Consider the following 57,483-nt stretch of genomic DNA (forward strand, 5'->3'; position numbering starts at 1 on the left):
TGAAATACAAAACGCCCGATGCGGTGCATCGAGCGTTTTAACCTGAAATAACTGTCAACCTATTTCAGGACTTGACACGTCGGTAATTGCCGAAAGCGCTCTGGCTTACTGGTTCGGCAGGAACACCCACATCTTGCCGCTCTGACGCATACGTCCGGCCAGATCACCCGCATCGTCGCCCAATCCCCAGAAAAAGTCCGCGCGAACGCCGCCCTTGATCGCACTGCCTGTGTCCTGCGCGAACATCAAGCGGTTGATCGGCGAATTGGCCTGCGGCCCGAACGGCGGACGCGTCGTCGACAGGAACACGGGGCTGCCCAGCGGGATCGACGCCGGATCGACGGCAATCGAGCGCTCTGCCGTCAACGGCACGCCCAGTGCCCCGATCGGGCCTTCAATGCCGCCCACGCCATGGTTTGGCATCTCGCGGAAGAAAACGAAGCGCGGATTCACATCAAGCAGAGCATCCACGCGCGACGGGTTCGCGCGCGCCCAGGCACGAATGCCCTGCATCGTCGCCTGCGCCGCCGTGATCTCGCCGCGATCGATCAGCCAGCGGCCAATCGACTTGTACGGCTGATCGTTGTTGCCGCCGTAGCCCACGCGCATGATCGAACCGTCGTCGAGCACGACCTGACCGGAGCCCTGAACTTGCAGGAAGAACGCCTCGATAGGGTCGTCGACATACACCAGCTCGTAGCCTCGCAACATGCCGCTGCGCATCAGTTCGGCACGGGCGGGAAGCGATCCGGCCTTGCGTCCGGCGGGCCATTTGTATAGCGGCGTCTGGTAGACCCCGCTTCGCACGCGCGAGCCGTGGAGCAGCGGTTCGTAGTAACCGGTGATCAGGCCCGTCTGCGTCCCATCGGAGTTCGCGATGCGAAACGGCGTAAAGTACTGCTCGAAGAACTGACGGACGGAGGCCGCGTCGAGATCGTCAAGCTGCTCGGAGGCCCGGCAAGCCGGTTGCCACTTCGCCTGACGGCCCAGTTTCACGCAGGTTTGCGCCAGCGCGAGACGCGCGCCGATCAGGGAATCGTCCTGCCAGCCGTCGACGTCGGCCCATGTCACGGCCTGCATGCGTCCTGCACCGGCCGGAGGCGTCGCCACATTCGAAGGCGGAACGCCTGGACGCGACGGGGTCGACGGGGGCACACTCGAACAACCATAGAGCAATGCGGCAAACGCGGCGAGCGCCAGGCCCCGGCCGGCGCGCCACCGCCCGAACACATTCAGGAAGAGCGTCATGAGTAATCTGTTCGATGAATATCCGGCCTTGCTGGTGTTGCCGGAGGTGTTGCTGGCGATCGTGATCGTCGCCGCTATCGTGATCCTGCGACGCAAGCCATCGCCCGGACGCAGGGTTCGCCAGATGCGTGCCACCCGGCCGATGCCGAGCGATACGGTGGACGGGGTGGATCCCGTGAACCCACGCGACGCGTCCGGCGATCCTCTCAAGAAGGAAGACTGGTCCGACGACCGTCGCTGACGCGCCAGTCTGTCGAACCGCGCAAACAGTGCACGCATGCCCGGCTCAGTGGAGCGTGCGCGGCATGGTCAGCGCGAATTCCGCGATGGGCGCTTCGAAGCGCGTGCCGTCCTCCGCCACACAGAAGTACTCGCCGCGCATGGTGCCCACCGGCGTGGCGACCATCGCCCAGCTCGTGTATTCGAACTGTTCGCCCGGCTGGAGGAACGGCTGATGTCCGACCACGCCCAGTCCGTTTACTTCCTGCACCTTGTTGTCACCGTCGGTAATCACCCAGTGACGCGAAATCAGCTGTGCCGGCACCTCGCCGCTGTTGCGGATGGTGATCGTGTAGGCGAAGGCAAACTGCCTCCGATCCGGTTCCGATTGTTCCGGGAGGTACTGCGGACGCACGGTGACGGTAAATTCGTACTGGCTCATCGGGTGTTCCTGTAGCGCATGCGTGCTCTCTGATGTTGTTCTGGTCTGACTCTTATGGGACGGCGGCGGGTTCCAGCAGCGTGACAGGTGAAAAACACAAATGCTGTCCCGTTTTGCAAGGCATTCTGCGGCAAGTCGTCGCGGGTCGCAACCAGCAAACGCCCGCCGAATGTCACCCAAACACTCGCCCAACACCCCCGAGACGCTCCGGCGTCGAACTTAGCACCGAATCTTTCGTTGTATCCCACGGAAAGGCTTTCCGGCCGGGGTCTCCGGCACGCAACGGGCAAGCGTCATGTGAAAGCTTTAAAATAGCGCTTTTACGCCTTCCCCCTTGCCCTGCCATGACGCAATTCTGTATCGCCCCCAGCATCCTGTCCGCCGACTTTGCCCGGCTGGGCGAAGAAGTCCGTAACGTCGTGGCGGCGGGCGCCGACTGGATTCACTTCGACGTAATGGACAACCATTACGTTCCCAACCTGACGATCGGCCCGATGGTCTGCGAAGCCATTCGCCCGCACGTGGATGTGCCGATCGACGTGCACCTGATGGTGCGCCCGGTCGACCGTATCGTGCCCGACTTCGCCAAGGCCGGCGCCAATCTGATCACTTTCCACCCGGAAGCCTCGGAACACGTGGACCGCACGCTGAGCCTGATTCGCGACAATGGCTGCAAGGCCGGTCTCGTCTTCAACCCGGGCACCCCGCTGCATTACCTCGATCACGTGATGGATCGCCTGGACATGGTGCTCATCATGTCGGTCAACCCCGGTTTCGGCGGTCAGTCGTTCATTCCGGAAGCACTCAATAAGCTGCGCGCGGTACGTGCCCGGATCGACGCGTACACCGCCGAGACCGGCCGTGAGATCCGTCTCGAGATCGACGGCGGCGTGAAGGTCGACAACATCGCCGAAATCGCGGCGGCAGGCGCGGACACATTCGTCGCAGGTTCGGCCATCTTCGGCAAACCCGACTACAAGGCGGTAATCGATCAGATGCGCACCCAACTCGCGAGCGTCGCATGATCCAGAATCCGCATCTTCAGCTGGACGGCATCCGCGCCGTGCTGATCGACCTCGACGGCACGCTCGTCGACACCGCAGGCGACTTCGGTGTCGCATTGAACGCCATGCTCGCCGACCTCGGCGCCGAACCGGTGCCGGTCGAGCGTCTGATGACGTTCGTAGGCAAGGGCACGGCCAACCTCGTGCGCAAGACGCTTGCCGAACGTTTCCCCGAGTCGGACATCGACGGGCTGTTCGACCGTGCGCAAGACAAGTACGAAGCCGTCTACACGTCGATCAACGGCGAGAACACGGTGCTCTATCCGGAGGTGCGCGAAGGGCTCGCCGCGTTGCGCGAAGCCGGTCTGCCGGTGGCCTGCATCACGAACAAGCAGCATCGCTTCGCGGTCGACCTGCTCGCACACTATGGCCTGAGCGATCAGTTCGACCTCGTGTACGGTGGCGACTCGTGGCCCAAGCGCAAGCCGGACCCGATGCCGCTCGTCAAAGCGTGTGAAGTGTTCGGTGTGACGCCCGCACAAACGGTGCTCGTCGGCGACTCGGGCAACGACGCGCAGGCCGCCCGCGCCGCAGGCTGCCGCTCACTTACGGTGCCGTATGGCTACAACCATGGCGAATCTATACAAACGATCGACACGGATGGTATAGTCGCCTCAATTCTGGGCGCTGCCCGGGCGATTCTGCCCAAAGCGACGTCCGCACTGGCGAACTGAATTCGTCATCTTCCACACTGCATTCAAGCAATGTTCCTGAACAAGAAACGGAGTCTTAGCGTGATCGACCGGGGGGCCTGGCCCTGGCGACGCTGGTCCTGCTGAACCCTTCCCAAAGGGGTGGCCGGGACCGCCGAAGCTCGTCTTCGGCAACCCGTTTCTTGCATCGTTGTTGTTCCCAAGAAGTCATCAATCGGCGCGCCGTCCCGTACGGCGTGCGGATTCGTCGAGACGCATCGTTTCTTCGGCTTTCGTCGAACCCTCGCGGTCGCATCCCCGATGCGCACGGGTTCGCTGCGAACCGGTGCGCCGCGACGTGGGTCAGCACATCCCACCCCGACACGACTCAGGTATTCTCAACGCCAATCCACGCCGATTCTGCGGGACCGCCCGCCGGCAAACTTGCAGGCAGAGTGCAACATGACCGAACTCGAATTCAAATCGCTGGCCAATCAGGGCTTCAACCGCATTCCGCTGATCGCAGAAGCCTTTGCCGATCTCGACACCCCGCTATCGCTTTATCTCAAGCTCGCGTTGGGGGACCGTCGCGGTGCGAACACCTTCCTGCTGGAGTCCGTCGTCGGGGGCGAGCGCTTCGGCCGTTACTCCTTCATCGGCCTGTCCGCCCATACGCTGTTGCGCAGCTTCGGCCCGAAGACCGAAGTCGTGCGCGACGGCGCCGTCGTCGAGACGCATGAGGGCGACCCGCTCGAATTCATCACCCAGTTTCAGGCGCGCTTCAAAGTGGCGCTGCGCCCGGGCATGCCGCGTTTCTGCGGTGGCCTTGCCGGCTACTTCGGCTACGACGCCGTGCGCTACATCGAGAAGAAGCTCGCGCACACCGCGCCGCACGACGACCTGAATCTGCCGGACATCCAGTTGCTGCTCACCGAAGAACTCGCTGTGATCGACAACCTGACCGGCAAGCTGTACCTCATCATCTACGCCGACCCCACACAGCCAGAAGCCTATTCGAAGGCGCGTCTGCGCCTGCGCGAGCTGCGCGCGCGCCTGAAAGCGCCGGTCGACGCCCCCGTCACGTCCGGCAGCGTGCGCACCGAGACCTTCCGCGAATTCGCCAAGCCTGACTATCTGGCCGCCGTCGCCAAGGCGAAGGAAGCCATTGCCGCCGGTGAACTGATGCAGGTGCAGGTCGGCCAGCGCCTCATCAAGCCGTACCGCGACGCCCCGCTCTCGCTTTATCGTGCGCTGCGCTCGCTCAACCCGTCGCCGTACATGTACTTCTACAACTTCGGTGACTTCCAGGTCGTGGGCGCATCGCCGGAGATTCTGGTGCGTCAGGAACGTCGTCAGATGCCGGACGGCGAACACGAGATCGTGACGATCCGTCCGCTCGCAGGCACGCGTCCGCGCGGTTCAACGCCCGAGCGCGACGCCGAACTGGCGAAGGAATTGCTTGGCGATCCGAAGGAAATCGCCGAACACGTGATGCTGATCGATCTGGCTCGCAACGACGTGGGCCGCATCGCGCAAACCGGCACCGTCGAAGTCACCGACAAGATGGTAATCGAGAAGTACTCGCACGTGCAGCACATCGTGAGTTCTGTGGAAGGCCGCCTGCAACCGGGCCTGTCGAACATCGACGTATTGCGCGCCACCTTCCCGGCTGGCACGCTCACCGGCGCACCGAAAGTGCGTGCGATGGAGCTGATCGACGAACTCGAACCGGTCAAGCGCGGCCTCTACGGCGGCGCGGTGGGCTATCTGTCGTTCGGCGGTGAAATGGACGTCGCCATCGCCATTCGCACCGGTGTGGTGAAGGACGGCAATCTGTACGTGCAGGCCGCCGCTGGCATCGTGGCCGACTCGGTGCCCGAGTCGGAATGGCAAGAGACGGAGAACAAGGCGCGCGCCGTGCTGCGCGCGGCCGAACAGGTGCAGGACGGACTCGACGCAGAGTACTGATCCCTGCACCCTCACACCGCTGCACCAATGTGAAGCGCATTGCCGTTTAAAACGCAACACGCTTCCCTACATTGCATATCGGTGACGCTTCACCCGGAAAGGCCTCGAATCGACGCTCTAGTCGATTCGAGGCCTTTCTTGATTTAGCACAACCGTTCGCTTTTTTCGACCGCTTTGGTATACGCCGATTGACGTCACCCACGATATAGTTAGGTGTCCGTCGGGAGGTCGAAGCTTCTATGGCGAAACCATGCAATCCACGTATGCGTTCTGGCATCGCGAATACCCCAGCGATGTCCCCAACGTCCGTCAGATCCGATCGGCCCAATAGCCGCATTGGGCACAGGCCCCTCATATCGATCACCGCCGCGCTTGCCGCTGCCGTGCTCAGCGGCTGTATCTCGATGGCGCCCACTTACGAGCGCCCCGCCGCCCCTGTCTCCAATGTGTGGACGCCGGACGCTAGCGCCTCACCCGCCACGGCTACGGCACAACCTGCGTCCGCGCTCGACTGGCGTGAGTACTTCGCCGATCCGCAGTTGCGCAGCCTCATCGACACCGCCCTCGCGAACAATCGCGATTTGCGCGTCGCGTTGGCGCGTGTGGAGCAGGCGCGCGCGGTGTACGGCATTCAACGCGCCGATCTATTTCCTTCTGCTGGCATCGGCGCGAGCGGCACACGGCAACGTCTGCCCGGTGACCTGAGTCTCACCGGCAATCCCTACATCAGCAGCCAGTATCAGGTCGGTCTCGGCCTGTCGACATGGGAGCTGGACTTCTGGGGTCGCATCCGCAATCTGAAAGACGCCGCACTCGACGACTTTCTCGCATCCGACGCCTCGCGCCGCGCGCTGGAACTCAGCCTGATCTCGCAAGTTGCGCAGACGTGGCTGAGTCTGCGCGAATTCGACGAACGCATCGCGCTCGCCCAGCAAACGGTCGACAGCCGCGCCGAGTCGCTGCGCATCTTCACGCGACGCGAGCAAGTCGGTTCGACGTCGAAGCTCGATCTCACTGAAGTCACCACGCTCTGGCAACAGGCACGGGCGCTCGTCACGCAACTCGAACAGCAACGCGCAGCGCAAGCGCACGCGTTGCAAGTGCTTGTCGGCGTGCCCATCGATACCTCACCGCAGGCGCTTGATCGCACAGTCGACGATGCCCGCCTGATGCGCGATCTCGACCCCGGCTTGCCGTCGTCGTTGCTGGAGGATCGTCCGGACATCATCGCGGCCGAGTATCAACTGCGCGCAGCGCACGCCAACATTGGCGCAGCTCGCGCGGCATTCTTCCCGCAGATCACGCTGACGGGCTCCGTCGGCACGGCAAGCAGCGCGCTCGACGGTCTGTTCAAAGCGGGCAGCGCGGCGTGGACCTTCACACCCAGCATCAACATTCCGATTTTCCAGGGCGGACGTCTCGTCAACAATCTCGATCTGGCCGAAGCGCGCCGCGTGGAGTCGGTGGCGAATTACGAGAAGACCATTCAGGGCGCATTTCGCGACGTCGCCGATGCGCTGAGTGCACGCCGCTGGCTCGCCGAGCAGGTGACGATCCTGCAAGCGACGCAGGACGCGCAGGCGGAACGCGCACGTCTCGCCAAGCTGCGTTACGACCACGGGGCCGCCGCGTTCCTCGAAGTGCTCGACGCTCAACGCGACCTCCTCGCCATCGAACAAACCACGGTGCAGACGCGACGCGCGCTGCTTTCCGCACGCGTATCGCTCTACACGGCGCTCGGCGGCGGCAGCCGACTCATGCCCGCGGCCGACACCCCCTCGGGACTGTTCGGACAAACGCCCCGCGTCATCGAGCCATCGCCGGGCACGGCGAACACCGCGCCGACCGTCCAATAAATTAAAGAGGTCATAGAAGATGACACTTCTTAATACGAAAAATCTGGCCAAAAAACTCGTTCCGGCCCTGATCGTGCTCGTCGCGATCGGGCTGGGATGGTACGGATGGAAGACCTACAGCCACACCGGCCCGGGCGATGGTTTCGCCAGCGGCAACGGACGCATCGAAGCCACTGAAGTCGATATCGCGACGAAGATGGCCGGGCGCGTCGAAGCCATTTACGTGCGCGAAGGCGACTTCGTGAAGGCGGGGCAAGTCCTCGCCAAGATGCAGATCGACACGCTCAACGCTCAGCGCGACGAAGCCCGCGCACAGTATCAACAGGCCGTGACCAACGTCGCCGCGATTCAGGCGCAAGCCGCCGCACGCCTGTCGGACAAGGCGACTGCCGAAGCCAACGTGGCTGCACGCGAGGCCGAACTCGACGCCGCACAACGCCGCCTCTCGCGCTCGGAAACGCTGTCGAAGGAAGGGGCATCGTCGGTGCAGGAGCTCGACGACGACCGCGCACGTGTACGCAGCACCCGCGCCGCCGTCACCGCAGCCAAGGCGCAGGTCGCCGCCGCGCAATCGGCCGTGGAAGCGGCTAACGCGCAAGTCACCGGGTCGAAATCGACGGTCGAAGCCGCGCAGGCCACCATCAGCAGGATCGAAGCCGACATCACCGACAGCGAACTCAAGGCACCGCGCGACGGACGCGTGCAGTATCGCGTCGCGCAGCCGGGGGAAGTGCTCGCGGCGGGCGGTAAGGTCCTCAACCTCGTCGACCTGTCGGATGTGTACATGACGTTCTTCCTGCCCGAAGCCGTCGCGGGACGCCTCGCGATGGGCGCCGAAGCCCGCATCGTGCTCGACGCCGCGCCGCAGTTCGTCATTCCCGCCAGCATCTCGTTCGTCTCCAGCACGGCGCAGTTCACGCCGAAGACTGTCGAGACCGAGAGCGAGCGCCAGAAGCTGATGTTCCGCGTGCGCGCGCAGATCGCGCCCGAACTGCTGCAACAACATCTGAAGCTCGTGAAGACCGGTCTGCCCGGCGTGGCATGGGTGAAGACCGACAGCAAGGCAGAGTGGCCAGCCCAGTTGCAGACCAAGCTGCCGCAGTGAGCCGCGCATCATGACGGACTCATCCTCACCTGAGAACGGCAAACACACGCCCGGGCGCGGCGCACCGCCGGTCGTCCATGTCGTTGACGTTACGCTGAAGTACGGCCGCAAAACGGTCGCGCTCGATAGCGTCTCCATCGACATCCCGGCGAACTGCATGGTCGGGCTGATCGGGCCGGACGGCGTCGGCAAATCGACGCTGCTCTCGCTCATCGCAGGCGCACGCGCCGTGCAGACGGGCACCGTCGAAGCGCTCGGCGGCGACATGGCAAGCAAAGCGCATCGTGACCTCGTGTGCCCCCGCATTGCCTACATGCCGCAGGGGCTAGGCAAGAATCTGTATCCGACGCTCTCCGTCGAGGAGAACCTGCAATTCTTCGCGCGCCTGTTCGGTCACGACGCCGCAGAACGACGCCGCCGCATCGACGACCTCACGCGAAGCACCGGTCTGCATCCGTTCCTGGATCGTCCGGCGGGCAAGCTCTCCGGCGGCATGAAGCAGAAGCTCGGTCTGTGCTGCGCACTGATCCACGACCCCGATCTTCTGATTCTCGACGAGCCGACCACCGGCGTGGACCCGCTCGCACGCGCGCAGTTCTGGGATCTGATTGCGCGCATCCGACGCGAACGTCCGGCGATGAGTGTGATCGTCGCAACCGCCTACATGGACGAAGCGCAGCGTTTCGACTGGCTCGTCGCCATGGACGCGGGCAATGTCCTCGCGACCGGCACACCGACTGAGCTGCTCGCCCGCACGCAGCGCGAAAACCTCGAAGCCGCCTTCATCGACCTGCTGCCGGAAGAAAAGAAACGCGGCTACGAGCCGGTCGTGATCCCGCCGTTGCATATCGACGAACACACCGAAATCGCCATCGAGGCCAAAGGGCTGACGATGCGCTTCGGCGATTTCGTCGCCGTCGATCATGTGGACTTCCGGATTCGTCGCGGGGAGATCTTCGGATTCCTCGGCTCGAATGGCTGCGGCAAGTCGACCACGATGAAGATGCTCACGGGCCTGCTGCAAGCGAGCGAAGGACAGGCGTGGCTGTTCGGTCATGAAGTCGACCCGAGGGACATCGACACACGCCGGCGCGTGGGCTACATGTCGCAGGCGTTCTCGCTCTACACCGAACTGACGGTGCATCAGAACCTCGTACTGCATGCGCGACTTTTCCACGTACCCGAGGCGGAAGTTGACGCACGTGTCGAAGAGATGGTGCAGCGCTTCGGACTGGCCGACGTGCTCGACGCGCTGCCCGACAGCATTCCGCTCGGCATGCGTCAGCGTCTGTCGCTGGCCGTGGCGATGGTGCACAAGCCCGAACTGCTGATCCTCGACGAGCCGACGTCTGGCGTCGATCCGATTGCGCGCGACAACTTCTGGCGTCTGCTCGTGGCGTTGTCCCGGCGTGACCGCGTGACGATCTTCATCTCCACGCACTTCATGAACGAGGCCGACCGCTGCGACCGCATCTCGCTGATGCATGCGGGCAAGGTGCTCGTCTCCGATCCGCCCGCGAAGATCACGAAGGACAAGGGCGCGGACACGCTCGAACAGGCGTTCATCGAATATCTGGTGGAGGCCGGTGGCGGCACCCCGGAAGCTCCTGCGACGCCGACGACGGAAGTGGCCGACACCGATGCGACACCCCCACACGCGAAGCTCAAGGGTTTCTCACTCGGCCGGATGATCAGCTACCTCTGGCGCGAGACGCTGGAGCTGCAGCGCGACCCGGTGCGCGCCACGCTTGCGCTGGTCGGCTCGCTCGTGCTCATGCTGGTGATGGGGTACGGCATCAGCATGGACGTCGAGGATCTGCGCTACGCGGTGCTCGACCGCGACCAGACCACGATGAGTCAGAACTACGCGCTCAACATCGCGGGGTCGCGGTACTTCATCGAACAGCCCCCCATCACCGATTACGACGACATGGACCGCCGCCTGCGCGACGGCGAACTCGCGCTGGCCATCGAGATTCCGCCGGGTTTCGCGCGCGACGTGTCGCGCGGCAAAGCCGTGCAGATCGGCGCCTGGATCGATGGCGCGATGCCGATGCGTGCCGAAACCGTGCAGGGCTACGTGCAGGGCATGCATCAGAACTGGCTGGCCGATCAGTCCTTGCGACGGCTCGGCGTCAAACCGACGGCGTCGCTCGACATCGAGACGCGCTTTCGCTACAACCCTGACGTCAAGAGCCTTCCTGCGATGGTCCCGGCCGTGATTCCGCTGCTGTTGCTCATGCTGCCCGCGATGCTCACGGCGCTCTCCGTCGTGCGCGAGAAGGAACTCGGCTCGATCCTGAATCTGTACGTGACGCCTGTCACGCGCACGGAATTCCTCATCGGCAAGCAGATTCCGTATGTGGCGCTCGCCATGCTGAACTTCCTGCTCATGGCGCTCATCGCCGTGACGCTCTTCGGCGTGCCCATCAAAGGCAGCTTCCTGACGCTGATTACGGCGGTCTTCATTTTCAACGTGGTGGCCACGGGTATCGGCCTGCTTGCGTCCACCTTTACCCGCAGTCAGATCGCGGCCCTGTTCTTCACGATGATCGGCACGATGATTCCGGCGATTCAGTTCTCCGGCATGCTCACGCCGGTGCCGTCGATGGAAGGCTCGGGCCGGTTCATCGGCGAAATCTATCCGGCGACTTACATGCTGATCATCAGTCGCGGCGTCTTCAACAAGGCGCTCGGCTTCGGCGATCTCGGTAACGCCTTCTGGCCGATGCTCATTGCCGTGCCCGTGATTCTGGGCGCGACGGTCCTGCTGCTCAAGAAACAGGACAAGTGATGGCCAGCCCGAACGCACCGCAAGCCTCTCCCTCCACCGCGCATGACACCAGCGCCACGCCGCCGCGTCGCAAGCATCCGTGGTTGCGGCACGTCGCGAACATCTACCGGCTCGGCGTAAAGGAGCTATGGAGTCTCGTGCGTGACCCGATGATGCTGGTGCTCATCATCTACACGTTCACGGCGTCGGTCTATTCGTCGGCCACGGCGCAACCCGAGACGTTGCACATGGCGCCCATCGCCATCGTGGACGAAGACGCCTCCCCGCTCTCGCAGCGCATCGTCTCGGCGTTCTACCCTCCGCAGTTCACCACGCCGCAGATGATTACGGCAGACGCCGTCGACCGGGGCATGGACGAAGGCGCGTACACGTTTGCGCTGAACATCCCGCCGAACTTCCAGCGCGACGTGCTGGCGGGACGCGCGGCCGAAGTACAGCTCAACGTCGACGCCACGCGCATGAGTCAGGCGTTCTCGGGTAGCGGCTACGTACAGCAGATCGTGTCGGCGGAAGTGCGCGAATTCCTTCAGCGATACCGATCTACGCCGGAGTTGCCCGTCGACCTGGCGTTGCGCGTGCGCTTCAATCCGACGCTGGAGCGGGCGTGGTTCGGCGCACTGATGCAAATCATCAACAACATCACGATGCTGTCGATCATTCTGACGGGCGCGGCACTGATCCGGGAGCGCGAGCACGGCACCATCGAACATTTGCTCGTCATGCCGGTGACACCGACCGAGATCATGCTGGCGAAAGTGTGGTCGATGGGACTCGTCGTGCTGATGGCGGCGGCCATGTCGCTATGGCTGATCGTGAGTGGCGCGCTGCACGTGCCGATCGGCGGGTCGGTGGCGTTGTTCCTGCTCGGGGCGACACTGCACCTGTTCGCCACTACGTCGATGGGCATCTTTCTCGCGACGCTTGCGCGCTCGATGCCCCAGTTCGGCATGTTGCTGATTCTGGTGCTGCTGCCGCTGCAAATGCTCTCGGGCGGGAACACACCGCGCGAAAGCATGCCGAAGCTGGTGCAGGACGTGATGCTCGCCGCGCCCACGACGCACTTCGTCGAACTGGGTCAGGCCATTCTGTTCCGTGGCGCCGGGATCGGCGTCGTGTGGGTGCAGTTCGCAGCGCTTGCGGTCATCGGCGCGGTGTTCTTCGCCTTCTCGCTGCGGCGTTTTCGTCGCACGCTCAGTTCGATGGCATAACGAGGGCCCGACGCCGGTCTCCCCCTCTGGTCAGCCATGCGCTGGTCAGTCTCCGACGCGGCGTTCGGCCCCCTGTCATGCCGGATTTGTGAGGTCATTGCCATGCCCGCCAAGTCGTCTGCAGCACTGGAACGCCGTTCGTCTCAGTCCCCCCGAAGTGCTCGTGCCACATCGTCCGCCGCCACCGGCGACGCGCCGTGGCTGGCGGCCAATCCGTGGCTCGCCAATTTGCCGTGGATGTCGGCCGCCGCCGAGTATGCCGTCGACGCGTGGCAGCGCAGCGTGTTGTTTGCCGACGTCATGCGTCAGCGCGGCAATCAGTATCAGGAACATCTGGCCGAATCGGCCCCCAACGTGCTCGACTTCGACGCCGAGGTGATTCTCGACGCTCACGAGCTGCCGCGTCCCTGCAACTATTGCCTGATGCGCATCGTGCCGCCGAAGGACACGCCCACACTGCCCAACGCGCGTCCGTTCGTCGTGGTCGATCCGCGTGCGGGGCACGGCCCCGGCATCGGCGGCTTCAAGCCGGACAGCGAGATCGGTGCGGCGTTGCGCGCGGGCCATCCGTGCTATTTCGTCGGCTTCCTGCCCGACCCCGTCCCCGGACAAACGGTCGAGGACGTGATGCGCGCCGAAGCGGCGTTTCTCGAGAAAGTCATTTCGATGCATCCGGAAAGCGCGGGCAAGCCCGCAGTCATCGGCAACTGTCAGGCCGGATGGCAGATCCTGATGACCGCCGCGATGCGACCCGAGCTGTTCGGCCCGATCATCGTGGCGGGCGCGCCGGTGTCCTATTGGGCGGGCTGGCGCGGACGCAATCCGATGCGCTACTCCGGTGGTCTGCTCGGCGGCAGCTGGCTGACGGCGCTCACGAGCGATCTCGGCGACGGCCGGTTCGACGGCGCGTGGCTGGTGCAGAACTTCGAGAGTCTCGATCCGGCGAATACGCTCTGGCGCAAGAAGTATCACCTGTATGCGAACGTCGATACGGAGGCACAGCGCTATCTCGGCTTCGAGAAGTATTGGGGCGGGCACGTGTTCCTGAACGCGCAGGAGATGCAATACATCGTCGACAACCTGTTCGTGGGCAACCGGCTCACGAGCGCGGAGCTGATCACGAGCGACGGCATCCGGCTCGATCTGCGCAACATCCGTTCGCCCATCGTGGTGTTCTGTTCGTACGGCGATAACATCACGCCGCCACCGCAAGCACTCGGCTTCGTGACTGACATGTATCGCGACGACGCGGAAGTGCTCAGTCATGATCAGACCATCGTCTACGCGACGCATGACAGCATTGGCCATCTCGGCATCTTCGTGTCGGGCAGCACCGGGCGTAAGGAGCACCGCAAGTTCGTCAACAACATCGATCTGATCGACGTGTTGCCCGCGGGCATCTATCAGGCGCAGATCGCCGACAAGACGGACGACACGCTGCACGGCGAACTGGCCGAAGGCGATTACGTGATGTCGATTCAGCGCCGCAGTGTGGAGGACGTGCGCGCCATCGTGCAACCGGATCCGCAAAGCGACCGGCGTTTCGCGGCGGTGGCGCATCTGTCCGACATTCACCTGGGGTTGTATCGCAGTCTCGTGCAGCCGTGGGTGCGCGCGATGGTGACGCCGACATCGGCGTACTGGATGCGGTTACTGCATCCCCTGCGTGTGAGCTACGAGCTGTGGTCGGATCGCAATCCGTTTGCGGCACCGTTCGCCGAGAAAGCTGAACGCGTGCGGGAGACGCGTCATGCCGTGTCTTCCGACAATCCGTTCCTCGCTTTGGAGACGGCCGTGTCGACGGCGATCGAGGAGTCGCTGAACTTCTACCGCGACATGCGCGACGACGGTTACGAAAAGGCGTTCGAGACGATCTACGGTCAGCCGTGGGTGCAGGCGCTCGCCGGTTTGCGTGGCAGCGATGACACGCCGGTACGGGTGCATCCGGGCACATCGCCCGAGCATGTGGCGTTCGTGAAGGAAGCGCTGGAACTGCGCCGTCACGAGGTGCGTCAGGGCGGTGTGCTGGAAGCGGGCATTCGGGCGTTGCTCTGGGTGCACCGTTTGCACGGCGAAGCGGACGAGCGGCAGTTCAATCTCGCACGTTCGTTGCCACGCGGCAATGCCGAGATTTCGATTGAGCGCTTCCGCGAGATCATTCGACGTCAGGCAGGTTTGCTGCGCATGGCGCCGAATGCCGCGATGGAGGCCATTCCGGGCATGTTGGCGCATGCGTCGCCAACATCGATTCGACTGGTGGCGAAGGCCGTGAAGGAGCTGAGTTTCGCGGTGCCGCTGGAAGATGGCGAACAAAACGATCTGGAACGCGTGCTCGCCGTCTTCGAACGGGCCGCACAAAAGCGCGAGGCCGAGGGGGAAGGGGCAGGCAGGTCCAGCGTAGCGGCCAAGCCTCGCGCCACCGCAAGTCGCAAGGCGACCTCGCCAGCCACCACACCCCGCAAGCGGACGACTGCCGCAAAGAAGGCCACCACGAAGACCGCCACAACGGCAGTCGCCAAAACTACGCGGGTGTCGCGAGCGAAGAAGACGGTCTAGCCGTCGACATGGCGGCGACGCGCGACGCATCGCCGCCATGAACACCGTCGCCCGCGGGCACGAACAGCCGCGCCACCAATCCCCCACCCTCGCGGGGCGCGAACTCAAGCGTTGCGTCGAAACGCCGCGCAATCGCCTGCACGATGGAGATGCCCAACCCGGCACCCTCACCCCGCTGCCGCCCCTGATCTCCCCGCCAGAATCGCTGGCCCAGTTGCGCCGTATGCGCAGCAGCAAGGCCGGGGCCTCGATCGCTGACTTCAATGCAGTATCCTCGGTTCGGCTCGTTCGCCATCACCGACAACGTGATCTCGCTGCCTTCCGGGGAGTACTGCATCGCATTGTCCAGCAAGTTTCTTAGCGCCGTCGCCAGCATCGAACGCGGCAACACCGATCCTGTGTCTGTCGCTGAAATGCTAATCAGGATCCTGCCACTTCGACGACGGACCGGAGCCCCTTTCCCCTGCTCGGACATAAACCCAACTCGCATTGAAAAGGGGCCCCGATCCGTCTCTCCCATTTCAGTCAAGACCTCCTCGATGACCTCCGTCACCGACTCGCAAATGTCGTGTTCGTATATCGGCGCTTCCGTCCTCGCCAACGTCATCAACTGATCCAACGTATGGCCCAGTCGCTTCACACCATCGCTCGCCTGCAGCAACGCCTGCTTCGATGCACTCCCCTGCGTCAACGCCGCCACCTGCAAATGCGTGTCGATAGCCGTCAACGGCGTACGCAACTCGTGCGCCGCGCCATCCGTGAACGCCCTCTGACCCGCCAACGTCTGCGCCAACCTGTCCAGCCATCCATTCAACGCGGTCACCACCGGTTTCAATTCCCTCGGTGCTTTGCCAATATCCACCGGCGTGGTGTCGTCGGTGCGCTTCCCACGCAACGTTGCGTGTAACGTCTCCAGTGGCATCAGCCCCCTTCCGATACCGATCCACAACGCCATCAGACCGCCAATGACCGCGATCAGAAACGGAATGCCCGCTGCACGCAACATGCCATTCGTCAACACGGCCCGTCGCTTGACGAGATCCGCCGTCATCACCTGATATCCGCCCGCGTCCTGCAAAACGTAGATGCGCCAGTTGCGACCGTCGATCTCCTTTGTGCTGAAGCCCGTCGGCAACGTCATCGCCGACGTCTTGGGACTGCCGTCGGTCTGCGCCAGCACCGCCCCCTGCAACGAACGGATTTCGCAGGCGATCCCGTCATTACCGCCCGCACGAATGACCTCGCCCCAATCTCTCGGCTCGGGATGCGGCGAAAATGCCGCGCGCGCCATCAGACCCGCCACCATATTGGCCGACATCGCCAGACGCTCGTCGAGTGCTTCGTCAAGACTCGCGCGTACACCGCGCATCATCCATCCCGCCGCCGCCGTCCACAAAACGATCAGCGCCACGCCAGCGATCAGCACCGCCCTAAGTCGAAGGCTCATGACAAGGTCCATCCCAACCGATATCCCAGGCCGCGCGCAGTCTGGATGACGTCGCAACCCAACTTGCGACGCACGTTATGTATGTGAACGTTCAGCACATTGCTGTTGACGCGCTCCGTCATACCGTAAAGCCGCACGTGCAGCATCTCGGGCGACAACCAGCGCCCCCGGCTGCTCGCGAGGTATGCGAGCAAATCCACCTCGCGACGCGACAGTTCGACCGGCGTGCCGTCGAGCCAGGCCAGCCCACTCGCGGGATCGAGCCGCAAAGGACCGGCCTCGATGATCTGGGCGGCGCGTCCATGCGTGCGTCGCACCAGCGCATGCAAACGCGCCGCCAGTTCGCGCAGGTCGAAGGGTTTGCTCATATAGTCGTCGGCCCCGGCGTTCAACCCCGAGATCCGGTGCTCGACGCCGTCGCGCGCGGTGAGAATCAACACGGGAACGTCCGGCTCGACGGTGCGAACGCTGGCAATCAGGTTCAGACCGTCGCCATCGGGCAGCCCGAGATCGAGCACCAGCGCGTCGAAGCTGTTCTCGGCATGCGCCGCCATGGCCGCCTCGCCGCACGCGGTCGCCTCGACGTGTATTCCCAAAGTCGAAAGCCCCGCAACGATGCCGCTCGTAATCAGCGGATCGTCCTCTACCAGCAGTACTCGCATTGACTCACGCCTCTCCTAAGCGTCTCCGACGCCGCTTTTGCGCCTCGTGACATGTTACGTATATCGCGCATTGCGTTGATGCAAGGTCGATGGTGAGGTGAAGTGTTAACTCTCAGTTAATCGTCCTCCGCCACGCTCTGTCTTGCTTCGACCGCCCCGAGGAGGACCGATTGCTTCGTCGAATACTTTCCATCTTTGTGATTTTGCTCAGCGCGCATAGTGCGCTTGGCGTCACCCTCGTAACGTCCGCCGCTGCCGCGCTGCCCTGGCAGTCCGGCAATCAGGTGCTGGACGTCTCGCAAGTGCTGCGTCTCGATGCGCCTCGCCGTGAAGACGGTGGCATTGTCATTGCCAGCACGATTGCTAAGGATCACTACGTTTATCGTCATTCGATTCGCGTAGAAGATGCCGACGGCAAGCCCATCCACTTCACGCTGCCCGATGGCACCCGACACTTCGATGAGTTCTTCGGGAACACCGAGATCTTCTATGACGACGATTTGCATCTGAAGTTGCCTGAATTGGCGAGAGCGGATTTCATTACGCTTTACTGGCAAGGCTGCGCTCAGGCAGGGATTTGTTATCCTCCGCAGAAGGTTCGAATTGCGCTGAACGGTGATTTTTCTCCGCGCGAGGACAAGAGTGTGTCGTCGGCACTGACCGCCCTTTTTGCTCCGACCGCGAACTCGGCGTCTGCGAGTCTGGACGAGGCGTCGAACGCCCCAGCTTCGACCGAGACGACAAGCAACGCCGAGCTGCTCGCTGCGGATCAGGCCGCTGCCGCCCAACTCGCAGCGCTCGACCCCATCGCGGCGAAATTGCTGTTCTTCGGCTTCGGTCTTCTGCTGGCGTTCACGCCGTGCGTGCTGCCGATGGTCCCCATCGTCTCGACGATGATCGTCGGCAATCGGCCGTCGCCGTTGCGCGCTTTGGCGCTGTCTTCGGCTTATGTCGTGGCGATGGCGTTGACCTATGCCAGCGTGGGCGTCGCCGCCGCTCTTGCCGGCGCCAACCTTCAGGCGATGCTGCAATCCCCGTGGCTCCTGAGTGCATTCGCGGCGCTCTTTCTGGCACTGGCCGCGTCGTTGTTCGGACTGTTCGAACTGCACCTTCCCGCGTTCATCATGAATCGTCTGGACGCGGCCGGACGCAACCGCACGAGCGGTGGTCTCGCAAGCGCGGCCGCGCTCGGCTTCCTCTCGGCCCTGCTCGTCGGCCCCTGCATGACGGCCCCGCTGGCAGGGGCGCTGCTCTATATCAGCCAGACGGGCAATGCGTGGATGGGCGGTGGTGCGCTATTCGCGATGGGCATAGGCATGGGCATGCCGTTGTTGGCGATTTCGCTGTTCGGTGCGCGAATCCTGCCCCGCCCGGGACCGTGGATGGTGCGTGTGCGTATCGCCTTCGGCTATGTGATGGCGGGAATGGCCATCGAGATGTTGAGCCGCTTCCTGCCCGGACACGTCACCCTCGCACTGTGGGGCGCGCTCGGCATCGGTCTCGCCATCGGCATCGCGGGCTGGGCGTGGGCGGTTCGCGGTAATCGGACTTGCTGGACGCTGGTATTCACCTCGACGTTCGCCGCGCTCTGGTCGGTACTGCTGCTGGTCGGCGCGGCCTCGGGCGGCGAGTCGTTGTTGCGCCCGCTGGCACGCCCGGATGGCGTCGCAATCGCCGGAGGCGATAGTGCAGGCCAACGCGCGGGCAAATCGGTGGATTACGTCAGCGTCAAATCCGAACAGGACGTGGACGCGCGTATCGCGCAAGCCACCGCCAAAGGGCAATGGACGCTCATCGATTTTTACGCCGACTGGTGCGTGAGTTGCCACGTCATTGAGCGCAACGTCTTCGGTGATCCGGCCGTGGCCGCGCGTCTGGCGCGCATGCAGGTGCTGCGTCCCGACGTCACGAAGAATGACGACATCGATCGGGCGCTCATGAAGCGCTGGGGCGTGATGGGACCGCCGACGCTCATCCTCGTCGATACGACGGGTAAGGAGGTGCGCACGCATCGTATGGTCGGCGAGATGACGGCACAGGCGTTCCTGCAACGCCTCGACGCGGCGCAAGCCACGGAGGCGTCATGATCGGACTCGGCCCGTTCTCCGCGAAGACGGCATCTCTCGCAGCGGCGGCCGTCCTCGCATGGCTCGTCGCACGCTACCTGCTGCGAACGTCAGATGCAGCATCGCGGCGCGGCGGCGCCGGTGTGCTGCTCGACGCCCTTTTCGTCGGCCTGTTCATCGCTCGCGCGGTGTACGTCGTCCGCTGGTGGCCCGAATACGCCGCCCGACCGTGGTCGTTCGTTGCGATTGGCGATGGCGGTTTCAATGTCTGGGCAGGGGCGCTCGCCGCCGTGGCATGGGGATTCTGGCGCACGCGCCGGGATCGAGCGCAGCGTCGGCCGATGTTCGCGGGTATGGCAGCCGGTCTCGCGATCTGGGGCGTGATGCTCGCCGGTCTAGGTGCCGCGCTGCGCGACGCGCCACCACTGCCATCGCTCACGCTCACCACCGTCGATGGACGTTCCGTCGCGCTGGAAAACCATCGCGGCCAGCCCATCGTGATGAACCTATGGGCCAGTTGGTGCCCACCGTGCCGACGCGAAATGCCGGTGCTGGCGCAAGCGCAGAATGACTATCCGGACGTGCGATTTCTGATGATCAATCAAGGCGAGGCCGCGCAGACGGTGGCTGAGTTCGTGCAATCGCAGGAACTGGCGTTCGACCATCTGCTGCTCGACCCCGAATCACAGGCCATGCGTGCGGTAGAGACCCGCGCATTACCGACCACGTTGTACTTCGATACGAATGGCCGTCTCGTCGATGCCCATCTGGGCGAACTGACGGCCGCGCGCTTGCGCGACACGTTGCATCGCCGCCTTCACCAATCCCCGGCGTCCCGTACGCTCAAGGAGTAATCCATGCCGGTTCGAAAGACGCTCGTTCTCGCCATCAACTCACTCTCGCTGCTCTGCCTGTCGACTGCCGGAGGCGCCGCAAATGCAACGCCCGCATCCTCTTCATCCTCTTCATCCTCTTCATCCGCTTCGCCGCCCCCCGTCACTACGTCCGGTGCCGCCAAGCCGGTCATCGTGCACGCTCTGGAGCGCGAGGGCGTGACGTCTCTGCAACCGTTCGACACCGGGATCAAGGACCTCCAGGGTTTCGCCGGACTGGCCGGTCAGCAGCCGATGGCGGTCTACCTGCTTGCGGACGGCACAGGCATCGTCGGCACCCGCATCGACGCAGATGGCAAACCGCTCGATATCGAGCGTGTCACGAAGCTCATCGAAAGGCCGCTCGGTGACACGATCTGGTCGAAGCTCGCCGCCGCCCATTGGGTGCAGGACGGCAAGAAAGACGCGCCGCGCATCGTCTACACCTTCAGCGATCCGAATTGCCCCTACTGCAATCGCTTCTGGGAGACGGCACGGCCGTGGGTCGACTCAGGCAAGGTGCAACTGCGTCACGTGCTCGTCGGCGTCATCAAGCCCGACAGCGTGACCAAAGCCGCCGCGATCTTGAGCGCACCCGATCCATCTACGGCGCTGCTTCAAAACGAACGTAAGTTTGCGCAAGGCGGCATTAAGCCTGCTAGAAACGTCACCGAGACCGTTGCGAAGAAGCTTCAAAGCAACCAGATGCTGATGGCCGAACTCGGTTTTCGTGGCACACCGGGTATCGTCTATCGCAACGATACGGGCATCGTGGAGCGGGCGAACGGTATGCCCCCGTCAAATTCGCTCACGACCATCCTTGGCGAAAAATGAGCCGCGACGCCCGCCTGTGTCGGCAGGACCGCCAGCCATCGTCGCAGAATCGTCGATAGCAGGCGGGCATCAATCGCACATTCTTGCGGGAATCGGCCATAAGACGCCTGAATTTCGTCGAATGGCCGCTTTTTGCGACACCCGCTCACGGTGCGCCGGAGTTGCTGCTACAATCTGCATCACCATGAAGTCGCATCAGTCTTCCTCCCTCCTCTGGTCGCCCCTGACCGCCGCCCTGCGCTGGTGGCGGTAACCCGCCACGTCTATCTCATCCCCATAGCGCCCTCCCCCGCGGATCGCGAAGTCAATGTGGGGGCACGCTCAGGGGACACTCGCAAATTCCATGCGTTCGACAATCCTTTGTCACCAGACGAACAGGGACCATCATGCTGCTGATGATCGACAACTACGACTCGTTTACCTACAACATCGTCCAGTACTTCGGTGAACTGGGCGAGGACGTCCGAGTCTTCCGCAACGACGAAATCACGCTCGACACCATTGCCGAGCTTGCCCCCGACCGCATTTGCCTCTCGCCCGGCCCGAGCTGCCCGGCCAACGCAGGCATCACGCTCGACGTACTCAAGCGCTTCGCCGGTGAAATCCCGATCCTCGGCGTCTGCCTCGGCCATCAGGCCATTGGCGAAGCGTTCGGCGGCAAGGTCATTCGCGCGCAACAGATCATGCACGGCAAAGTGAGCGAGATCGAAACCACGCAACAGGGCGTGTTCGCGAATCTGCCCAAGCGCTTTACCGTCACCCGCTACCACTCGCTCGCCATCGAGCGCGCCTCGTTGCCGGAATGCCTCGAGATCACCGCATGGACGGACGACGGCGAGATCATGGGCGTGCGCCACAAGACGCTCGACGTCGAAGGCGTGCAATTCCACCCCGAATCGATTCTGTCGGAGCATGGCCACGCCGTGCTGCGCAACTTTGTGCAAGCTGCGCCGCGTGCGGCCATTGCCGCCTGAGACATCCCAAGGGCGCGTCTGAATCAGCGAACGCGCGCTATGCACCCGACAAGCACCGACAGAGGAGAGGACAACAAATGATTACCCCGCAAGAAGCGCTTCAGCGCACGATCGAACACCGCGAAATCTTCCACGACGAGATGCTGCATCTGATGCGTCTCATCATGAAGGGCGAGATCTCGCCGGTCATGTCGGCCGCGATCATCACCGGTCTGCGCGTGAAGAAGGAAACCATCGGCGAGATCGCCGCCGCCGCGCAAGTCATGCGCGAGTTCGCCAATCACGTGGACGCCCCTGCCGACGAACATTTCGTCGACATCGTGGGCACCGGTGGCGATGTGTCGCATACGTTCAACATCTCGACGGCCTCGATGTTCGTGGCCGCCGGCGCAGGCGCGAAGGTCGCCAAGCACGGCAACCGTGGCGTGAGTTCGAAGTCGGGCAGTGCCGACGTGCTCGAAGCACTCGGTGTGAACATCATGCTCTCGCCCGAGCAAGTGGCCGAGTGTCTGCGCGAAGTCGGTATCGGCTTCATGTTCGCCCCGAACCATCATCCCGCGATGAAGAACGTGGCCGCCATCCGCAAGGAAATGGGCGTGCGCACGATCTTCAACATTCTCGGCCCGCTCACGAATCCGGCCGGGGCACCGAATCAACTGATGGGCGTGTTCCACCCGGATCTGGTCGGCATTCAGGTGCGCGTGATGGAGCGTCTGGGCGCGGAGCACGTGCTCGTCGTCTACGGCAAGGACGGCATGGACGAAGTCTCGCTCGGCGCCGCCACGCTAGTCGGCGAGTTGAAGGACGGCAAGGTCACCGAGTATGAAATTCACCCGGAAGACTTCGGTTTGCAGATGGTGAGCAATCGCAGCCTGAAGGTCGGCAGCGCCGAGGAATCGAAGACGATGCTGATCGACGCGCTGGGCAACACAGAAGGCACCGCCCGCGAGATCGTGACGCTCAACGCCGGGACCGCACTTTATGCGGCCAACCGCGCACCGACGATTGCCGACGGCATCAGGATGGCGCGCGAGTCCATCGCCAGCGGCGCGGCTCGCGAAAAGCTCCACGAATTCGTCACGTACACGCAACGCTTCAAGGCGTAACCTTCAGCAGACCCAGAGTTATCTACCGATATGTCTACCGTTCTCGACAAAATCCTGGCCGTGAAGGCCGAAGAAGTCGCTGCTGCAAAGCGCGTGCGTGACCTCGCGAGCCTGCGCCGCGACGCGGAAGCGACCGTTGGCGACAGCGCGCTGCGCACCCGCGACTTCGTAGGCGCACTACGCACGAAGATCGACGCAGGCCTGTCCGGTGTCATTGCCGAAATCAAGAAGGCCAGTCCATCGAAGGGCGTGATTCGCGAGAACTTCGTGCCGCCGCAGATCGCTGAGTCGTATCAGCAAGGCGGCGCGGCGTGCCTGTCTGTACTCACCGACGTGCAGTTCTTCCAGGGCGCGCCCGAGTATCTCAAGGCAGCGCGCGCCGCGTGCGATCTGCCGGTCCTGCGCAAGGACTTCATGATCGACGCGTATCAGGTGTACGAAGCCCGCGACATGGGTGCCGATTGCATTCTGCTGATCGCGGCTGCGCTGGAACTCTCGCAGATGCGCGATCTCGAAGCACAGGCGCACGAGCTGGGCATGGCCGTGCTCGTCGAAGTGCACAACGGTCAGGAGCTGGACGCCGGGCTGGAACTGCGTACCCCGCTGATGGGCATCAACAACCGCAACCTGCACAACTTCGAAGTCACGCTCGACACGACGCTCGGCCTGCTGAAACATATCCCGCAGGATCGTCTGGTCGTGACGGAGTCGGGTATCCTTTCGCGTGACGACGTAACGCGCATGCGCGCGGCCAACGTCAATGCCTTTCTCGTCGGCGAAGCCTTCATGCGCGCGCCCGAGCCAGGCGACGCACTCGCTACCCTGTTCGACATGCCCCGCTGACACCCATGGCCATCGAACGCGAACTCAAACTGGCCCTCCCGGGCGACCTCCCCGCGGCGCGCGCCGACGCGCTGATTGCCCATCTCGACCGTTTGCCCGGCACTGATGCGCGCGGCGAACGTCATCTCGTCAATCGTTACTTCGATACGCCGGATCTCGCACTCGCAAGCGCCAAGGCTGCGCTACGACTGCGCTATGTCGCCCGCGACGGTCATGCCGGACAGTGGCTGCAAACGCTCAAGTCGGTAGGCGAAGCGCACGACGGACTGCATGTGCGTCACGAGTGGGAACAAGCCGTGCACGGTGAGGCGCTTGAACTCTCACCGCTCATCGCCGCCTGCGATGTGCCAGCAACGGCCGCGCTGTTGCGGGACGAAGGCGCGAAGGTCGTAGCGCAGTTCGAGACGAACTTCGTGCGACGCCTGTGGCGCTACGTCGCGGGTGACGGCACAGCCGTGGAAATCGCGTTCGATCGTGGCGAAGTCGCCGTGCAGGCCGACGGCCAACGTCACACGGAACCGCTCATTGAAGTGGAACTGGAATTGCTGGATGCGCCGGACGACGACCGCGACGGTCAGGGCGAACGCATTCTCCAGGCGCTCGCGCAGGACCTGCGCGCGGTCTTGCCGGAACTGCACAGCGACAACGTCAGCAAAGCGCAGCGCGGCTATCGTCTGCGTCAAAAGGTGCTGGGCGGTTGAACGTGCTTCGACCTCGCCCTTCGACGAAACCGGTTAATTCAGCAGACTCAGCACACATCACGCATGACATCACGCTCACGAACCGCAACCGCCCAGAACGCTGACGAGGCGCGACAAGGCTCTCTCTTCGGCGAGACGAACGGAACCAACGAAACGAGTGACACCCGGAGCGACGATCCCGTTACCGTGGCCGGTCCGTTGAAGGGCCGCGTCGAGGATCAGTTCGCCGAGCTGCCCGACGCGTGGAAAGCGCTGGTCGCACCGTTCGTGCAGAGCGACGCTTACGCCCCGCTGTGCCAATACGTCGACGCCGAAGTCGCGACGGGCAAGACCGTCTATCCGGCGGACATTTTCCATGCGCTGCACATGACGTCGCCGAAGGACGTAAAAGTCGTCATCCTCGGACAGGACCCGTATCACGGCGACGACAATGGCATTGCACAGGCGCACGGCATGGCGTTTTCGGTGCAGCGCGGCGTGCGCGTGCCGCCATCGTTGCGCAACATCTACAAAGAGATCGAACGGGATCTGGGCATTGCGCCGCCGTCGCATGGCAACCTCGACGCGTGGGCGAAACAGGGCGTGCTGCTGCTCAACACGACGCTCACAGTCGAAGCCGCCAATGCCGCTAGCCATGCGAAGCCGTTCAAAAAAGGGGGATGGCAAGCCTGCACGGACACCTTGCTCTGCGGCCTCGCCGAACAGCAAGGCCCGCTGGTGTTCCTGCTGTGGGGCAGTCACGCGCAGGCGAAAGCCCCCCTGCTCGGCGGTCACGGCCATCTGCTGCTCGAAGCGCCGCACCCCTCCCCACTATCGGCCCATCGCGGTTTCCTCGGCTGCGGCCACTTCAGCGCCGCCAACGCCTTCCTCCAAAAACACGGCAAGACACCCATCGACTGGCGGGTGTCGGCGTAGTTCGTCATGCGTCGAAATGTCAGTCGAAACGATCATTCCTGCGGATTTTCTGAAAAATGATCGTTATGACTGACAAAAAACCGCAGTAAATCGAAGTTTCGACGGTTTCACCCATCGAAATATACGATTCAATATGCACTTCTGAGCATTTACATACAAAAGTGAAGTCATTACACTCCATTTCCGTAATGAGAATCCCTATCAATCTCATTAACAAAAACTACTAAACCGTGCGTTACCTGGCCTGCGAAGTGTCCGAAGGTGGCGCCGCAGCTGGAACACACGTATGTCTACCGCCTTTCAGACGCGCGAGCGTCTGCTCGCCGTCGCCTGCGCCCTGGTCGTCGCTGGCAGCTTCGCCACCCAATCCGCCCACGCTCAAACGCCCGCCAACGCCGCCGATGCCGCGCCGCAAGCCGCTGGCTCGACCAACGCCCCGGCCGTCGCGCTGCCCACGACGCAGGTCAACGACAGCGCCGTGCCGTCGGCCATGCAGACGAAGACGCTGCCGTCGTACAAGTTCGTCGCCCCGCTGCGCGATACGCCGCGCTCGATCACTGTCATTCCCGAAGAACTGATCAAGCAGACGAACGCCACGACCTTCGCCGACGCGCTCAAGACCGTGCCCGGCATCACGTTCCTCGGTGGCGACGCTGCGGCGAACCCGTCCGCCGACCGTCCGGTCATTCGCGGCTTCGAATCGCGTAACTCGATCTTCGTGGACGGCATGCGCGACTCCGGTGTGCAGAATCGCGAAACGTTCGACATCGAGAACATCAGCGTCATCAAGGGCCCGGACTCGGTCTATGCCGGACGTGGCGCCGTGGGCGGCAGCATCGACATCACCACGAAGACGCCGCGACTGGAAGATTTCACCAACGCAAGCTTCGGTCTCGGGACCAACAGCTACAAGCGTCTGACGTTAGACGTGAACCGCCAGGTGAACGATCAAACCGCTGTGCGCCTGAACATGATGGGTCACGATGCCGATCAGGCCGGTCGCAACAACGTCTACAGCAAGCGCTGGGGTATCGCACCGTCGGTGGCGTTCGGCTTGAACAGCCCGACGACCGTCACGATCAGCTACTACCACCTGAATTCGTACGACATGCCGGACTTCAGCGCACCGTTCCGCTCAGCGGGCGGCACACCTGACGGCGGCTTCCAGCGCAACCAGTTTTATGGCCTGAACAATCGCGATTACCGTCGTGGCCAGACGGACACCGGCGAAATCAAGGTCGAACACCGCATCAACGACACGTGGAAAATCAAGAACACCACGATGGTCGGCCGTTCGACGCTCGATTACGTCGCCACGAACCCGCAATTCCAGTCGGCCACGTCGAACATCATCTCGCTGCAAGCCAAGAGCGGTAAGTACGCCACCAACAGCATCGCCAACCAGACGGAACTGACCGGCAAGGCCACGCTGTTCGGCTTCGAGCACACGCTCACGACAGGTCTGGAATTCAGCAACGAGCAAAGCCGCTACGAGGGCTATCTCGTCGCAGACAGCGCCGGCAACAACATCCGCTCGGGCGGTCCGTGCTCGATCGCGTACAACTGCACGACCATCGGCAACTGGAACCTGGACAATCCGTGGACCGGCAGCCTCACGCTCAACGGCGACAAGGCCTTCCCGGGTGCGGCCACCAACACGCGCACGAACACCGCTTCGGCTTATCTGTTCGACAGCGTGAAGCTCTCCGACCGCTGGCTGCTCAACGCCGGTGCGCGCTTCGACCGCTTCGACGTGAGCGCCGTACAAGCGGGTGCACCTGACCTGAACAACACCTCGAACCTGTTCAGCTTCCAGCTGGGTGTGGTCTACAAGTTGCTGCCGTCGTTGAGCCTGTATGCGTCGTATGGCACGTCGGCCAACCCGCCGGGCGCGAACAGCGGTCTGGGCGGCGGTACCGATCAGATCACCGCGACCAACAACAACCTCTCGCCCGAGCGCAGCCGCAACATCGAAGTCGGTGCGAAGTGGGACGTGATCGACCAGCGCCTGTCGCTGACCGCAGCCCTGTTCCAGACGGACAAGACGAACGCTCGCGTCTCCGACGGGCTTGGCGGCACGATCAACGCCGGTAGCCAGCGCGTGCGCGGTGCAGAACTCGGCTGGGCAGGTAATCTGACGAACCACTGGCGCGTGTTCGGCGGCTACTCGTACCTGAACGCGATCACGACCGACGCCGGTCCGGCCGCTGCGCCGGGCTCGAACGGTCTGCCGATGGTGATGGTGCCCAAGCACAACCTGACGCTGTGGACCGACTACGAAGTGATGCCGAAGCTCACACTGGGCGCGGGCATGACGCTCTCGAGCCTGACCTACGCATCGGTGTCGTCGACCGTTCGCAAGTGGACGCCGGGCTATGCCCGCTTCGACGCGGTCGCCACCTACCGCGTGTCGCGCTCGGTGGATCTGCAACTGAACGTGCAGAACATCTTCGACAAGAAGTACTACGCCAGCGCGTACCCGATCTACGCCACGTGGGCACCGGGCCGTACCGCCATGCTGACGCTGAACTTCCATCAGTAATCGTGTTGTCGTCAGCCCGCTCACTCCGTCGATCGGGCTGACACGGGAAATCCGGCGACTACCGCCGGGTTTCCTGCAAATTCCCCCGCCTTCTTTCTCCTCCCCCGCTGCATCTCACCCGTCCGGCCTCGATTCGTCGTTACAGCGAAGCCTGATTTCAAACACTCGATTCACATCGTCCGTTTCATTGTGTGCCCCCAGTCTGCGTGACATGATGACGCCGCGCTGTAGACGGGATGCCATCCGAGTGTCCTCGCACCGCATGAAAACAATCAGAAGACGTTCGCCATAACGCAGTTTGCCTATTCGTACGGGGGTTCGAGATGGCAAATCGGGGAGTCGCTGTCACCGCGTGTGCCAATGCCGCGCGGTCGTTCGTTATCGTTGTCGCCATCGCCGCGCTCGCGGGATGTTCTGCAACGCAAATCCGCAAGAAGGACACGCTGCAAGACGCCGCCAACGGGTTCGACGGTGCCGTCAAAGCATCGGCAAGCGCGCTGGATACCGAAGTCAAGTCTCGGGCGCGCGTACGACGTGCGGAGGCTATTGAGAATTACGTGCGCACGTTCCGGTCGAATCCGCGTGTCGATTACGACATCGACGGCAAGGACGATCTCGCGTCCTTCGCCCGATTCGTCTGTGCCGGGTCGGACAGTTTCGTGCGCGAGCGCGCGGCAATGCGTTACGCCACTGCATATTCCGGCGGCCTCAAGGACGTGCTCGCCGAAGGCGACGACTCCATCAGTGGTCAGTGGAAGCGCCTCCAGGAACTGCGCAAGCCCATCAAGACGCCTGGCGTCGTGGAGGACACGCCACCGAAGGAGGCAGTGCTCGCCTGCTCGATTCCGCTGACGGAGCAACTGCGCGGATGGAAGGGACGGCCCACGACCGACGCGAGCCGTGAATCGCTCGTCGCCGCCGTACCGGCTGCCATCGCAGCCTACAAGGCCATCGTCGCGTTGATTCAGACGGGCCTCACGGCCTACAACGACATCGAAGCGAAGCAGCGATTCGCCGACTACGTTCACAAATTCCATCCGGATTTCAAGAAGGTCATGGACCGCGACTTCGCGGCTCAGGATCTGGAGAACGCCTGGAACACGCGGCAGATCGTGGCGCTGCAACGACCGCTCGCCACGTTCCGGAAGATATTCGTCACACCCGCGCGCATCTCGCGCGACGCGGACGACATTCGCATTCGCGAACTCGGCATGCAAGTTCACGATCAACTAGCGGAGTACGACGCACTGCACGCCAGTCAGTCGCCGGTCGTCCTGCGTCAGAAGCTGGTCGATGCCGAAGAACAGCTTGTGACGCTCGTCGACGACAAGCATGTGTCGATCTCGGATCTCGTCGCTTTCTTCAATGAGTTGAAAGACGACTTCGATAAGGCGAAGACGCAATACAGTGCGGCCGAAGCGGCCGTTCGCGCAGTGCCGGAGGCGTGGAAACAATGAACCGACTCGCGCGCGTGTTCTTTGCCGGCCTCGTGACAGTTGGCGTTACGACGTCTGCCGCAGCCCAATCGGCCGACGCTGGCACACCCTCCCCGCTCGCCGCACAGATCGTGCGCGAAGCGCAATCGTCCGACGTTCAGGCCTCCCTGAAGCGCCAGGATAAGTCGCTGCAGAAGGAGCAGTACGTCCTGATGCGGGCGACGCAGACGCCGCTGGTCGCCGCGAAGGTGCAGGCCATCATTCAGGCACGGGACAACATCGCGGCATCGAACAACTTGCTGATCGGCGGCACGCCCAGTTCGGAGGAACAACTGCAGCGCCAACTGGAGACGATTCTCTCCATCATGCGTCCGGTGTATGGGTTTTGCTCAGGTGCACCGTGGGTCAACGAACAAACGCACGACTGGTCCACATGGAAAGATGCCGTTACGGCGATCTCCAGTCCGGTCGCGGCGGTTGCCCGCAGCGTCGGTGTGATCTTTCAGTACGACGACGCCCAGTCCACCACGCCGCGTCTCGGCCCCACTGCATTTGTCGTCGGCAAGTCGCACATCATCACCAATCGGCACGTGTTGCTCGATTACGCGTACCCCGACAGCGATGGCGTATGGCACATGAACGACGACAAGCAAGTTCTGACGGTCTCGTTCCCGTGGGAATACTCGCAGTGTTTCTCCCGCACCACGCCGCGTGAAGTGCGTATCGTCGCCATCGAAGCCGTGGGCAAGACCGATGCAGAGAATGCCGATTTCGCCATCCTGCGCACGGAAGACAATGCGTTGCCGCCGCCCGCGCCGATGGCCGACAAGTACGATCTCTACGAAGGGCAGAAGATTGCCGTGATCGGCTATCCGTCCCGTCCGCTCAATTGCGAAGCCGCCCGGCCGGGCCAGGAATGCGCAACGCTGTCGGAAGCCCAGATCGACACGATTTTCGAATTACCCAACCATGCGGTGCCGTTTCCCGCCGAGCGGTTCGCGCCGGGAACCACGCGCCCGGAACTCAAGGCGGACGCGGTGATGTTTTCCTACGATTCTTCGACCTGGGGCGGGAATTCCGGCTCGCCAGTAATTCGCCTGTCCGATGGCAAAATCGTCGGCCTTCACTCCGGCGGCAAGACGAAGAGCAAGGGCAAGGAGATGGAGGGGATTTACAACAACGGCCTCAAAGTCGACCGCATCCGCAAAGCGCTTGCCGAAGCGGGTGTGACTCAGTAGTCACTTCCGCTCGACGCAAACGGGCGTGAGCACGCCCATCGATCCTTGCTGATAGCGGCGTGTGAGGGCGACCAGATCGGCCTCGTCGCGTGCGGCGAAGTTGCCGCGATAGACCACGGGAGCGTCCAGCGGCTCGCCGCCAGCGAGCATCAGTCGTGCGCCGCTGCGTCCTGCCAGTTGCCATTTGCCGGGCGGCAGCAACAACGCCTGAACGCTGCCTTCCGCACGCAACGGGTGTTCGGCGACTGCCGCGTCACCCTGTGCGATCAACGCGATCCAACGGCGGCCGTCGCACGGAATGTCGAGGGTTCGAACCGCGTCGGCATGCCAGTCGAGTTGCAACAACGTCGTGCAACCGCCGTCGTTGCGCTCCACCGCATGCTCAGCCCAGCGTCCACAGATCAACGTCAGTTCAACGTCGCCCTCGCGCCAGCGCGGCATCGATCCCGCGCGCACGACCGTCTGCACAGGTGCACCGTGCGGATGCTGTCCGGCACGACTGACGACCATGCGCACGCCGCGCACTGAAGCGCACGCATTGTCCGGAACGTCTTCATGCACCGTGCCGCAATTCGTTTCCAGCCAGAGCAGATCGCCGGGATGCAGCGTGTCGTCGCCACCGTGGGCGTGACGGCTGCGCAGCGAGGTCGTCGATTCGGGAAAGAGGTACGTCGCCACTACACACCCGGCATGCGGATGCGGCGGAATGCACGCGCCATGACGACGGAAGAGGTCGACCGACAGGAACGGGTCCGTGTGTTCGACCTGATCGAAAACACCCGCTCCCGCCGCAGCCGCACATCGGCCGGGACGGGAAACGGGAAGCACGCGCGGGATGGCGTTCGCACCGGCATGGGCGGCCGGGCGCTTGGTCAGACGCGAATGCTGGGGCGTCGGATGGGCCATGGGGGAACCTGCGCGTGCGGGAGAAGCAACAGCGATTCGACGATTACAGCGCGGCGATGGCTTCGCGGGCACCGGCGAATGCGGCGGCCGCCGATTCCGGACCGCGTGCGAGGCCTTCGGCGTAGATGAACGTCACATCCGTCATGCCGAGGAAGCCGAGAATCGTCTTGAGGTACGGGGTCTGGCTGTCGGCCGGCGTGTCCTTGTAGTTGCCACCGCGCGCAAACGCCACGATCACCTTCTTGCCCTGAATCAGGCCTTCCACGGTGCCGTCTTCGCGATAACGGAAGGTCACGCGGGCACGGGAGATCCAGTCGAAGTACGCCTTGAGTTGCGTCGGCACGTGGAAGTTGTACAGCGGCACACCGAAGACGATGGTGTCGGCGGACTGGATTTCGGCGATCAGTTCGTCGCTGCGGGCGATGATGGCCTTTTGTTCGTCCGAACGCTGGTCTTCCGGCGTGAAGAATGCGCCGATCACGGCTTCATCGAGGTGCGGCACGCCTTCGGCCAGCAGATCGCGCACGACGACCTTGGCACCCGGGTTCTTGGCGACGAGTTGGGCCACGGTTTCGTTAGCGAGCGTGGTCGAGTTGGCGCCCTGCGAGCGGGCGGCGGAATTGATTTGCAGAATGGTGGTCATGTCACTGGCTCCAGAGCCGGGGGTGTTCCCGAAAGTTCGTAAATCCGTTCGCGCCAGGCTGCCCGCTTTGGGTCGCCTTGAATTGCACGTCGGCTTGGGATGAATTCTAGTTACCCCCAAAAATGAAACAAGCCGGTAAAATCGAATTGTTTGTTCCCATTTTGGAACAATGACGAAGCGCCGCAGCATTGAGGGGCAGCACCGCCGATTTCGCTGCATCATGGCGCGACCTCGTACCGAATGACCGCGTCACAGGGCGCAAGGAGCGCGCGCGATGATTGACGATCTGAATGACATGCTGATCTTCGCGGAGGTCGTGCGCTCGGGCAGCATCACGCGGGCCGGCGAGCGGCTCGATCTGCCCAAGGCGACCGTGAGTCGGCGTCTGTCGCGGCTCGAAGCGCGCCTCGGCACGAAGCTGCTCCACAAGACCACGCGCCGGCTCGAACTGACGGAAGTCGGCGAAGCGTATTACGAGCGATGCCTGCCGATTCTCGAAGAAGTGGAAGAGACGCGGGACTTCGCGTCACAGATGTCGAGCAAACCGCGCGGACGTCTGCGCATCACCGCACCGGCAGACTTCGCTACGCAATGGCTCGCCGTGCCGCTCGCGACCTTCTGTGCGGCCTTTCCCGAAATCACCGTCGACGTGGACCTGAGTTCGCGTCATGTCGATCTGATTGCCGAGCGCGTTGATGTCGCCATTCGCGCCGGTCAGCTTTCCGACTCCACCCTGGTCGCGCGTCCGCTCCTGAAGCTCACTCGTAGCCTTTACGCGAGTCCGCTTTATCTCAGCGCGACGGGACTGCCGGGCAGTCCGGACGAGTTGGACGGCCATCGCTTCATCATCCTGCAAGGCGCACGGCGTCTGTTCAATTCCGACACGCTTCACAAGGGCCGCCAACGCGTCGACATCACCATGCATGGGGCGATTCAGGTCAACAGCATGGGGATGGTCAAGGAGATGGCGCTCGCAGGCAGTGGCATTGCCGCGCTCACGGACATTCTGGCCGAAGACGCCCTCAAGTCCGGACGCCTCGTGAAGGTGCTGCCCGACTGGTCGCTGCCCGAGAGTTCGGTCCACCTGGTCACGCCGTCGCGACGCTTCCTGCCGCGCAAGACGCAGGCGTTCATCGAGCATATGCTCGCTGTGGCGCGGACGTGTCCGGAGGAGAATCGCGACCCGTCGGTGCCGGGGCCGTCGCAGAGTTGATGCAGCATTGAGCGCTGCGTTGCAATCCCGCACTCAGGACGAGCGCGGGACGATCACAAGGAAGGAACGGTGAAGTGCGAACCTGCGGCCGCTCAGGCCGTCAGCCACTTCTCGCGTCGCTGCGCGGCGGCGCGATCGCGTGTTTCTGCAATGCGGTACTGCGTGACCTCAGGCGCATCGAGCGTGAGCGACGTTTCGCGCAACTCGTCGCGGCGGAAGGCGTGCAGCGTCACCCGGTCGCCCGGACGATAGCGCTCCAGCAGCTTGTCGAGATTGCCCGACGTCACACGCAAACCGTCGATGGCGACCAGCGAGTCGCCCGCCGACAGACCGGCCGCTTGCGCCGCGCCGCCGTCGAGCACCTGTGCTAGCGTGACCTCTTCGCCGCGCTTGGCCGTCTTCACGCCCATGGCCGGGTGACCGTTCTCAGGCGTCACCGGTTCAAGCGTCAGACCGACACGCTCGAGCAGCGTCGCCAGCGGCAAATCCCGCGTGCCGTTGATCGCCGTCGCGAAGAATTCCGACAGATCGAGACCTGAGACCGCTTCGAAGAACGGCTGAACGGCGTCTTCCGCAATCCCTTCGGGCGCGCCGCGATAGAAGTCGCGACCGTAGCGCTGCCACAGCGCGCGCATCACATCGTCGAGCGACTTCTGGCCGCGTGTCTGCGCACGAATCGTCAGATCCAGCGCGAGCGCCACGAGCGAGCCCTTCGTGTAATAGCTGACGATGGCATTCGGCGCGTTTTCGTCCTGACGGTAGTACTTCGTCCACGCGTCGAATGAACTTTCGGCGACGGTCTGCTTGAGACGGCCACTGCCGCGCAGCACGTTCGCCACCGTCTTCGCCACGAGTTCGTAATAGTCCTTCGGCGCAATCACGCCGCTGCGCACGAGCATCAGATCGTCGTAATACGACGTGAAGCCCTCGAACAGCCACAGCAGACGCGTGTAATTCTCCCGATCCAGTGTGTACGGCGCGAACACCGCCGGCTTGATGCGCTTGACGTTCCACGTATGGAAGTACTCATGGCTCACCAGTCCGAGGAAGCCGCGATAGGCATCGCTCATGCGCGCCTGCCCCTGCACCGGCAGGTCGTTACGGCTCGCAAGCAGCGCAGTGGATGCGCGATGTTCCAGACCGCCGTAGCCGTCGCCCACGGTCATCAGCAGGAAAACGTAGCGCGACATCGGCACGCGCGAGCGCGAACTGGCACCCGGCTCGAACAGACGGATCTGCGCTTCGCAGATCTTCTTCATATCGCGCAGCAGACGATCCAGATCGAGGTTCGGCACCGGCCCGGTGATGGCGACTTCATGCGTCACACCACAGGTCTTGAACGTGCCGTGCACGAACGTCCCCATCTCGACCGGGGAATCAATGAGTTCGTCGTAATCGACGGCCAGATAGCGTCCGAAATCGAGCGCCGCCGTGCCTTCAGCCGGTGCCAGCGCCGTGGCGACGCGCCACGCTTTGAACGCAGCACCGCGCGGACGCAGCACATCGATCTCGCACGGCGCGTGTTCCTGCCCTTTCACGCACAGGAACACGCTGGTGCCGTTGAAGAAGCCGTGCGTGTCGTCCAGATGCGCGGCGCGCACCGACAGATCCCACGCGTACACCTCATACGTCACGATCAGCGTGCCCTTGCACGGCGCGGCCTGCCAGGTGTGCTTGTCGAGCTTGTCGAGCGCGATCTTGCGACCCCGGCATGTCGCGCCGATGGTCACGATGTTGCGGGCGAACTCGCGCACCATGTAGCTGCCCGGAATCCACGCGGGCAGCGTGAAACGCTGGCCTTCGGGGGCGGGATTCGAGACCGTGACGGTCACTTCGAACAGATGGGCGGCGGGCGACTTCGGAACGATCGCGTACCGAACGGCAGACGGTGCAGACGTGGCTTTCATGAGATAGCGGCTTCTTGTTCTCGGAGGGGGCAAGCGGAAGGCAACTTACTTGACCGTGGCCAGCGCCTTTTCCAGTTCTTCGGCAGGCACGGCACCCGGCAGACGGCGGCCGTCGGACAGGATGATCGTCGGCGTGCCAGTGATATTGAGTTGATGACCCAGCGCGAAGTTGTCCTTGACGGGCTTGTCGTCGCACTTGGCCGTCGGGGTCGGCGGAGCCTTCTTGTCGAGCATCCAGTCGTGCCACGCCTTGAGCTGATCGGGCGCGCACCAGATGGCCTTCGACTTGGCATCCGAATCCGGGCCGAGCACCGGATACAGGAAGGTGTAGACGGTGATGTTGTCGATCTTCGAGCCCTTGAGCGTTTCTTCGAAGCGCTTGCAGTACGGGCAGTTCGGATCGGAGAAGACGACGATCTTGCGGCTACCGTTGCCCTTCACGTACTTGAACGCGCGATCGAACGGCAGCTTGGCGAAGTCGACCTTGTTGAGCTCCGATTGACGCGCTTCGGTCAGGTTCTGACGCGTTTTCGTGTCGACCAGATTGCCGCCGAGAATCACGTACTGTGCCTTCTCATCCGCATAGAGGATCTCGCCGCCGACCGACACTTCGAAGAGGCCGGGGATCGGTGTACGCGCCACCGCTTTGACCGGCGCATCGGCGCCGAGCGTCTTCTGCACGGCGGCCTTCACGCGGTCGAGGTTTGCGTCGGGCTTGTTTTGCGCGACGGCAGACGTCGTGAAGGTGGCTGCGCAGACTGCGGCGAGAACCAATCCGGCGGACGCCGCGGCGCGATAACGTTGCAACATCGAATATCTCCAGAAATATGACGATCGAGAGGCGCGACCGGCTTGCCTCGCATGTAGCAGGGGTTGCCGGCGCTTGCGCCGAAGGGGTCAGCCCAGGGCGCGGCCAATCAGGAATTTCTTGACGAAAGGCAGCATGTTCACGCCGTCGAGGCCCGCGTTGCGAACGAACTTCGCGAGCGGGCTGCTCGTTGAGAACAGCTTATGCAAGCCATCCGTCGTGAACGCCATGCTGCCGATGTCTTCCTTGCGAGCGCGCTCATAACGACGCAGCACCGCAGCGTCGCCACAGTCGCGGAACGATTCGCGCCCGGCGAGCGCATCACCGAGCGACGCCACGTCGCGCAATCCGAGGTTCATGCCCTGTCCTGCGAGCGGATGCACCACGTGCGCCGCGTCGCCGATCAGCGCCACACGCTGCGTGATCAGACGCTTGGCTTGCGCGAGTACGAGCGGGAAACCCTGAGCGCGCGCTGAGACAGGTGTCAGTTGACCAAGTTCACTGTTCGAGAACGTTCCGACGCGTTGTGCGAGTTCTTTGGGATCAAGCGCAAGCAGATGCTTCGCGTGATCGTCGGCGGCGGACCAGACCAGCGAGACGTGCTGATCGGGCAGCGGCAGCAACGCGACGATCTCGCCATCATGGAACCACTGGAAGGCGGTATCGCGGTGCGGACGTTCCGCGCGGAAGTTGCACACGACGCCCAGTTGCTCGTAGGGACGCACCGAGCCGTCGAGGCCTGCCGTGCTGCGCACCCACGAGTGCGCGCCATCGGCACCGACCACAAGCGAGGTCCGCAACGTCTTGCCGTCCGACAGACGTACCGATGCAGCGGCAGCGTCGACTTCGAGCGCTTCGGCGCGCGCATCCAGCCATTGCACTTGCGGGGAGAAACGCAGCGCGGCATCCAGCGCGCGTTCCAGATTCGACGACTCGGCAATCCAGGCGAGTTGCGGCACGGCGGCCTGATAGGCGGAGAAGTGCAGACTGCCGCGCTCGTCGCCGAACACTTCCATGTCATAGACGGGATTGACGCGTGCCGGATCGACGGCCTGCCACACGCGCATGCGCTCGAAGAGCGCTTGCGAACTGGACGACAGGGAGTAGATGCGGGCATCCCACATATCACCGCCCGTCGGGACGGGGGCTGCGGGTTGCGCGAGCAGCGCGACGGACAGGCGCGCCTGCGAAAGGAGCAAGGCGGCGGCCTTTCCGACCAGACCGCCACCGACGACGACGACATCGTGCGTCTGGCTGGAGGGATGCGTTTGAGACATGCGGCAAATGCAGCGCCAGCGCCTGAATCGCGCAAGACGGCTGGTTCCGAAATCGAGATGGCGTATTGTCGCACGCCCGCCGCACGAGCGACGTCCTGCCTCGCCCACACCACCGGGACACAACGTCGCACTGTGTTGACGGGCGCTATACTTCGGCGCATAGCGGTAACGAGATTAAACAGGGAGCTCCCGATGCGCCTCGACAACGAACAAGAAAGCCAGAACGTCGAAGACCGCCGAGGTGGCGGATTCGGCGGACGTACCACCATCGGCATCGGCACGATCGTTGTCGCGCTCGCCGCCTCCTACTTCTTCGGGATCGACCCGCGCGTCATCATTCAAGGCTCGCAGATGATTCAGGGGCAGACCCAGTCTGCTCCCCAGTCCGCGCCCACGCAGGCGCAGATCAACGACCCGAAAGCCGTCTTTACCCGCAAGGTGCTCGGCAACATCGAGCGCACCTGGACGACGGTCTTCCCGCAGCAGATCAACCGTCAGTACGTGCCGCCGAAGCTGGTGCTGTTCTCGGGCGCGACGCCCACGGCGTGCGGCACCGGCCAGACCGCGATGGGCCCGTTCTACTGCCCGGGCGACAGCAAGGTGTACATCGACTTGCAGTTCTACGACGAGCTGCGGCAACGTTTCGGCGCCGGCGGCGATTTCGCACAGGCGTACGTCATCGCGCACGAAGTCGGCCACCACGTCCAGAATCTGCTCGGCATCTCCCAGAAGTTCGACGAGACGCGCCGCCGTGTCAGCGAGGCGCAGGCGAATGCGCTGTCGGTGCGGCTGGAGTTGCAGGCGGACTGCTTCGCGGGCGTCTGGGCGAACAATGCGGCCAAGGCGAACGACCAGTTGCTTGAGCCGGGCGACGTTGAGCAAGGCCTGAAAGCGGCAGCCGCCATTGGTGACGACCGTCTGCAACAGCAGTCGCAGGGGCGCGTGGTGCCGGAGTCGTTCACCCACGGCACGAGCGCTCAGCGGGTGTACTGGCTGCGTCAGGGGCTGCAAACGGGCGACATGCGCAAGTGCGACACGTTTTCGGCCAAGCAACTGAGCTGAACCGGGCCGGGTGGCGCGACGTCGACGGCAGGTGCGAAGGCTTGTGCGGCGGCAAGCGTCCTGTTCAGGCGCTTTTGGCGGCAGAACGGGTACAATAGCGGACTTTCCGCGACGCAATCACTGGCCGGCTCCCCGGTATTCACGGTGCATTCGACGGCGCGCACTTACCAAGCCAGACAGGATTTAGCATGAGCCTCAAATGCGGCATCGTCGGTTTGCCCAACGTCGGCAAGTCGACCCTTTTCAACGCGCTGACCAAAGCGGGCATTGCTGCCGAAAACTACCCGTTCTGCACCATCGAGCCGAACGTCGGCGTGGTGGAAGTGCCGGACCCGCGTCTGGGCAAGCTCGCCGAGATCGTGAAGCCCGAGCGGATCATGCCGGCGACGGTCGAATTCGTGGACATCGCCGGTCTGGTGGCTGGCGCCTCGAAGGGTGAAGGTCTGGGCAACCAGTTCCTCGCCAACATCCGCGAAACGGACGCCATCACGCACGTCGTGCGCTGCTTCGAAGACGAAAACGTCATCCACGTTGCAGGCAAGGTGAATCCGATTTCGGACATCGAAGTCATCAACACCGAATTGGCGCTGGCCGACCTGGGCACCGTCGAGAAGGCGCTGCAACGCTATACGAAGGCGGCCAAGTCGGGCAACGACAAGGAAGCGGCGAAGCTGGTGGCAGTGCTGGAGAAGGTGGTACCGGTGCTGAACGAAGCACGTCCGGTGCGCTCGCTCAAGCTCTCCGAAGACGAGCTGGCGCTCATCAAGCCGTTCTGTCTGATCACGGCCAAGCCGACGATGTACGTCGCCAACGTGAAGGACGACGGGTTCGAGAACAACCCGCACCTGGAAGCCGTGCGCAAGTACGCCGAAGCCGAGAACGCGCCGGTCGTGGCAGTGTGCGCCGCCATCGAAGCGGAAATCGGGGATATGGACGATGCCGACAAAGCCGAGTTTCTGGCCGACATGGGCATGGACGAGCCGGGCCTTGACCGCGTCATCCGCGCGGGCTTCAAGCTGCTGGGCTTGCAAACGTACTTCACGGCAGGCGTGAAGGAAGTGCGCGCCTGGACGATTCACGTGGGCGACACCGCACCGCAAGCGGCGGGCGTGATCCACACCGACTTCGAGCGCGGCTTCATTCGCGCACAGACCATCGCGTTCGACGACTACATCCAGTACAAGGGCGAACAAGGTGCGAAGGAAGCGGGCAAGATGCGCGCCGAAGGCAAGGAATACGTCGTGCACGACGGCGACGTGATGAACTTCCTGTTTAACGTTTGACGCCAGCGTCTGCGAAAACGACAAACACCCCAGCCGATGTGCTGGGGTGTTTTGTTTTGGGCGTTGAAATCGGTGGGTGCTAGCGCGTCAAAAGCCGCGTTTCAAGAACGGCTTGCATATCGCGTCTGCCATCGGCGATGAGGTACACAATGACCTGCTTCCCAAGGACGCGGTAGATAACGCGATATGGCTTGAACGCCACCTGTCGGTACTCACGGATGCCCAACGAACTGAGTTCTCTCGGGTAGTTGCCGCGCTCAGGCCATCTCTCCAGGCCAGCCACAGCGTCCATCAGTTGATCCAGAACGTAGTCAGCGTTTTGCGGACAATCGAATTCTGCGATGTAGTCGTAAATCCCTTCAAGGTCGCTTTCGGCACCGTCGGTCAACAACACTTCGTACTTGACCACGATGTTCGTCACTCCCCGGCCTTTCGCTTCTTGCGAAGACGAGCGACGACGTCCGCGACCGGTTTGACTTTGCCTGCCGCCACATCCTGATTGCCGAGCGCCAGCAATTTCAGCAAGGCCAAAGCCTCCTGCGTTTCCTCGTATGAAGCCACGTCTTGCAACACAGCCTTGGCCTCGCCGTTTTGCGTGATCACTAGCGGGGTGCGTTGCTCCGCGAGCGTCGCCAACACCTCCGCAGCATTGGCTTTCAAGTAGCTGATCGGCTTCACCTGTGTGGAGTAGCGCATTTCCATATGTCCATTTCCCAGATAGGACCAAATATAGTCCTTTTATGGTCCCACCTCAATGCCGGGACACATTGGCAGGAAGAAGTATGGAACGACGGGATCCGATGATCCGAGTCGGGGTCGCTCTTCAATTTCGCGGCTATCCGCAGCCCCTTGAATCCATAGCCGTTTCAGCCCGAAGCGGCGGCGCGGAATCGGAGAACTATCGGAAGTCGCTTGCCTCGGATGACTTACGTGGAAAATCCGCGTTGCTCATCTCCTCAAACGCCCCCTCCTCCGACACACCGTTACCGGTCGTACGAAAGCCGTGGCGTTCGTAGAACGTCTTCGCTCTCGTGTTTCGGGTCAGGCATTTGAGGGAGTAGCGACGGGTTGGCCAACCGGGAAGCGCTTGCAACAGACACGTGCCAACGCCGTGACCTTGCGACGACGGTTCGACGTAGAGCATGTGGATGAAGTCGTCGGCTGGCCAGACGGAGATGAAGCCGAGGATTTTGCCGTCGGGCGACCTGGCCGTCAGAACGTCCTCGCCAGCGGCGTGCGATGCGAAATCGTCCTCCCGATATAGCGATGGATCGACCCACGTCATCGTTGCCAAACGCACTTCGTAGTAGATGCGGGCAAGCGCCGGGAAATCGGCTGCCGTTGCGGGCGCAATGACGATCTGGCGAACCGTCATCCATCCCACCCTTCGCGGATGATGCGCGCGATCTGTTCACCCGTCGCGCGGTTGTGGGCCTGCACCAGCGCGACGGCACCGGCATCGTCGCCAGCCTCGCACAGACGCAGCAACTCGCGGTGCTCATCGTGCGAGCGTGTCGCATTGGCCTGCTTCTGCCACGTCAGGAACAGATAGCGGCCGAGATTGAGTCGCGCCGTCGCCACCGCCCGTTGAAAGTATGGACGCTCGGCTTTCGCGTACAGCATGCCGTGGAAGGCCGCGTTACGCGTGACGATGTCGGTCAGATCGGTGGCTGCCTCCAGCGCGTCCAGCGCCGCCCGTGCCCGCGCCAGATCCGCGCGCGACAGATTCGGCATCGCCAGCGCCATCAGGCGCCCCTCCAGCAACGCACGAAAATCGGCCAGCTCAAGCGCGTCGTCTTCCGTGAGTGCAGTCACAACCGTGCCGCGATTCGTCCGGCTCGTGGCCAGCCCGTCCGACGCGAGCATCGTCAGCGCTTCGCGCACCGGCACGTGACTCACCCCGAGCGCCGCCGCGAGATGGTCCTGACGCAACGCCTCGCCAGGCTTCAACTCCCCGCGTCCGATCTGCTCCCGCAACGCCTCATATGTCCGCTCGACCGCCGTTCCCGTGCCCCCTTCCTGGCGCATTGACTGACTCCTTTCGTTAACTATATATAATCACATTTAATTATATATTATTTAATAACAGGTGACGTCCATGACTTCTGCCACGCCCTCCTCTCCATCCGACCAGCCGGACCGGCCCGCCCCCGCACCAGCCGTCGCCAGCGCATCGGATGCATTTCACCCCGGCCGCCTCTGGCGACATGGATTGCTGGCGTCGATCAGTGCTTTCGCCGGCTTCGCGCTGTACGCGGCCGGTTTGCGTGGCGACACGCTCGCCGTGGCCGTGGTCGTTCTGTTCTGCCTGAGCTACTGGGCGACAGGCTGGTTGCCGGACTTCCTCGTCTCGCTTCTGTTGATGTTCCTGCTGGCCACGTGCACCTCGCTCGGCGCGACTGTCGTCTTCTCGGGCTTCACATCGAGCGCGTTCTGGCTGGTCTTCAGCGGTGCGGTCATCGGCATGGCGCTGAGCGTCACGGGGCTTGGCGAACGGGTCGCCTCCCGGCTCGCCGATCACTGCGGTCACGCGTACGGCCTCGCGCTCGCAGGGTTCGTGGGCATCGCGTTCGCGCTCGGCATCGTCATGCCCTCGACGCTGGGGCGCATCGCCATTCTTACGCCCATCGCGCTGAGCTTTTGCGACCGTGTGGGTCTCGTGCAAAGCCGCCCGGGACGCACCGGTCTGATGCTCGCCGCCGCGCTCGCCAGCTGCGAGTTGTCGACGGCGATCCTGCCGGCCAACCTGCCCAACCTCGTCATGGCAGGCACGGCCGAAACCGTGCTCGGACTGCGTCTCGGTTACGGCGAGTACGCCGTGGCGCTGGTGCCTACGCTGGCCATCGTGCGAGGCGTTGTGCTCGTGATCGTCGCGAAACATCTCTTCCCGGACCGTCTGACGATGCTCGGCAGCGAACGCCCGGGCGCGTCAACAGTGGCGAACACCTCGATGCGCCCCGACGAAAAGCGCCTGCTCGGCGCACTCACGTTGATGCTCGCGCTGTGGCTCACCGAGCCGTGGCATCACATCGCGGCGGGCTGGGTGGGTCTCGGCGTGGCGTTGCTGTGCCTCGGACCGCTGCGGCTGGTGAATCCGGACGCCTTCCTGAAACAGGTCAAACTCGCCCCGCTGTGGTTCGTCGCGGCGATCATCGGGCTCACGGCCGCCGTCGACCATGCCGGGCTGGCCAGCGCTTTACGCCCCGCGTTGGCGCGACTCGATCTGGCGCAGATGTCGACGATGCCAGCCTTTCTGATGCTGGTTGCGCTGTCGATTGCGCTGACGTTTCTCGTCACTTCAAACGCAGCACCGGCGCTCTACACCCCTCTCGTCCCGGCGCTCGCGCTGGGTGCCCCGTTAAGCGTGAAGGCCGTGTTGCTCGCACAGACCGTCGGCATCTCAACCATTGCCCTGCCGTATCAAGCGCCGCCCCTTGTGCTGGCGATGGCGCTGGCGGGCATCGGCATTCGAGATGCCACGCGCTATTGTCTGGCGACGGCCGCCGTCGCGCTGCTCACCGTTGTGCCGCTCACCTCACTGTGGTGGCAGATCGTCGGGTTGCTGCATCTCTCGGCGTCCTGATGCGCTGAAGGTATTCGGTGCGCCGAACGTTCCGAAGTTTTATTTCAAACGCTGGTTTGCGACATCCCCGCCGAGATACCATCGGACGTACGCTGAATAAGGTGGCCGTTGTGGCTATTGCGGTTAGTGCGCATTGATCCTTTCGGAGAACGGCTCGTCTAATATGGAACCGTTCCCGTGAGCGCACCGAAATCGTTTGAAAATACCTTGAAGTTCAAAACAATGTGCGCGTCACGCCACCGAACGACATCGCCGTCATAGAGAAATCACCAGTACAAGCGCAATAGAGCAACGCCGTTTCATGCAGCCAGGGGGAGGACCTTGCATGACATCGAAGCCGTCCGCCGTCGCTAACGTCACACCCCGCGCGCCACGCACGCGCCGCCACTGGTCGGAAGACCCCGCGCGCATTCGTCTGTACAGCGTGGCGGCCATCGTGCTCGCGCTCGCCGTGCTCGGCATCTGGGGATACCGCTATGCATGGAGCGCGACCCCGACCATCAGTCCCATCGGGCTCGACTTTCTGCCGTTCTGGGGCGCGTCGCACTTCGTGCTGCAAGGGCATCCGCTCGATGCCTACAACGTCGATCTGATGACGCAGGTGCAGATTGCCGAGCAACCGTGGGCGGACAAAATCGGCGGCGTACTCCCGTGGCTCTATCCGCCAGTGATGATGGTGTTCCTCGCGCCGATTGCGCTGCTACCGTTCACCTACGCTTACACGTTGTACGCCTGCGTCGGCCTCGGGTTCTACTACGCCGCGTTGCGACGCACCGCGCCGTGGCCGGGCGCGCGCTTCCCGATTCTCGGCTTCCCCGGCGTGCTGCTGGTGATCATCGCCGGACAGATCGCGCTCTACACCACCGCACTCGCGGGCTTCTCCCTGGTCATGCTGCGCAAGCGCCCGGTGTGGGCCGGTGTGTTTGCAGGCCTGCTCTTCGTCAAACCGCACGTCGCTCTGCTCTTCCCGCTGGCGTTTCTCTGCGCCCGCGAGTGGCGCGCGCTCGGCGCATGCATTGCGACGGTGATCGGCACGACGGTGCTCGCCGCCGCAGTCTTCGGCATCGACGTCTACGCGACGTTCCTGCACGCTTCGGAGTTCGCGCGGCAGAGCATCGTCAACGGGACTGCGCAGATTGCGCGCGTGCCGACGTTCTTCATCACGGCGCGGATGCTCGGCGCATCCGTCGAAGTGGCGGCCATCGTTCACGGCGTGATCGCGCTGTGCGCTGTCGCGGTGCTGATCGACTTCTGGCGTCGTCGAGGGGTCTTTGCCCTGCGCGCGGCGACGCTCATGTGCGCAACGACGCTCGTCAGCCCTTACCTTTATGACTACGACCTCACGCTGCTCGCGCTCGTCATCGCGTGGTACGTTCGCGATGGCATCGCGCGCGGTTGGCTGCGCGGCGAGCGCGAGTGGCTCGTGCTTTTGTGGATCACGCCCGCGCTCGGCCTGCTCGGCTCGTTGCAGATCGGCTTCCAGTTCCTGCCGTTCATCACCCTCGGCACACTCGCGATGCTGTGGCGACGCCGCCGTCGCCTCGCCCACCTGCCCGACGTCCATCACGTCGATGACGCAAAGGCGTCCGGAGACGACCGCCCCGCCACTGCCCGCGCCCCCCGCCCGGACACCACGCCAGCGTTCACGAGGTAATCGCCATGCCCCGCGCCGCCGCTACCCGTACCGACATCTCCCACTCGCCGACTGCGCATCGCGGGCCATCAGGTGCGTCAGGCACATCAGGCACGCCACTCATCTCGCTCGTCGTGCCGTGCCACAACGAAGCACCGGCGCTCGACAAGTTCTACCGGGCCGTTTCCGCCGTTCTCGACAGCGTGCCCAACGCGCGCTTCGAAATCGTGTGTGTGAACGACGGCAGCACCGACGACACACTCAGTTGCCTGCTTGCCTTGCGACGCGCCGATGCACGCATCCGCATCATCGACTTCACGCGTAATTTCGGGAAGGAGGCGGCCCTGAGTGCGGGCATCGACGAAGCACAAGGCGATGCCGTCATCCCCATCGACGCCGACCTTCAGGACCCGCCAGCCCTCATCCCGGTGATGATCGAACGCTGGCGCGACGGCGCGGAGGTCGTGCTCGCCAAACGCACCAATCGGGCGAGCGACACCATCGCCAAACGCGTGGCGGCGGGGCTGTATTACCGCGTTCATAACCGGTTATCGGAAGTGAAGTTGCCAGAAAACGTGGGCGATTTCCGGCTGATGGACCGGCGCGTCGTGACCGCCATCAAACGGTTGCCCGAGCGCCGCCGCTTCATGAAAGGGCTGTTCGCGTGGGTCGGTTTTCACACGGAAATCGTGGAGTACGTACGCGATCCTCGCGCCGCCGGGGAATCGAAGTTCTCCGGGTGGCGGCTGTGGAACTTCGCGCTCGAAGGCATTACCAGCTTCAGCACGGTGCCGTTGCGATGCTGGACGTACATCGGCGTTTCGCTGGCATTGATGTCGCTCGCGTACGGCGGCTACATCGTGATCCGCACGTTATTGCACGGCGTCGACGTGCCCGGCTACGCGTCGCTGCTCGTCGGCATCTTGTTTCTCGGCGGCATTCAGCTGGTCGGCATCGGCGTGATCGGCGAATACGTGGGACGCATCTATTACGAATCGAAGGGACGGCCGCTCTATCTCGTACGGCGACGCTATCAATCCAGCGTCAAGGTCAGCCACTTGCCTGCGCGCACAGGCGTGCGTCATGTTGCGGGCAAAGGCTCCGGCAAAGTCACGCCCCTCGATATGTCCAGTAACGGTGAAGCAGGAAAGTCGACGGCGGCACAATCAACACCACGGCCGCGATTCCGATCCAGTGGTTCCCGCCAAGGTGCTCGACCGTTCGTGCGACGCATGTCGTGAGCAGCAGGCCGAAGATCGAGACCGGCAGAAATCGCGCGAGACTCGTGCGATGCACGCGTGCCGAAAAGCTCCATAGCGTATTGAGCAGGTAGGAGCACGGCGTCGCCACGCAGAACGCCACGGCGTTCGCGGGCACCGAACCTACACCGAACGCTTCGATAAGCGTGATCGCCACGATCACGTGCACCGCCGTCGAAATCACCCCCGAGACCCCGAAACGCATCAGCGGCACGAGCAGCGTGCGCATGAAGGGCGACGCACGCCAGCGTTGGGCGCGCGTCGTAGGTGCACGTCTGTCGGAAGATGTCTGACGTAAATCCGGCATCGGGACTGACTCACTGAGAAAGACGACGAAAGCGGTTCGCCTGACGATACCGGCGCACGCACATCGGGTTACCAATAGTTTGCACTGCAACATCGGCGCATGCGCCCGTCAGGGTTGGACGATTAAGAATTTATGCCATTTCCTCTGAATTTGGGTTGCGTGCCTGAATGAGACGTCTAGGATTGCGAGGTATTACGCAGACGATGTCTCAACAACAAGAAGCCGTCCCATAACAGGAGGAAGACAATGCAACGCCCCAATGCCATTCACGCCGCCGGTGCGCTGGCCTTTGCCGTCACGACGTGGAGCGCGTCCCTGCATGCTGCCGAGGCTACGGCAGCATCCGCCTCACCTTCCTCGCAAACGCTGACCGTTGCCGGACTGTCGCAACCCGCCGACATTCTGATCGATCGCAACGGCGTTCCGCACATCTTCGCCGCCAATGAGCGCGACGGCTTCTTCGTGCAAGGTTTCAATGCTGCACGCGATCGTCTGTTTCAGATCGACCTCTGGCGACGCCGTGGACTCGGCCAACTCTCCGAAGTGTTCGGCCGCGCCTACGTGGCGCAGGACGACGCGGCGAGACGTTTCGTCTACCGGGGCGATATGGCGACGGAGTGGCGTCGCTACGGCCCCGACGCGCAACCAGCGGCGCAAGCGTTCGCCGCCGGGGTGAACGCCTACATCGACTGGCTCGCGCGGAACCCCGATCAGATGCCGTACGAATTCCGCAAAGTCGGCTACTGGCCAGCCAAATGGTCGGCCGAGGACATTGTGCGCATTCGCAGCCACGGCCTCACGCGCAACCTCAAGAGCGAAGTGGCGCGCGCCAAGGTCGTGTGCCGCGCATCGCTCGATGCGGACAGCGTGCGCGTCGGCCTTCAACCCGCGTGGAAGACGCAGGTGCCTGACGGCCTCGATCCCTGCCTGCCGGACGACCTGCTCAAGGTCTTCGATCTCGCCACGCAAGGCGTGAAGATCACGAAGGAGTCGCTGCAACACGCCAACGCCGACATCGTCCAGCTCGCCGAGAACGGTCCTTACGACGTCTCCACCGAATCGGCGGAGGGCAGCAACAACTGGGTCGTCTCGCCGCAGAAGTCGGCCACGGGGCGCGCCATCATGGCCAACGATCCGCACCGCGCTTATGCCGCGCCGAGTCTGCGCTACATCGTGCAGGTCAGCACGCCCACACTGAACCTGATCGGCGCGGGCGAGCCCGCAATTCCCGGCGTCGCCATCGGTCACAACGGCACCATCGCCTTCGGTCTCACGATCTTCAACATCGATCAGGAAGATCTCTATGTCTACGAACTCAATCCGGCCAACCCCGACCAGTATCGTTACCGCGGCAAGTGGGTGCCGATGCGCACCGTGCACGAGGCGATCGACGTTCGCGACGGCGCGCCGGTTCAGACCGACCTCAAGTTCACGAAGCACGGCCCGGTGATTTATGTAGATGCCGCGAAGCACCGCGCTTATGCCGTGCGCACGGCGTGGCTGGAACCGGGCATGTCGCCGTACTTCGACGCCATGCGCTATATGCGCGCGAAAACCTACGCCCAGTTCCAGACGGCGCTCGACACATGGGGCGCGCCGACCGTCAATCAGGTTTATGCAGACGCCTCGGGCAATATCGGATGGGTGCCGAGCGGCATGGCGCCGATTCGCCCGAACTGGGATGGCCTCATGCCCGTGCCCGGTGACGGACGCTATGAGTGGGCAGGCTTCTGGCGTCGCGATCAGTTGCCGTCCGCGTACAACCCTGCAAGTGGCTACTTCACAACGTCCAACGAAATGAACATGCCCGCAGGCTATCCCTACGCGCAGCGCAAGCTCGGCTTCGAGTGGACGAACGGCTCACGGCATGCGCGCATCGACGAAGTGCTGAAGGCGAAGGACAAGGTCTCGCTCGAAGACTCTGAGCGGTTGCAGAACGACATCGTGTCGATTCCGGCGCGGCGTCTGATGGCATTGCTCGCACCGCTATTGAGCAACGACCCGCGCACGTCCTCGGCGCTCAAGCTCCTGAAGGGATGGGACGCGCACATGGGTGCGGACTCGGCACAGGCCGCGCTCGAAGAGGTCTGGTTCAGTCGTCATCTGGGTCGCGCCTATAAGAACGCGGTGCTGCCCAAGGCCGCCGCCGACACCTTCGGCGCGCCCGACCCGGCATCAATGCTCGACGCGCTCGAACAACCCGCCGCCCGCTTCGGCGAGAACGCTGCGGCCAAACGCGATGCTGTGCTGCTCGCAAGCCTTGGCGATGCGTGGGACGAGATGGTCAAACTGCAAGGGACCGACCCGGGCGCCTGGCAGTGGGGCAAGCTCCAGACGAACCTGAACGCTCACCCGCTGGCCGACGCCGTGGACGCCGAGATGCGCGCCAAGCTCAACGTCGGTCCGCTGCCGAAGGGGGGCAGTCCGTTCACACCGAATCAGTCGACGTATCGCGTGAGCGATTTCCGTCAGACGAACGGGCCGTCGTTCCGGATTGTGGTCGACGTGGGGAACTGGGACAACACGCGTGCGATGAACTTGCCGGGTGAATCGGGCAACCCTGACAGCCCGCACTATCGCGATCTGGCGCAGAAGTGGCTCGATGGCGAGTACTTCAAGCTGCCCTACTCACGCGAGGCGGTGGAAGCGGCGACTGAATCGCGTCTGCACCTCGTGCCGGAGACGGCTCGTTGACGACGTGAGCCAGCAGCATCGCCAGAAACAAAACAGCCGGTAGGTACGCCCCACCGGCTGTTTCGAGAACTGTCGTTACGGAGTTCCGCCGTTCGACTCAATGGCCGCCGGGCACAAACTCCGGCTTGTCGCGCTTCGCGCCGCGCGTGCTATCGACGGCGTTGGTCGGCACCAGCATGAACAGCAGCATCACGCCAATCGAGATCGCGAGGATCGACAGGAACGTCAGGTGCAGCGAGTGTTGCAGCACCGCGCGAATCGCCTGATCAGCCAGCGACGACACGCCGCGATCTTCCAGCACGTGACGCAGTTGGTCCGAAGTCACGGGTGCCAGCCCGCTCGAATGCGTGAGGCCGAAGTTGAGCACGGCGCCGAAGAGCGTCGCGCCGAGCGTGCTGCCGAGGTTACGCGAGAAGATGTTCGACGCCGTGGCGCTGCCACGCTCCGAGGGACCGACCAGTTCCTGAATCAGCACGAGCGCGCTCACGCTGCCCGTGCCCATCGAGAAGCCCATGATCAGCGAGCCGAAACCGGCGAGCATCGGCGAGCTGCTCGGTCCGAGCAACGCGAAGACAAGGCCGCCGACCGGCATGAGCAGGCTGCCGCCGACCAGCACACGACGCAGGCCAAAGCGCGTAAACGTCTTCGCCGCAATCGTCGAGCCGATCGGCCAGCCGACCATGATCATCGTGAGGGCCATACCGGCGACGACCGGCGTCTGACGCAACACGCCCTGCGCGTACATCGGCAAGAAGGTCGTCAGGCCCATCAGCACCATGCCCGACAGCAGCGTCGCCGCATTGGCCGCCGCAATCGGACGACGGCTCCACAATGCGAACGAGATCATCGGATCCTTCGCGCGACGCTCCTGCCAGACGAACAGCAGCGACGCCAGGACGCAGGCCAGCACACCGCCCCAGACGTGCGTGTCGCTGAAGGCATTGGCGTCCGTCAACGCGATCATCAGGCCCGCGACGGCAATCGTGAAGAACACAGCGCCCATGTAATCGATGCTCGGACGCTGACGCGGCGCCTCTTCGTGCAGATACGCGATGAAGCCCGCCGCGGCCAGCAAACCGATCGGAATGTTGAGCCAGAAGATCCACGACCACGACATATCGCGAATGATCAGACCGCCCAGCATTGGGCCGAGCACCGCCGAGATAGCCCACACGCTAGCCAGATAGCCCTGCACTTTGCCGCGCTCGCTGATCGGGTAGTAGTCGGCAATGATCACCAGACTGACCGGCTGAATACACGCCGCACCTACGCCTTGCAACAGGCGGAACGCGATCATCGCAGGCATCGACCAGGCGAAACCGCCGCCCAGCGAGGCGACGAGAAACACGGCGATGCCGACGAGAATGACCGGCTTGCGGCCGTAGATGTCGGCGAGTTTGCCGAACACCACGGTCATGGCCGTTTGCGCGAGAAGGAAGGCGGAGAAAACCCAGCTATAGAGATTCAGGCCACCGAGTTGGGCCACGATTTGCGGCATGGCCGTCGAGATGATCGTGGCTTCGATGGCAACCATAGAGGTCGCCGCCATGACAGATGCCACAATCAATGGCCGCACGGAATTGCGTGTCGCAGACATGTGTTTTTTGAAGTGGGGGATACGGCGTAACAACTTGCGAGAAAGGCGCGACACCCCTGTCGGGTGCAGCTGCCGCTGCCAGATGGCGGAAGACGGGGATCGAACGTGGCGGCGATGCCGCACGCGTAGTCAAGACGACTTGGGCCTGGCGATGGCGACTAGCATAGCTGAATGCGACAAAACACGTACGACGCGCATCAGCCGCACATCACCCCGCCGCTATTTGCCACGATTCGTCTCGTTGCCGTGGAGCGACATGCGACGTCCCGAAATCCGATGCGAACTTGCGGCCTATCGTCGCAGGGGTCGCTGCGCAAAGCGCATCGAATTATCACCTGATGAGAATTTCCGCCCGATGTCGCGTCGGGCGGATGGCGCTTATGCCGTGCCGCGATTGCGCTTGATCACGCCATAGATCGCCAGCAGCACGATTGCACCGATGATCGAAGCGACCCAGCCTGCGGACTGGCCTTCCGAATACAGGTGGAGAAACTGACCGACATACTTGGCGAGCAGTGCGCCCGCGATGCCGAGGATGATCGTCATGATGATGCCCATGCTGTCCCGCCCGGGGTGCAGGGCGCGTGCAATGAGACCGACGATCAGACCGACCACGATAGTGCCGATGATGCCCATGACGAATCTCCAAAGACGGGAACCCGAACGCAGTATAGACCCGATTTCCGAAGACCCACACCCAATCTCTAAACGGGACGACGCTGGCCCGCCGACCGATTCCGACATCTGATATATCAAGAGAATTCGGCCCGACCATCGTCTCGGCGCGGGCCTTCGCTATGCCGGGTATAAGGGATGACTATTTGTCAAAACTCGATGGCTGCGCGATGATGGGGCACGCTGTCCCAATGCGCGGGCACGCGGGGCCAATGAAACGGGCATCGCGTCGACGCGCTATAATCAGGGGCTATTAGATCCCCCACACCATGCAACTGCTCGCTCTCGGCCTGAACCACCACACGGCGCCCGTCTCGCTGCGCGAACGGGTGGCGTTTCCGTTCGAGCGGATCGAGCCGGCGCTGGCGGGCCTCAAGAGTCTGTGGACCGGCAGCGGCAAGTTGAGCGCGCCCGAGGCCGCCATTCTCTCGACGTGCAATCGCACCGAGATCTATTGCGTGACGGACGATGCCGCAGCGCGTGAGCGCGCGGTGCACTGGCTGTCCCAGTTCCACAACATTCCCGCCGGCGATCTCGCCCCCCATCTGTACGCCCTGCCCCAGTCCGACGCCGTGCGTCACGCCTTTCGCGTGGCCAGCGGTCTGGACTCGATGGTGCTGGGTGAGACGCAGATTCTCGGGCAGCTGAAGGACGCCGTGCGCACCGCCGCCGAGGCCGGTGCCCTGGGCACGTATCTGAACCAGCTTTTCCAACGCACGTTTGCGGTGGCCAAGGAAGTCCGTGGTCAGACCGAGATCGGTGCGCATTCGGTGTCGATGGCTGCTGCGGCGGTGCGCCTCGCGCAGCGTATTTTCGAGAGCATCAGCACGCAGAAGGTGCTGTTCATCGGCGCGGGCGAGATGATCGACCTGTGCGCGACGCACTTCGCCGCGCAAAATCCGAAAGCCCTGTACATCGCCAACCGGACGGCCGAGCGTGGCGAGAAGCTCGCCGAGCGTCTGGGCGGCACGGCGATCCGTCTGTCGGAGTTGCCGCAACGTCTGCACGAGTTCGACATCGTCGTGTCGTGCACGGCGAGTACGTTACCGCTGATCGGGCTGGGCGCTGTCGAGCGCGCCATCAAGGCCCGCAAGCACAAGCCGATGTTCATGGTCGATCTGGCGGTGCCGCGCGACATCGAACCGGAAGTCGGTCGTCTGGCCGACGTCTTCCTGTACACCGTCGACGATCTCGGCGCGGTCGTGCGCGAAGGCAACGCGCTGCGTCAGGCAGCAGTAGCGCAAGCCGAAGCGATCATCGAGACGCGCGTGCAAAACTTCATGCAATGGCTCGACGCGCGCAGCGTCGTGCCGGTCATTCGCGATATCCACGGCACCGCCGAGGCTATGCGTGTGGCCGAAGTCGAGCGTGCCCAGCGCATGCTCGCGCGTGGCGACGACCCCGCCGCCGTGCTCGAAGCCCTGTCCCAGTCCCTCACCAAGAAATTCCTGCACGGCCCGACGCACGCGCTCAATACGGCGCGCGGCGATTCGCGCGAGCAAATCCTTCACCTCATTCCCGAACTGTTCCGCACCTCGGGATCCGCCGACAAATAGATGAAAGCGAGCATGCAAGCCAAGCTCGACCAATTGACGCAACGTCTGGTCGAGCTTGATGGCCTATTGAGCCAGAGCGACGTTACCCGCGACCTGGACAACTACCGCAAGCTCACGCGCGAACATGCCGAGCTGGCGCCCGTCGTCGCGCAATATCAGCAGTATCGCCAGGCGCTGGGGGATGTCGCGGCCGCACAGGAGATGGCATCCGATCCGGAGATGCGCGAGTTCGCCGAAGACGAGGCCACGAACGCCCGCGCTCGCATGGAAGATCTGGAAGGCACGCTACAACGCATGCTGCTGCCGCGCGATCCCAACGACGACCGCAACATCTATCTCGAAATCCGCGCGGGCACCGGCGGTGACGAATCGGCGCTGTTCGCGGGCGACCTGCTGCGCATGTACTCGCGCTATGCGGAGCGTCAGCGCTGGCAGGTCGAGATCATGTCCGCAAGCGAATCGGATCTGGGCGGGTACAAGGAAGTCATTGTCCGACTCGTCGGTCAGGGCGCTTATTCGCGTCTGAAGTTCGAGTCGGGGGGCCACCGCGTGCAGCGCGTGCCCGCCACCGAAACGCAGGGCCGCATTCATACGTCCGCCTGCACCGTGGCTGTGATGCCGGAAGCGGACGACGTCGCCGACGTCGAAATCAATCCGGCCGACATTCGTATCGATACGTTCCGTGCGTCAGGCGCAGGCGGTCAGCACGTCAACAAGACGGATTCGGCCGTGCGCATCACGCACTTGCCGACGGGCATCGTCGTGGAGTGTCAGGACGACCGCTCGCAACACCGCAACAAGGACAAGGCGCTCAAGGTGCTCGCCGCGCGCATCAAAGATGCCCAACTGCGCGCACAGCAGGCCAAGGAAGCCGCCACCCGCAAGAGCCTGATCGGCTCGGGCGACCGCTCCGAGCGCATTCGCACGTACAACTTCCCGCAGGGGCGAATGACGGATCACCGCATCAACCTCACGCTCTACAAGCTCGAATACATCATGGACGGCGATCTCGACGAGATGATCAACGCACTGGTGACCGAGCATCAGGCCGAACTGCTGGCGTCGCTGGGCGAGGCGGCCTGATGACGCCGGATGGGCAGAACGCGCAAGACGGCAGCGCCGCACCCGTCGAAGCGGCCACCGTCGCCACGCTACTGCGCGAGCCGGGCCTGCCGCCCATGGAATCGCGCATTCTGCTCTCGCACGTGCTCGGCTGGAGCCGTACCCAACTGATTACCCGCGACCGTGAGCCGCTCGCGCCCGAGACGGTCGCCGTCTTCCGGGCCTTGCATGCGCGTCGCGCGGCGGGCGAACCCATCGCCTATCTCACCGGCACGCGGGAATTCTTCGGACTGACGCTCAACGTCAGTCCGTCGGTGCTCATCCCCAGGCCGGAGACGGAACTGCTCGTGGAGCTGGCGCTGGCGCGCATCGAAGGACGCCAGACGCCGCGCGTGCTCGATCTCGGCACCGGCAGCGGCGCGATTGCGCTGGCCATCGCCCATAGCCGTCCCGATGCACGCGTCACAGCGCTGGACCGGTCCGCCGACGCCCTCGACGTCGCCCGTGAAAATGCCCGACGACTCGGGCTGGAGGGCCGCGTCCGATGCCTGGCGAGCGATTGGTATGACGCATTGCCCGCGGACGAGGCTCCCTTCGACCTCATCGTCTCCAATCCGCCCTACATCGTGTCGGGCGACGAACACCTCTCGCAGGGCGACCTGCGCTTCGAGCCGGTCGACGCCCTGACCGATCACGCCGACGGCCTCGCAGCCCTGCGCGTCATCGTGGCGGGCGCACCGCAGCGGCTGCTGCCCGATAGCTGGCTGCTGTGCGAACACGGCTACCATCAGGCAGCCGATGTCCGGGCGCTTTGCACAGCGGCGGGTTTCACGGACGTGACCTCCGAGCGCGACCTCGCGGGCATCGAGCGCACGACCGGCGGACGCCACCCCTGAGCGGACGTCGGAGCGGGGGCCGACGGGCCGCGCGGAAAACCGTTAAAATGCCGGATACGCCGACTTTCCGGCATCCCCACGGGCTTCCGAACATGACCACCCAGCAACGTATCCAGCAAATCGTCTCCGAGCACCCCGTCGTCCTTTTCATGAAGGGCAACGCGCAATTCCCGCAGTGCGGCTTTTCCGGCCGTGCCGTGCAGATCCTCAAGGCATGCGACGTGAAAAACCTGTTCACCGTCAACGTGTTGGAAGACAACGAAATCCGTGAGGGCGTGAAGGAATTCGCCAACTGGCCGACGATTCCGCAGCTCTACATCAAGGGCGAATTCATCGGCGGCTCGGACATCATGATGGAGATGTACGAGAACGGCGAACTCAAGCAGATCATCGCCGAACTCGGCTGAGTCGCTTAGGTCGTCCTGGTCGCCTCCGCGCCCGAGTTTCCCGACCGATATAGTCGATGACCTTGCCGACGGGTGTCGCCCGAACGTCCGTACCTTCGCGTCTGATCGTCGCCATTACCGGCGCGACGGGCGCGGTGTACGGCGTGCGTCTGCTAGAACGCCTGCGCGCGATCGGCGGCGTAGAAACGCATCTGATGGTCTCGAGCGCAGGCTGGCTCACGCTGCGCCACGAACTCGGGCTGGAACGCTCGGACGTGCAGGCGCTTGCCGATCAGTACCACAGCGTGCGTGAGATCGGCGCGAACATCGCCAGCGGATCGTTTGCCACGGCAGGCATGGTCGTCGCGCCCTGCTCGATGAAGACGCTCGCGAGCGTCGCGCACGGACTGTCCGACAATCTGATCGCGCGTGCTGCCGACGTCACCCTGAAGGAGCGCCGCCGTCTGGTATTGATGGTGCGTGAAACACCCTTCAACCTCGCGCATCTGCGCAATATGACGGCCGTCACTGAAATGGGCGGCATCGTGTACCCGCCTCTCCCTGCGTTCTACAACCGCCCGGCATCGCTCGATGCGATGGTCGACGACACCGTCGCCCGAGTGATCGATCTGTTCGGGATTGCGCCGCCCGTCGCCTCAAGCTGGGACGGATTGGGCAAGGACGTCGAAGGCTGAGCGTCGCGCGCGCCCCCTCTTCTGGAGCACGCAGTGTCCCCCTCTCTCTCTTTTATCTCACGCCGTCTACCCAGCGTTGCAGCGTGTCGAGCGCGCCCTGAGACTGTCCGGCGGCGGACTCCGGTGTCTGCACGCACAGTTCCAGCATGATCTCGTTCGGGTCGAGCAGATAGAGATGTTCGCCATCGCTATGACGCTCGATGGCAAACGGCACCTCGTGGGCAGTAAGACGCGCCTTCCAGCGCTCCAGCGCTTCAAGGTCGCGCACGCGTAACGCGACGTGATGGATCTGGGTGGCGGGTGTATCGGGATGCGGTTCGGGTGCGAGGCCGTCGCAATTGAAAAACGCCAGCGCCTGACCGGGTTCGATCAGATAGCTGACGAGCAGATAGGGCTTGCCCCACAACCGGCTCATGCCGGTCTGCGCACCTGCGAGTGTGAAACCCATCACGTCGACGTAGAATCGGTGCGTGAGCGTCGCGTCGTAGCTTGGATACGCGACGTGATCGATAGCCACCGGCGTGACAGCCGGTGCAGCGGGCGCAGCCCGCCCGAGTGTCGTGGAGTCGACGGCAGAAGTGGGATCCAGCATCGCCTGGTTCATCTCGATCCCCCGGACGGCAAAGTCGTGATGGCATTCGGGAAACTGCGCCTGTAGTGTAGTCCTGCAACCTGCGTGGCATCAACCGCGTGTCAGCAAGACCCGCATGGACTATAGTGAAAACGCCACACTTTGCGTGCCGGACCGCATGGTTGCGTCTCTCAAGGGGCTTTCGCGTGAATGCACCTGCCCTGGATGCCGCGCCCCAACACGCATCCCCCCAGTGGTGTGACATGTACGCGACCGGAGTTTGTCATGGAGACCACCCTCTCGCCTGTTGTCGTCTACGCCGTTGTGACGCTCGTGTTCGTCATGCTGGTCCTTGTCGTGCCTGCGGGCGCGCGCTGGCGCAATGTCGCGTGGCCCGCCGCCGTGCCACCGCTCTCCCCACACCGTCCCGGCGATCTGCTCGGCACGCCCCGTACACCGTACTGGCGTTCGCCGAACGACACGCACGATTTGCGTCGGCCGTCCTACTTCGCGACCTCCGAACGACGCGGTCGGCGTCCGGCAAGTTTTCTCGCGCCACGAGACCATGAACGTCGGTAGGTCTGCTTACCCTCATCTCCTTCCTCGCCCTTACGCCTTGTTACATCTGTAGTGCCGCCGTAGCACCGGCGGCGGCTCCTCGTCCGTAGAATTTCAACTACGGATCGCGCGCCAGCACACACAGCGCAGCGCTTAATAAGGAGAACAGATGCAACGTCGTTTC

General features: G+C 63.3%; 51 protein-coding genes and 1 pseudogene (1 of these 52 only partly in view). 35 read left to right on the forward strand and 17 right to left on the reverse strand.

Annotated features, from left to right (window positions below; all coding sequences use genetic code 11):
* Positions 1–105: 105 nt before the first annotated feature.
* The gene (gene mltA, locus PAN31117_RS24525) at positions 106–1,248 is read right to left on the reverse strand and encodes a murein transglycosylase A (protein WP_150740489.1); all 1,143 of its coding nucleotides are present in this window, start codon (positions 1,246–1,248) and stop codon (positions 106–108) included.
* On the opposite strand from mltA, the gene PAN31117_RS24530 reads away from it, so the two are divergent.
* Positions 1,247–1,489, forward strand: a complete 243-nt coding sequence (locus PAN31117_RS24530) for a hypothetical protein (protein ID WP_150740490.1) — start codon at positions 1,247–1,249, stop codon at positions 1,487–1,489. The two genes, mltA and PAN31117_RS24530, sit on opposite strands and share 2 nt — an antisense overlap.
* Before the next feature lie 45 nt (positions 1,490–1,534).
* Here the strand turns inward: PAN31117_RS24530 and apaG are convergent, their stop codons facing one another.
* On the reverse strand, positions 1,535–1,909 hold the full coding sequence (apaG, locus tag PAN31117_RS24535) for a Co2+/Mg2+ efflux facilitator ApaG/CorD (protein WP_039393382.1): 375 nt from the start codon (positions 1,907–1,909) through the stop codon (positions 1,535–1,537).
* Positions 1,910–2,253: 344 nt separating this feature from the next.
* On the opposite strand from apaG, the gene rpe reads away from it, so the two are divergent.
* From rpe to PAN31117_RS24575, 8 genes are all read left to right on the forward strand, one after another.
* Positions 2,254–2,934: a ribulose-phosphate 3-epimerase gene (gene rpe, locus PAN31117_RS24540; RefSeq protein WP_150740491.1), complete on the forward strand. Its 681-nt coding sequence runs from the start codon at positions 2,254–2,256 to the stop codon at positions 2,932–2,934.
* Positions 2,931–3,647 carry a phosphoglycolate phosphatase gene (locus PAN31117_RS24545; RefSeq protein WP_150740492.1) on the forward strand — a complete coding sequence of 239 codons (717 nt, stop codon included), beginning with the start codon at positions 2,931–2,933 and terminating at the stop codon, positions 3,645–3,647. The genes rpe and PAN31117_RS24545 overlap by 4 nt, the downstream gene beginning before the upstream one ends.
* 420 nt (positions 3,648–4,067) lie before the next feature.
* Positions 4,068–5,573, forward strand: a complete 1,506-nt coding sequence (trpE, locus tag PAN31117_RS24550) for an anthranilate synthase component I (protein ID WP_150740493.1) — start codon at positions 4,068–4,070, stop codon at positions 5,571–5,573.
* A gap of 404 nt (positions 5,574–5,977) precedes the next feature.
* A complete protein-coding gene (locus PAN31117_RS24555) occupies positions 5,978–7,429 on the forward strand; it encodes an efflux transporter outer membrane subunit (protein WP_246189245.1) in 1,452 nt (483 codons plus the stop codon).
* Between the two features lie 19 nt (positions 7,430–7,448).
* A complete protein-coding gene (locus tag PAN31117_RS24560) occupies positions 7,449–8,534 on the forward strand; it encodes an HlyD family secretion protein (protein ID WP_150740495.1) in 1,086 nt (361 codons plus the stop codon).
* Between the two features lie 10 nt (positions 8,535–8,544).
* Positions 8,545–11,328: a ribosome-associated ATPase/putative transporter RbbA gene (gene rbbA / locus PAN31117_RS24565; RefSeq protein WP_150740496.1), complete on the forward strand. Its 2,784-nt coding sequence runs from the start codon at positions 8,545–8,547 to the stop codon at positions 11,326–11,328.
* A gap of 83 nt (positions 11,329–11,411) precedes the next feature.
* A complete protein-coding gene (locus PAN31117_RS24570; protein WP_150661976.1) occupies positions 11,412–12,536 on the forward strand; it encodes an ABC transporter permease in 1,125 nt (374 codons plus the stop codon).
* A gap of 102 nt (positions 12,537–12,638) precedes the next feature.
* The gene (locus tag PAN31117_RS24575; protein ID WP_442417697.1) at positions 12,639–15,092 is read left to right on the forward strand and encodes a DUF3141 domain-containing protein; all 2,454 of its coding nucleotides are present in this window, start codon (positions 12,639–12,641) and stop codon (positions 15,090–15,092) included.
* On the opposite strand, the gene PAN31117_RS24580 is transcribed toward PAN31117_RS24575, so the two are convergent.
* Together PAN31117_RS24580 and PAN31117_RS24585 are read right to left on the reverse strand one after the other, a co-directional pair.
* Positions 15,058–16,539 (reverse strand): ATP-binding protein, encoded by a 1,482-nt coding sequence (locus PAN31117_RS24580; protein WP_150740497.1) that lies wholly within the window; start codon positions 16,537–16,539, stop codon positions 15,058–15,060. The two genes, PAN31117_RS24575 and PAN31117_RS24580, sit on opposite strands and share 35 nt — an antisense overlap.
* Positions 16,536–17,201, reverse strand: a complete 666-nt coding sequence (locus PAN31117_RS24585) for a response regulator (RefSeq protein ID WP_150740498.1) — start codon at positions 17,199–17,201, stop codon at positions 16,536–16,538. The genes PAN31117_RS24580 and PAN31117_RS24585 overlap by 4 nt, the downstream gene beginning before the upstream one ends.
* Before the next feature lie 170 nt (positions 17,202–17,371).
* On the opposite strand from PAN31117_RS24585, the gene dsbD reads away from it, so the two are divergent.
* From dsbD to PAN31117_RS24640, 11 genes are all read left to right on the forward strand, one after another.
* A complete protein-coding gene (gene dsbD / locus PAN31117_RS24590) occupies positions 17,372–19,288 on the forward strand; it encodes a protein-disulfide reductase DsbD (RefSeq protein WP_150740499.1) in 1,917 nt (638 codons plus the stop codon).
* Positions 19,285–20,121: a TlpA disulfide reductase family protein gene (locus PAN31117_RS24595; RefSeq protein ID WP_150740500.1), complete on the forward strand. Its 837-nt coding sequence runs from the start codon at positions 19,285–19,287 to the stop codon at positions 20,119–20,121. Before dsbD ends, PAN31117_RS24595 begins: the two co-directional genes overlap by 4 nt.
* A gap of 3 nt (positions 20,122–20,124) precedes the next feature.
* Entirely contained in the window at positions 20,125–20,973 is an 849-nt protein-coding gene (dsbG, locus tag PAN31117_RS24600) for a thiol:disulfide interchange protein DsbG (RefSeq protein ID WP_150740501.1), read from the forward strand.
* Positions 20,974–21,359: 386 nt separating this feature from the next.
* Positions 21,360–21,947: an anthranilate synthase component II gene (locus tag PAN31117_RS24605; RefSeq protein ID WP_150740502.1), complete on the forward strand. Its 588-nt coding sequence runs from the start codon at positions 21,360–21,362 to the stop codon at positions 21,945–21,947.
* Positions 21,948–22,024: 77 nt separating this feature from the next.
* Positions 22,025–23,053 (forward strand): anthranilate phosphoribosyltransferase, encoded by a 1,029-nt coding sequence (gene trpD / locus PAN31117_RS24610; protein WP_150740503.1) that lies wholly within the window; start codon positions 22,025–22,027, stop codon positions 23,051–23,053.
* 30 nt (positions 23,054–23,083) lie between these two features.
* Positions 23,084–23,896, forward strand: a complete 813-nt coding sequence (trpC, locus tag PAN31117_RS24615) for an indole-3-glycerol phosphate synthase TrpC (RefSeq protein ID WP_150740504.1) — start codon at positions 23,084–23,086, stop codon at positions 23,894–23,896.
* A gap of 5 nt (positions 23,897–23,901) precedes the next feature.
* Entirely contained in the window at positions 23,902–24,597 is a 696-nt protein-coding gene (locus PAN31117_RS24620) for a CYTH domain-containing protein (protein ID WP_150740505.1), read from the forward strand.
* A 63-nt stretch (positions 24,598–24,660) separates the two neighbouring features.
* Positions 24,661–25,512, forward strand: coding sequence for a uracil-DNA glycosylase (locus PAN31117_RS24625; protein WP_150740506.1), 852 nt, complete (start codon positions 24,661–24,663; stop codon positions 25,510–25,512).
* 286 nt (positions 25,513–25,798) lie between these two features.
* Complete coding sequence (locus PAN31117_RS24630; protein ID WP_150740507.1) at positions 25,799–28,054, forward strand: TonB-dependent receptor; 2,256 nt, start codon at positions 25,799–25,801, stop codon at positions 28,052–28,054.
* 323 nt (positions 28,055–28,377) lie between these two features.
* On the forward strand, positions 28,378–29,511 hold the full coding sequence (locus PAN31117_RS24635; protein WP_150740508.1) for a hypothetical protein: 1,134 nt from the start codon (positions 28,378–28,380) through the stop codon (positions 29,509–29,511).
* Positions 29,508–30,728, forward strand: a complete 1,221-nt coding sequence (locus PAN31117_RS24640; RefSeq protein ID WP_150740509.1) for a S1 family peptidase — start codon at positions 29,508–29,510, stop codon at positions 30,726–30,728. The genes PAN31117_RS24635 and PAN31117_RS24640 overlap by 4 nt, the downstream gene beginning before the upstream one ends.
* On the opposite strand, the gene PAN31117_RS24645 is transcribed toward PAN31117_RS24640, so the two are convergent.
* Positions 30,729–31,634: a pirin-like C-terminal cupin domain-containing protein gene (locus tag PAN31117_RS24645; RefSeq protein WP_150740510.1), complete on the reverse strand. Its 906-nt coding sequence runs from the start codon at positions 31,632–31,634 to the stop codon at positions 30,729–30,731.
* 43 nt (positions 31,635–31,677) lie between these two features.
* Positions 31,678–32,277 carry an FMN-dependent NADH-azoreductase gene (locus tag PAN31117_RS24650; protein ID WP_150740511.1) on the reverse strand — a complete coding sequence of 200 codons (600 nt, stop codon included), beginning with the start codon at positions 32,275–32,277 and terminating at the stop codon, positions 31,678–31,680.
* A 274-nt stretch (positions 32,278–32,551) separates the two neighbouring features.
* Here PAN31117_RS24650 and PAN31117_RS24655 point away from each other — a divergent pair, with 274 nt between their 5' ends.
* Positions 32,552–33,490 (forward strand): LysR family transcriptional regulator, encoded by a 939-nt coding sequence (locus tag PAN31117_RS24655; RefSeq protein ID WP_150740512.1) that lies wholly within the window; start codon positions 32,552–32,554, stop codon positions 33,488–33,490.
* A gap of 92 nt (positions 33,491–33,582) precedes the next feature.
* Here PAN31117_RS24655 and PAN31117_RS24660 read toward each other — a convergent pair whose 3' ends face one another.
* From PAN31117_RS24660 to PAN31117_RS24670, 3 genes are all read right to left on the reverse strand, one after another.
* Positions 33,583–35,397: a M61 family metallopeptidase gene (locus tag PAN31117_RS24660; protein WP_150740513.1), complete on the reverse strand. Its 1,815-nt coding sequence runs from the start codon at positions 35,395–35,397 to the stop codon at positions 33,583–33,585.
* A gap of 45 nt (positions 35,398–35,442) precedes the next feature.
* Entirely contained in the window at positions 35,443–36,207 is a 765-nt protein-coding gene (locus tag PAN31117_RS24665) for a DsbC family protein (protein WP_150740514.1), read from the reverse strand.
* 87 nt (positions 36,208–36,294) lie between these two features.
* Positions 36,295–37,482 (reverse strand): UbiH/UbiF family hydroxylase, encoded by a 1,188-nt coding sequence (locus PAN31117_RS24670; RefSeq protein WP_150740515.1) that lies wholly within the window; start codon positions 37,480–37,482, stop codon positions 36,295–36,297.
* A gap of 192 nt (positions 37,483–37,674) precedes the next feature.
* Between PAN31117_RS24670 and ypfJ the strand changes: the two genes are divergently transcribed.
* Both ypfJ and ychF read left to right on the forward strand, forming a co-directional pair.
* Entirely contained in the window at positions 37,675–38,544 is an 870-nt protein-coding gene (gene ypfJ / locus PAN31117_RS24675; protein ID WP_150740516.1) for a KPN_02809 family neutral zinc metallopeptidase, read from the forward strand.
* Positions 38,545–38,732: 188 nt separating this feature from the next.
* Entirely contained in the window at positions 38,733–39,827 is a 1,095-nt protein-coding gene (gene ychF / locus PAN31117_RS24680; RefSeq protein WP_150578521.1) for a redox-regulated ATPase YchF, read from the forward strand.
* A 79-nt stretch (positions 39,828–39,906) separates the two neighbouring features.
* Here ychF and PAN31117_RS24685 read toward each other — a convergent pair whose 3' ends face one another.
* The 4 genes from PAN31117_RS24685 to PAN31117_RS24700 form a co-directional block, all read right to left on the reverse strand.
* Positions 39,907–40,236 (reverse strand): type II toxin-antitoxin system RelE/ParE family toxin, encoded by a 330-nt coding sequence (locus PAN31117_RS24685; RefSeq protein WP_246189246.1) that lies wholly within the window; start codon positions 40,234–40,236, stop codon positions 39,907–39,909.
* Positions 40,237–40,244: 8 nt separating this feature from the next.
* A complete protein-coding gene (locus PAN31117_RS24690) occupies positions 40,245–40,523 on the reverse strand; it encodes a type II toxin-antitoxin system Phd/YefM family antitoxin (protein WP_150666168.1) in 279 nt (92 codons plus the stop codon).
* Positions 40,524–40,725: 202 nt separating this feature from the next.
* Positions 40,726–41,202, reverse strand: a complete 477-nt coding sequence (locus PAN31117_RS24695) for a GNAT family N-acetyltransferase (RefSeq protein ID WP_150740517.1) — start codon at positions 41,200–41,202, stop codon at positions 40,726–40,728.
* Positions 41,199–41,855, reverse strand: a complete 657-nt coding sequence (locus PAN31117_RS24700; protein WP_150740518.1) for a GntR family transcriptional regulator — start codon at positions 41,853–41,855, stop codon at positions 41,199–41,201. Before PAN31117_RS24700 ends, PAN31117_RS24695 begins: the two co-directional genes overlap by 4 nt.
* A 70-nt stretch (positions 41,856–41,925) precedes the next feature.
* Between PAN31117_RS24700 and PAN31117_RS24705 the strand changes: the two genes are divergently transcribed.
* The 3 genes and pseudogenes from PAN31117_RS24705 to PAN31117_RS24715 all read left to right on the forward strand — a co-directional run.
* A complete protein-coding gene (locus tag PAN31117_RS24705; RefSeq protein ID WP_150740519.1) occupies positions 41,926–43,410 on the forward strand; it encodes an SLC13 family permease in 1,485 nt (494 codons plus the stop codon).
* Between the two features lie 325 nt (positions 43,411–43,735).
* Positions 43,736–45,064 carry a glycosyltransferase family 87 protein gene (locus tag PAN31117_RS24710; RefSeq protein WP_150740520.1) on the forward strand — a complete coding sequence of 443 codons (1,329 nt, stop codon included), beginning with the start codon at positions 43,736–43,738 and terminating at the stop codon, positions 45,062–45,064.
* Positions 45,065–45,069: 5 nt separating this feature from the next.
* Positions 45,070–46,134, forward strand: a pseudogene (locus PAN31117_RS24715) (glycosyltransferase family 2 protein); the annotation flags it as partial.
* Positions 46,135–46,153: 19 nt separating this feature from the next.
* Here PAN31117_RS24715 and PAN31117_RS24720 read toward each other — a convergent pair.
* Positions 46,154–46,507 (reverse strand): GtrA family protein, encoded by a 354-nt coding sequence (locus PAN31117_RS24720; RefSeq protein ID WP_246189255.1) that lies wholly within the window; start codon positions 46,505–46,507, stop codon positions 46,154–46,156.
* Between PAN31117_RS24720 and PAN31117_RS27595 the strand changes: the two genes are divergently transcribed.
* Together PAN31117_RS27595 and PAN31117_RS24725 are read left to right on the forward strand one after the other, a co-directional pair.
* Positions 46,449–46,595 carry a hypothetical protein gene (locus tag PAN31117_RS27595; protein WP_246189257.1) on the forward strand — a complete coding sequence of 49 codons (147 nt, stop codon included), beginning with the start codon at positions 46,449–46,451 and terminating at the stop codon, positions 46,593–46,595. The two genes, PAN31117_RS24720 and PAN31117_RS27595, sit on opposite strands and share 59 nt — an antisense overlap.
* 260 nt (positions 46,596–46,855) lie before the next feature.
* Complete coding sequence (locus tag PAN31117_RS24725; protein WP_150740521.1) at positions 46,856–49,303, forward strand: penicillin acylase family protein; 2,448 nt, start codon at positions 46,856–46,858, stop codon at positions 49,301–49,303.
* A gap of 97 nt (positions 49,304–49,400) precedes the next feature.
* On the opposite strand, the gene PAN31117_RS24730 is transcribed toward PAN31117_RS24725, so the two are convergent.
* On the reverse strand, positions 49,401–50,900 hold the full coding sequence (locus PAN31117_RS24730; RefSeq protein ID WP_150740522.1) for an MDR family MFS transporter: 1,500 nt from the start codon (positions 50,898–50,900) through the stop codon (positions 49,401–49,403).
* Positions 50,901–51,278: 378 nt separating this feature from the next.
* Positions 51,279–51,536: a GlsB/YeaQ/YmgE family stress response membrane protein gene (locus PAN31117_RS24735; protein WP_150740523.1), complete on the reverse strand. Its 258-nt coding sequence runs from the start codon at positions 51,534–51,536 to the stop codon at positions 51,279–51,281.
* Positions 51,537–51,844: 308 nt separating this feature from the next.
* Here PAN31117_RS24735 and hemA point away from each other — a divergent pair, with 308 nt between their 5' ends.
* The 5 genes from hemA to PAN31117_RS24760 all read left to right on the forward strand — a co-directional run bounded on the left by hemA (position 51,845) and on the right by PAN31117_RS24760 (position 56,170).
* The gene (gene hemA / locus PAN31117_RS24740; protein WP_150740524.1) at positions 51,845–53,131 is read left to right on the forward strand and encodes a glutamyl-tRNA reductase; all 1,287 of its coding nucleotides are present in this window, start codon (positions 51,845–51,847) and stop codon (positions 53,129–53,131) included.
* Positions 53,132–54,214, forward strand: a complete 1,083-nt coding sequence (gene prfA / locus PAN31117_RS24745; RefSeq protein WP_150740525.1) for a peptide chain release factor 1 — start codon at positions 53,132–53,134, stop codon at positions 54,212–54,214.
* Entirely contained in the window at positions 54,214–55,089 is an 876-nt protein-coding gene (prmC, locus tag PAN31117_RS24750) for a peptide chain release factor N(5)-glutamine methyltransferase (protein ID WP_150740526.1), read from the forward strand. Before prfA ends, prmC begins: the two co-directional genes overlap by 1 nt.
* A 92-nt stretch (positions 55,090–55,181) precedes the next feature.
* Positions 55,182–55,496 carry a Grx4 family monothiol glutaredoxin gene (gene grxD, locus PAN31117_RS24755; protein ID WP_150740527.1) on the forward strand — a complete coding sequence of 105 codons (315 nt, stop codon included), beginning with the start codon at positions 55,182–55,184 and terminating at the stop codon, positions 55,494–55,496.
* 56 nt (positions 55,497–55,552) lie between these two features.
* The gene (locus tag PAN31117_RS24760; protein WP_150740528.1) at positions 55,553–56,170 is read left to right on the forward strand and encodes a UbiX family flavin prenyltransferase; all 618 of its coding nucleotides are present in this window, start codon (positions 55,553–55,555) and stop codon (positions 56,168–56,170) included.
* A 52-nt stretch (positions 56,171–56,222) separates the two neighbouring features.
* Here the strand turns inward: PAN31117_RS24760 and PAN31117_RS24765 are convergent, their stop codons facing one another.
* Complete coding sequence (locus PAN31117_RS24765; protein WP_174991107.1) at positions 56,223–56,762, reverse strand: VOC family protein; 540 nt, start codon at positions 56,760–56,762, stop codon at positions 56,223–56,225.
* 264 nt (positions 56,763–57,026) lie between these two features.
* On the opposite strand from PAN31117_RS24765, the gene PAN31117_RS24770 reads away from it, so the two are divergent.
* Together PAN31117_RS24770 and PAN31117_RS24775 are read left to right on the forward strand one after the other, a co-directional pair.
* Complete coding sequence (locus tag PAN31117_RS24770; protein WP_150578501.1) at positions 57,027–57,320, forward strand: hypothetical protein; 294 nt, start codon at positions 57,027–57,029, stop codon at positions 57,318–57,320.
* Positions 57,321–57,468: 148 nt separating this feature from the next.
* A protein-coding gene (locus PAN31117_RS24775; RefSeq protein ID WP_246189248.1) for a hypothetical protein crosses the window boundary here: on the forward strand, positions 57,469–57,483 show its 5' portion. Its footprint extends 306 nt past the window's final position; 15 of the gene's 321 nt are visible here — the first part of the coding sequence; its start codon is at positions 57,469–57,471; its stop codon lies off the right edge, out of view.

This window comes from Pandoraea anapnoica (assembly GCF_902459765.1).
GTDB classification, from domain to species: domain Bacteria; phylum Pseudomonadota; class Gammaproteobacteria; order Burkholderiales; family Burkholderiaceae; genus Pandoraea; species Pandoraea anapnoica.

What these genes read in the sequence shown, in the direction of transcription:
- PAN31117_RS24695 (WP_150740517.1), bottom strand. Translation starts at nt 41,202, where the DNA reads ATGACGGTTCGCCAGATCGTCATTGCGCCCGCAACGGCAGCCGATTTC.
- hemA (WP_150740524.1), top strand. Translation starts at nt 51,845, where the DNA reads ATGCAACTGCTCGCTCTCGGCCTGAACCACCACACGGCGCCCGTCTCG.
- PAN31117_RS24625 (WP_150740506.1), top strand. Translation starts at nt 24,661, where the DNA reads ATGACATCACGCTCACGAACCGCAACCGCCCAGAACGCTGACGAGGCG.
- trpD (WP_150740503.1), top strand. Translation starts at nt 22,025, where the DNA reads ATGATTACCCCGCAAGAAGCGCTTCAGCGCACGATCGAACACCGCGAA.
- PAN31117_RS24720 (WP_246189255.1), bottom strand. Translation starts at nt 46,507, where the DNA reads ATGCGTTTCGGGGTCTCGGGGGTGATTTCGACGGCGGTGCACGTGATC.
- PAN31117_RS24650 (WP_150740511.1), bottom strand. Translation starts at nt 32,277, where the DNA reads ATGACCACCATTCTGCAAATCAATTCCGCCGCCCGCTCGCAGGGCGCC.
- PAN31117_RS24645 (WP_150740510.1), bottom strand. Translation starts at nt 31,634, where the DNA reads ATGGCCCATCCGACGCCCCAGCATTCGCGTCTGACCAAGCGCCCGGCC.
- PAN31117_RS24700 (WP_150740518.1), bottom strand. Translation starts at nt 41,855, where the DNA reads ATGCGCCAGGAAGGGGGCACGGGAACGGCGGTCGAGCGGACATATGAG.
- ypfJ (WP_150740516.1), top strand. Translation starts at nt 37,675, where the DNA reads ATGCGCCTCGACAACGAACAAGAAAGCCAGAACGTCGAAGACCGCCGA.
- PAN31117_RS24670 (WP_150740515.1), bottom strand. Translation starts at nt 37,482, where the DNA reads ATGTCTCAAACGCATCCCTCCAGCCAGACGCACGATGTCGTCGTCGTC.
- PAN31117_RS24770 (WP_150578501.1), top strand. Translation starts at nt 57,027, where the DNA reads ATGGAGACCACCCTCTCGCCTGTTGTCGTCTACGCCGTTGTGACGCTC.
- PAN31117_RS24595 (WP_150740500.1), top strand. Translation starts at nt 19,285, where the DNA reads ATGATCGGACTCGGCCCGTTCTCCGCGAAGACGGCATCTCTCGCAGCG.
- trpC (WP_150740504.1), top strand. Translation starts at nt 23,084, where the DNA reads ATGTCTACCGTTCTCGACAAAATCCTGGCCGTGAAGGCCGAAGAAGTC.
- PAN31117_RS24655 (WP_150740512.1), top strand. Translation starts at nt 32,552, where the DNA reads ATGATTGACGATCTGAATGACATGCTGATCTTCGCGGAGGTCGTGCGC.
- PAN31117_RS24585 (WP_150740498.1), bottom strand. Translation starts at nt 17,201, where the DNA reads ATGCGAGTACTGCTGGTAGAGGACGATCCGCTGATTACGAGCGGCATC.
- PAN31117_RS24640 (WP_150740509.1), top strand. Translation starts at nt 29,508, where the DNA reads ATGAACCGACTCGCGCGCGTGTTCTTTGCCGGCCTCGTGACAGTTGGC.
- PAN31117_RS24630 (WP_150740507.1), top strand. Translation starts at nt 25,799, where the DNA reads ATGTCTACCGCCTTTCAGACGCGCGAGCGTCTGCTCGCCGTCGCCTGC.
- PAN31117_RS24580 (WP_150740497.1), bottom strand. Translation starts at nt 16,539, where the DNA reads ATGAGCCTTCGACTTAGGGCGGTGCTGATCGCTGGCGTGGCGCTGATC.
- PAN31117_RS24735 (WP_150740523.1), bottom strand. Translation starts at nt 51,536, where the DNA reads ATGGGCATCATCGGCACTATCGTGGTCGGTCTGATCGTCGGTCTCATT.
- prfA (WP_150740525.1), top strand. Translation starts at nt 53,132, where the DNA reads ATGAAAGCGAGCATGCAAGCCAAGCTCGACCAATTGACGCAACGTCTG.
- PAN31117_RS24605 (WP_150740502.1), top strand. Translation starts at nt 21,360, where the DNA reads ATGCTGCTGATGATCGACAACTACGACTCGTTTACCTACAACATCGTC.
- grxD (WP_150740527.1), top strand. Translation starts at nt 55,182, where the DNA reads ATGACCACCCAGCAACGTATCCAGCAAATCGTCTCCGAGCACCCCGTC.
- PAN31117_RS24665 (WP_150740514.1), bottom strand. Translation starts at nt 36,207, where the DNA reads ATGTTGCAACGTTATCGCGCCGCGGCGTCCGCCGGATTGGTTCTCGCC.
- PAN31117_RS24725 (WP_150740521.1), top strand. Translation starts at nt 46,856, where the DNA reads ATGCAACGCCCCAATGCCATTCACGCCGCCGGTGCGCTGGCCTTTGCC.
- trpE (WP_150740493.1), top strand. Translation starts at nt 4,068, where the DNA reads ATGACCGAACTCGAATTCAAATCGCTGGCCAATCAGGGCTTCAACCGC.
- PAN31117_RS24705 (WP_150740519.1), top strand. Translation starts at nt 41,926, where the DNA reads ATGACTTCTGCCACGCCCTCCTCTCCATCCGACCAGCCGGACCGGCCC.
- PAN31117_RS24555 (WP_246189245.1), top strand. Translation starts at nt 5,978, where the DNA reads ATGGCGCCCACTTACGAGCGCCCCGCCGCCCCTGTCTCCAATGTGTGG.
- PAN31117_RS24620 (WP_150740505.1), top strand. Translation starts at nt 23,902, where the DNA reads ATGGCCATCGAACGCGAACTCAAACTGGCCCTCCCGGGCGACCTCCCC.
- PAN31117_RS24545 (WP_150740492.1), top strand. Translation starts at nt 2,931, where the DNA reads ATGATCCAGAATCCGCATCTTCAGCTGGACGGCATCCGCGCCGTGCTG.
- rbbA (WP_150740496.1), top strand. Translation starts at nt 8,545, where the DNA reads ATGACGGACTCATCCTCACCTGAGAACGGCAAACACACGCCCGGGCGC.
- rpe (WP_150740491.1), top strand. Translation starts at nt 2,254, where the DNA reads ATGACGCAATTCTGTATCGCCCCCAGCATCCTGTCCGCCGACTTTGCC.
- apaG (WP_039393382.1), bottom strand. Translation starts at nt 1,909, where the DNA reads ATGAGCCAGTACGAATTTACCGTCACCGTGCGTCCGCAGTACCTCCCG.
- PAN31117_RS24530 (WP_150740490.1), top strand. Translation starts at nt 1,247, where the DNA reads ATGAGTAATCTGTTCGATGAATATCCGGCCTTGCTGGTGTTGCCGGAG.
- PAN31117_RS24660 (WP_150740513.1), bottom strand. Translation starts at nt 35,397, where the DNA reads ATGAAAGCCACGTCTGCACCGTCTGCCGTTCGGTACGCGATCGTTCCG.
- PAN31117_RS24575 (WP_442417697.1), top strand. Translation starts at nt 12,639, where the DNA reads ATGCCCGCCAAGTCGTCTGCAGCACTGGAACGCCGTTCGTCTCAGTCC.
- dsbG (WP_150740501.1), top strand. Translation starts at nt 20,125, where the DNA reads ATGCCGGTTCGAAAGACGCTCGTTCTCGCCATCAACTCACTCTCGCTG.
- PAN31117_RS24690 (WP_150666168.1), bottom strand. Translation starts at nt 40,523, where the DNA reads ATGCGCTACTCCACACAGGTGAAGCCGATCAGCTACTTGAAAGCCAAT.
- mltA (WP_150740489.1), bottom strand. Translation starts at nt 1,248, where the DNA reads ATGACGCTCTTCCTGAATGTGTTCGGGCGGTGGCGCGCCGGCCGGGGC.
- PAN31117_RS24730 (WP_150740522.1), bottom strand. Translation starts at nt 50,900, where the DNA reads ATGTCTGCGACACGCAATTCCGTGCGGCCATTGATTGTGGCATCTGTC.
- prmC (WP_150740526.1), top strand. Translation starts at nt 54,214, where the DNA reads ATGACGCCGGATGGGCAGAACGCGCAAGACGGCAGCGCCGCACCCGTC.
- ychF (WP_150578521.1), top strand. Translation starts at nt 38,733, where the DNA reads ATGAGCCTCAAATGCGGCATCGTCGGTTTGCCCAACGTCGGCAAGTCG.
- PAN31117_RS24635 (WP_150740508.1), top strand. Translation starts at nt 28,378, where the DNA reads ATGGCAAATCGGGGAGTCGCTGTCACCGCGTGTGCCAATGCCGCGCGG.
- PAN31117_RS24760 (WP_150740528.1), top strand. Translation starts at nt 55,553, where the DNA reads ATGACCTTGCCGACGGGTGTCGCCCGAACGTCCGTACCTTCGCGTCTG.
- PAN31117_RS24560 (WP_150740495.1), top strand. Translation starts at nt 7,449, where the DNA reads ATGACACTTCTTAATACGAAAAATCTGGCCAAAAAACTCGTTCCGGCC.
- PAN31117_RS24765 (WP_174991107.1), bottom strand. Translation starts at nt 56,762, where the DNA reads ATGCTGGATCCCACTTCTGCCGTCGACTCCACGACACTCGGGCGGGCT.
- PAN31117_RS24710 (WP_150740520.1), top strand. Translation starts at nt 43,736, where the DNA reads ATGACATCGAAGCCGTCCGCCGTCGCTAACGTCACACCCCGCGCGCCA.